Source organism: Streptomyces sp. LX-29, assembly GCF_029541745.1.
Taxonomy (GTDB): Bacteria; Actinomycetota; Actinomycetes; order Streptomycetales; family Streptomycetaceae; genus Streptomyces.
Genome location: NZ_CP089746.1, coordinates 2478646 through 2534603 on the forward strand (window position 1 = coordinate 2478646; position 55958 = coordinate 2534603).

The 55958-nt window shown below is 72.5% G+C and carries 52 protein-coding genes and 1 pseudogene (2 of these 53 only partly in view); 27 read left to right on the forward strand and 26 right to left on the reverse strand.

The window, feature by feature from the left end:
- Positions 1 to 281, reverse strand: partial view of an MFS transporter gene (locus LRS74_RS10465; protein WP_277740751.1) — the start only. The gene continues 985 nt to the left of window position 1, outside the view; only the first 281 of its 1266 coding nucleotides appear in the window; the start codon lies at positions 279 to 281; its stop codon lies off the left edge, out of view.
- 90 nt (positions 282 to 371) lie between these two features.
- Between LRS74_RS10465 and LRS74_RS10470 the strand changes: the two genes are divergently transcribed.
- From LRS74_RS10470 to LRS74_RS10480, 3 genes are all read left to right on the forward strand, one after another.
- Positions 372 to 1280: a LysR family transcriptional regulator gene (locus tag LRS74_RS10470; RefSeq protein ID WP_277740752.1), complete on the forward strand. Its 909-nt coding sequence runs from the start codon at positions 372 to 374 to the stop codon at positions 1278 to 1280.
- 263 nt (positions 1281 to 1543) lie between these two features.
- Positions 1544 to 2929, forward strand: coding sequence for an FtsW/RodA/SpoVE family cell cycle protein (locus tag LRS74_RS10475; RefSeq protein WP_277740753.1), 1386 nt, complete (start codon positions 1544 to 1546; stop codon positions 2927 to 2929).
- Positions 2926 to 4455, forward strand: coding sequence for a penicillin-binding transpeptidase domain-containing protein (locus LRS74_RS10480; RefSeq protein ID WP_277740754.1), 1530 nt, complete (start codon positions 2926 to 2928; stop codon positions 4453 to 4455). Before LRS74_RS10475 ends, LRS74_RS10480 begins: the two co-directional genes overlap by 4 nt.
- A gap of 13 nt (positions 4456 to 4468) precedes the next feature.
- Here LRS74_RS10480 and LRS74_RS10485 read toward each other — a convergent pair whose 3' ends face one another.
- The 3 genes from LRS74_RS10485 to LRS74_RS10495 form a co-directional block, all read right to left on the reverse strand.
- The gene (locus LRS74_RS10485; protein ID WP_277740755.1) at positions 4469 to 4978 is read right to left on the reverse strand and encodes a GNAT family N-acetyltransferase; all 510 of its coding nucleotides are present in this window, start codon (positions 4976 to 4978) and stop codon (positions 4469 to 4471) included.
- A 44-nt stretch (positions 4979 to 5022) separates the two neighbouring features.
- Positions 5023 to 5829, reverse strand: a complete 807-nt coding sequence (locus LRS74_RS10490; RefSeq protein ID WP_277740756.1) for a polysaccharide deacetylase family protein — start codon at positions 5827 to 5829, stop codon at positions 5023 to 5025.
- Positions 5830 to 6203: 374 nt separating this feature from the next.
- Positions 6204 to 7316 carry a ferritin-like domain-containing protein gene (locus LRS74_RS10495; RefSeq protein ID WP_277740757.1) on the reverse strand — a complete coding sequence of 371 codons (1113 nt, stop codon included), beginning with the start codon at positions 7314 to 7316 and terminating at the stop codon, positions 6204 to 6206.
- Between the two features lie 175 nt (positions 7317 to 7491).
- Here LRS74_RS10495 and LRS74_RS10500 point away from each other — a divergent pair, with 175 nt between their 5' ends.
- From LRS74_RS10500 to LRS74_RS10515, 4 genes are all read left to right on the forward strand, one after another.
- Complete coding sequence (locus tag LRS74_RS10500; protein ID WP_277740758.1) at positions 7492 to 8421, forward strand: diiron oxygenase; 930 nt, start codon at positions 7492 to 7494, stop codon at positions 8419 to 8421.
- Positions 8422 to 8515: 94 nt separating this feature from the next.
- Positions 8516 to 9277 (forward strand): TetR/AcrR family transcriptional regulator, encoded by a 762-nt coding sequence (locus LRS74_RS10505; RefSeq protein WP_144381492.1) that lies wholly within the window; start codon positions 8516 to 8518, stop codon positions 9275 to 9277.
- A gap of 10 nt (positions 9278 to 9287) precedes the next feature.
- Positions 9288 to 9560 (forward strand): hypothetical protein, encoded by a 273-nt coding sequence (locus LRS74_RS10510; RefSeq protein WP_277740759.1) that lies wholly within the window; start codon positions 9288 to 9290, stop codon positions 9558 to 9560.
- Between the two features lie 157 nt (positions 9561 to 9717).
- Entirely contained in the window at positions 9718 to 10809 is a 1092-nt protein-coding gene (locus tag LRS74_RS10515) for a C40 family peptidase (RefSeq protein WP_277740760.1), read from the forward strand.
- Between the two features lie 22 nt (positions 10810 to 10831).
- Here LRS74_RS10515 and LRS74_RS10520 read toward each other — a convergent pair whose 3' ends face one another.
- From LRS74_RS10520 to LRS74_RS10540, 5 genes are all read right to left on the reverse strand, one after another.
- Positions 10832 to 12064, reverse strand: a complete 1233-nt coding sequence (locus tag LRS74_RS10520) for a styrene monooxygenase/indole monooxygenase family protein (protein ID WP_277740761.1) — start codon at positions 12062 to 12064, stop codon at positions 10832 to 10834.
- Positions 12065 to 12083: 19 nt separating this feature from the next.
- Positions 12084 to 12689, reverse strand: coding sequence for an ATP/GTP-binding protein (locus LRS74_RS10525; RefSeq protein ID WP_277740762.1), 606 nt, complete (start codon positions 12687 to 12689; stop codon positions 12084 to 12086).
- 22 nt (positions 12690 to 12711) lie between these two features.
- A complete protein-coding gene (locus tag LRS74_RS10530; protein ID WP_277740763.1) occupies positions 12712 to 13116 on the reverse strand; it encodes a DUF742 domain-containing protein in 405 nt (134 codons plus the stop codon).
- On the reverse strand, positions 13113 to 13607 hold the full coding sequence (locus tag LRS74_RS10535) for a roadblock/LC7 domain-containing protein (protein WP_277740764.1): 495 nt from the start codon (positions 13605 to 13607) through the stop codon (positions 13113 to 13115). The genes LRS74_RS10530 and LRS74_RS10535 overlap by 4 nt, the downstream gene beginning before the upstream one ends.
- Before the next feature lie 89 nt (positions 13608 to 13696).
- On the reverse strand, positions 13697 to 16513 hold the full coding sequence (locus LRS74_RS10540; protein WP_277740765.1) for a nitrate- and nitrite sensing domain-containing protein: 2817 nt from the start codon (positions 16511 to 16513) through the stop codon (positions 13697 to 13699).
- A gap of 539 nt (positions 16514 to 17052) precedes the next feature.
- Between LRS74_RS10540 and LRS74_RS10545 the strand changes: the two genes are divergently transcribed.
- Positions 17053 to 17826, forward strand: a complete 774-nt coding sequence (locus LRS74_RS10545) for a protein phosphatase 2C domain-containing protein (protein WP_277740766.1) — start codon at positions 17053 to 17055, stop codon at positions 17824 to 17826.
- A gap of 22 nt (positions 17827 to 17848) precedes the next feature.
- Here LRS74_RS10545 and LRS74_RS10550 read toward each other — a convergent pair whose 3' ends face one another.
- Entirely contained in the window at positions 17849 to 18325 is a 477-nt protein-coding gene (locus LRS74_RS10550; RefSeq protein ID WP_277744690.1) for a MarR family transcriptional regulator, read from the reverse strand.
- Positions 18326 to 18662: 337 nt separating this feature from the next.
- Here LRS74_RS10550 and LRS74_RS10555 point away from each other — a divergent pair, with 337 nt between their 5' ends.
- Positions 18663 to 19517 carry a lysozyme gene (locus LRS74_RS10555; protein ID WP_277740767.1) on the forward strand — a complete coding sequence of 285 codons (855 nt, stop codon included), beginning with the start codon at positions 18663 to 18665 and terminating at the stop codon, positions 19515 to 19517.
- A 39-nt stretch (positions 19518 to 19556) separates the two neighbouring features.
- Here LRS74_RS10555 and LRS74_RS10560 read toward each other — a convergent pair whose 3' ends face one another.
- From LRS74_RS10560 to LRS74_RS10570, 3 genes are all read right to left on the reverse strand, one after another.
- On the reverse strand, positions 19557 to 20153 hold the full coding sequence (locus tag LRS74_RS10560; RefSeq protein ID WP_277740768.1) for a Uma2 family endonuclease: 597 nt from the start codon (positions 20151 to 20153) through the stop codon (positions 19557 to 19559).
- 131 nt (positions 20154 to 20284) lie between these two features.
- Positions 20285 to 22693 (reverse strand): endopeptidase La, encoded by a 2409-nt coding sequence (gene lon, locus LRS74_RS10565; RefSeq protein ID WP_277740769.1) that lies wholly within the window; start codon positions 22691 to 22693, stop codon positions 20285 to 20287.
- 107 nt (positions 22694 to 22800) lie between these two features.
- Positions 22801 to 23829, reverse strand: a complete 1029-nt coding sequence (locus tag LRS74_RS10570) for a helix-turn-helix domain-containing protein (RefSeq protein ID WP_277740770.1) — start codon at positions 23827 to 23829, stop codon at positions 22801 to 22803.
- Between the two features lie 202 nt (positions 23830 to 24031).
- On the opposite strand from LRS74_RS10570, the gene LRS74_RS10575 reads away from it, so the two are divergent.
- Together LRS74_RS10575 and LRS74_RS10580 are read left to right on the forward strand one after the other, a co-directional pair.
- Positions 24032 to 24919 carry an NAD(P)-binding domain-containing protein gene (locus LRS74_RS10575; protein ID WP_277740771.1) on the forward strand — a complete coding sequence of 296 codons (888 nt, stop codon included), beginning with the start codon at positions 24032 to 24034 and terminating at the stop codon, positions 24917 to 24919.
- Positions 24916 to 25593 (forward strand): maleylpyruvate isomerase N-terminal domain-containing protein, encoded by a 678-nt coding sequence (locus LRS74_RS10580; RefSeq protein WP_347178120.1) that lies wholly within the window; start codon positions 24916 to 24918, stop codon positions 25591 to 25593. Before LRS74_RS10575 ends, LRS74_RS10580 begins: the two co-directional genes overlap by 4 nt.
- Positions 25594 to 25693: 100 nt before the next feature.
- Here LRS74_RS10580 and LRS74_RS10585 read toward each other — a convergent pair whose 3' ends face one another.
- Positions 25694 to 26443: a rhomboid-like protein gene (locus LRS74_RS10585; protein ID WP_277740772.1), complete on the reverse strand. Its 750-nt coding sequence runs from the start codon at positions 26441 to 26443 to the stop codon at positions 25694 to 25696.
- 824 nt (positions 26444 to 27267) lie between these two features.
- On the opposite strand from LRS74_RS10585, the gene LRS74_RS10590 reads away from it, so the two are divergent.
- The 5 genes from LRS74_RS10590 (at position 27268) to LRS74_RS10610 (ending at position 34323) form a co-directional block, all read left to right on the forward strand.
- Positions 27268 to 27987, forward strand: coding sequence for a spermidine synthase (locus tag LRS74_RS10590; RefSeq protein ID WP_277740773.1), 720 nt, complete (start codon positions 27268 to 27270; stop codon positions 27985 to 27987).
- A 105-nt stretch (positions 27988 to 28092) separates the two neighbouring features.
- Entirely contained in the window at positions 28093 to 28833 is a 741-nt protein-coding gene (locus tag LRS74_RS10595; RefSeq protein WP_277740774.1) for a response regulator transcription factor, read from the forward strand.
- Positions 28830 to 29945, forward strand: a complete 1116-nt coding sequence (locus LRS74_RS10600) for an ATP-binding protein (protein ID WP_277740775.1) — start codon at positions 28830 to 28832, stop codon at positions 29943 to 29945. Before LRS74_RS10595 ends, LRS74_RS10600 begins: the two co-directional genes overlap by 4 nt.
- A 260-nt stretch (positions 29946 to 30205) precedes the next feature.
- Positions 30206 to 34051, forward strand: coding sequence for a multifunctional oxoglutarate decarboxylase/oxoglutarate dehydrogenase thiamine pyrophosphate-binding subunit/dihydrolipoyllysine-residue succinyltransferase subunit (locus tag LRS74_RS10605; protein WP_277740776.1), 3846 nt, complete (start codon positions 30206 to 30208; stop codon positions 34049 to 34051).
- Between the two features lie 89 nt (positions 34052 to 34140).
- The gene (locus LRS74_RS10610; protein ID WP_018535226.1) at positions 34141 to 34323 is read left to right on the forward strand and encodes a DUF6104 family protein; all 183 of its coding nucleotides are present in this window, start codon (positions 34141 to 34143) and stop codon (positions 34321 to 34323) included.
- A 198-nt stretch (positions 34324 to 34521) separates the two neighbouring features.
- On the opposite strand, the gene LRS74_RS10615 is transcribed toward LRS74_RS10610, so the two are convergent.
- Both LRS74_RS10615 and LRS74_RS10620 read right to left on the reverse strand, forming a co-directional pair.
- Positions 34522 to 35340: an AfsR/SARP family transcriptional regulator gene (locus tag LRS74_RS10615; RefSeq protein WP_277740777.1), complete on the reverse strand. Its 819-nt coding sequence runs from the start codon at positions 35338 to 35340 to the stop codon at positions 34522 to 34524.
- A 20-nt stretch (positions 35341 to 35360) separates the two neighbouring features.
- A complete protein-coding gene (locus tag LRS74_RS10620) occupies positions 35361 to 36041 on the reverse strand; it encodes a TetR/AcrR family transcriptional regulator (protein ID WP_277740778.1) in 681 nt (226 codons plus the stop codon).
- 162 nt (positions 36042 to 36203) lie between these two features.
- Between LRS74_RS10620 and LRS74_RS10625 the strand changes: the two genes are divergently transcribed.
- Positions 36204 to 36800: a malonic semialdehyde reductase gene (locus LRS74_RS10625; RefSeq protein WP_277740779.1), complete on the forward strand. Its 597-nt coding sequence runs from the start codon at positions 36204 to 36206 to the stop codon at positions 36798 to 36800.
- Positions 36801 to 36972: 172 nt separating this feature from the next.
- Here the strand turns inward: LRS74_RS10625 and LRS74_RS10630 are convergent, their stop codons facing one another.
- The 3 genes from LRS74_RS10630 to LRS74_RS10640 are packed head-to-tail and all read right to left on the reverse strand — an operon-like array spanning position 36973 to position 41168.
- On the reverse strand, positions 36973 to 37371 hold the full coding sequence (locus tag LRS74_RS10630) for a nuclear transport factor 2 family protein (protein WP_277740780.1): 399 nt from the start codon (positions 37369 to 37371) through the stop codon (positions 36973 to 36975).
- Between the two features lie 15 nt (positions 37372 to 37386).
- The gene (locus LRS74_RS10635) at positions 37387 to 38346 is read right to left on the reverse strand and encodes an NAD(P)-dependent oxidoreductase (RefSeq protein WP_277740781.1); all 960 of its coding nucleotides are present in this window, start codon (positions 38344 to 38346) and stop codon (positions 37387 to 37389) included.
- 14 nt (positions 38347 to 38360) lie between these two features.
- Positions 38361 to 41168, reverse strand: coding sequence for a non-ribosomal peptide synthetase (locus LRS74_RS10640; protein WP_277740782.1), 2808 nt, complete (start codon positions 41166 to 41168; stop codon positions 38361 to 38363).
- 373 nt (positions 41169 to 41541) lie between these two features.
- On the opposite strand from LRS74_RS10640, the gene LRS74_RS10645 reads away from it, so the two are divergent.
- The 3 genes from LRS74_RS10645 to LRS74_RS10655 are packed head-to-tail and all read left to right on the forward strand — an operon-like array spanning position 41542 to position 44588.
- Positions 41542 to 42531 (forward strand): DUF4097 family beta strand repeat-containing protein, encoded by a 990-nt coding sequence (locus LRS74_RS10645; RefSeq protein WP_277740783.1) that lies wholly within the window; start codon positions 41542 to 41544, stop codon positions 42529 to 42531.
- On the forward strand, positions 42531 to 43652 hold the full coding sequence (locus LRS74_RS10650) for a PadR family transcriptional regulator (protein ID WP_277740784.1): 1122 nt from the start codon (positions 42531 to 42533) through the stop codon (positions 43650 to 43652). Before LRS74_RS10645 ends, LRS74_RS10650 begins: the two co-directional genes overlap by 1 nt.
- 60 nt (positions 43653 to 43712) lie before the next feature.
- Positions 43713 to 44588, forward strand: a complete 876-nt coding sequence (locus tag LRS74_RS10655; RefSeq protein WP_277740785.1) for a hypothetical protein — start codon at positions 43713 to 43715, stop codon at positions 44586 to 44588.
- 145 nt (positions 44589 to 44733) lie between these two features.
- On the opposite strand, the gene LRS74_RS10660 is transcribed toward LRS74_RS10655, so the two are convergent.
- A complete protein-coding gene (locus LRS74_RS10660) occupies positions 44734 to 45696 on the reverse strand; it encodes a zinc-binding dehydrogenase (protein WP_277740786.1) in 963 nt (320 codons plus the stop codon).
- A gap of 246 nt (positions 45697 to 45942) precedes the next feature.
- Positions 45943 to 47163 carry an NADP-dependent malic enzyme gene (locus LRS74_RS10665; protein WP_277740787.1) on the reverse strand — a complete coding sequence of 407 codons (1221 nt, stop codon included), beginning with the start codon at positions 47161 to 47163 and terminating at the stop codon, positions 45943 to 45945.
- A gap of 570 nt (positions 47164 to 47733) precedes the next feature.
- Between LRS74_RS10665 and LRS74_RS10670 the strand changes: the two genes are divergently transcribed.
- The 3 genes from LRS74_RS10670 to LRS74_RS10680 are packed head-to-tail and all read left to right on the forward strand — an operon-like array spanning position 47734 to position 50417.
- Positions 47734 to 48687 carry an ABC transporter substrate-binding protein gene (locus LRS74_RS10670; RefSeq protein WP_277740788.1) on the forward strand — a complete coding sequence of 318 codons (954 nt, stop codon included), beginning with the start codon at positions 47734 to 47736 and terminating at the stop codon, positions 48685 to 48687.
- 39 nt (positions 48688 to 48726) lie between these two features.
- A complete protein-coding gene (locus LRS74_RS10675; RefSeq protein ID WP_277740789.1) occupies positions 48727 to 49659 on the forward strand; it encodes an amino acid ABC transporter permease in 933 nt (310 codons plus the stop codon).
- On the forward strand, positions 49656 to 50417 hold the full coding sequence (locus LRS74_RS10680; RefSeq protein WP_277740790.1) for an amino acid ABC transporter ATP-binding protein: 762 nt from the start codon (positions 49656 to 49658) through the stop codon (positions 50415 to 50417). Before LRS74_RS10675 ends, LRS74_RS10680 begins: the two co-directional genes overlap by 4 nt.
- Before the next feature lie 116 nt (positions 50418 to 50533).
- On the opposite strand, the gene LRS74_RS10685 is transcribed toward LRS74_RS10680, so the two are convergent.
- A complete protein-coding gene (locus tag LRS74_RS10685) occupies positions 50534 to 51316 on the reverse strand; it encodes a class I SAM-dependent methyltransferase (RefSeq protein ID WP_277740791.1) in 783 nt (260 codons plus the stop codon).
- Between the two features lie 106 nt (positions 51317 to 51422).
- Between LRS74_RS10685 and LRS74_RS10690 the strand changes: the two are divergent.
- Positions 51423 to 51884, forward strand: a pseudogene (locus LRS74_RS10690) (CGNR zinc finger domain-containing protein); the annotation flags it as partial.
- Positions 51885 to 51928: 44 nt separating this feature from the next.
- On the opposite strand, the gene sodX reads toward LRS74_RS10690, so the two are convergent.
- Positions 51929 to 52426 (reverse strand): nickel-type superoxide dismutase maturation protease, encoded by a 498-nt coding sequence (sodX, locus tag LRS74_RS10695; protein WP_277744692.1) that lies wholly within the window; start codon positions 52424 to 52426, stop codon positions 51929 to 51931.
- A gap of 143 nt (positions 52427 to 52569) precedes the next feature.
- Between sodX and sodN the strand changes: the two genes are divergently transcribed.
- Positions 52570 to 52965, forward strand: a complete 396-nt coding sequence (gene sodN, locus LRS74_RS10700) for a superoxide dismutase, Ni (protein WP_144381457.1) — start codon at positions 52570 to 52572, stop codon at positions 52963 to 52965.
- A gap of 107 nt (positions 52966 to 53072) precedes the next feature.
- Here the strand turns inward: sodN and LRS74_RS10705 are convergent, their stop codons facing one another.
- The 3 genes from LRS74_RS10705 to LRS74_RS10715 form a co-directional block, all read right to left on the reverse strand.
- Positions 53073 to 53579 (reverse strand): pyridoxamine 5'-phosphate oxidase family protein, encoded by a 507-nt coding sequence (locus LRS74_RS10705; protein ID WP_277740792.1) that lies wholly within the window; start codon positions 53577 to 53579, stop codon positions 53073 to 53075.
- 18 nt (positions 53580 to 53597) lie between these two features.
- A complete protein-coding gene (locus tag LRS74_RS10710; protein ID WP_277740793.1) occupies positions 53598 to 53951 on the reverse strand; it encodes an STAS domain-containing protein in 354 nt (117 codons plus the stop codon).
- 280 nt (positions 53952 to 54231) lie between these two features.
- The gene (locus LRS74_RS10715) at positions 54232 to 54576 is read right to left on the reverse strand and encodes an STAS domain-containing protein (protein WP_277740794.1); all 345 of its coding nucleotides are present in this window, start codon (positions 54574 to 54576) and stop codon (positions 54232 to 54234) included.
- 279 nt (positions 54577 to 54855) lie between these two features.
- Between LRS74_RS10715 and LRS74_RS10720 the strand changes: the two genes are divergently transcribed.
- Together LRS74_RS10720 and LRS74_RS10725 are read left to right on the forward strand one after the other, a co-directional pair.
- Complete coding sequence (locus LRS74_RS10720; RefSeq protein ID WP_277740795.1) at positions 54856 to 55107, forward strand: hypothetical protein; 252 nt, start codon at positions 54856 to 54858, stop codon at positions 55105 to 55107.
- A 199-nt stretch (positions 55108 to 55306) separates the two neighbouring features.
- Positions 55307 to 55958, forward strand: partial view of an HAD family acid phosphatase gene (locus LRS74_RS10725; RefSeq protein ID WP_277740796.1) — the 5' portion only. 32 nt of this gene lie beyond the right edge of the window; only the first 652 of its 684 coding nucleotides appear in the window; it begins with the start codon at positions 55307 to 55309; its stop codon lies off the right edge, out of view.

Genomic DNA, 55958 nt, shown 5'->3' on the forward strand with positions numbered 1-55958 from the left:
ACGGCCGCGACGATCCCGGGCACGGTCATGGTCAGGCCGACCGTGCCGGCGGAGACGTCGAGCGTGGAGCCGATGGCGGTGAGCAGACCGACCGGGAGCATCTCGGTGGTGACGACGGAGAAGGTGCCCACCGCCACCGCCAGCACGGCGGGCCAGCGGGGACGATCGACGGCGGTCCGGGCCGGACCCGAAGCGCGCTCGGAAGGGGTGGGGGGAGACATGGGCGGTGCGGACCGGCCCGAGTCGGGCGCGGGTGTGGGGAGTTCTGTTCTCTCGACCATGAATCCAGCGAACAACCGTGCGCTTTCGGGAACAACGCCGAAGGTCTCACCCTTCTATGAGTCAGGCTCATCGATCCGAGGGAGTGGCGGGTGGACATCGGCGGCGGTCTGGCCATACGGGAGCTGGAGTGCTTCCTCGTGCTCAGCGAGGAGCTGCACTTCGGGCGGACCGCCGAGCGGCTGTACGTGTCGCAGGGCAGGGTGAGTCAGCTGCTGCGCTCGCTGGAGCGACGGATCGGGGCCCGGCTGCTGGAGCGCACCAGCCGCCGGGCGCGGCTGACCCCGCTGGGCGAGCGCCTGCTGGCCGAGCTGACTCCCGCGTACGCCTCGCTGTACGGGGCGGTGGAGTCGGCGCGCGCGGCGGCGCGCGGGCTGGACGGGGTGCTGCGCGTGGGGTTCCTCGGCACCGCCGACGAGGGGGTGATGGGCGCGGTCACCGACTTCCGCGACCGGCACCCGCGCTGCGAGGTGGAGACGGTGGAGATCCCGCTCGGCGACCCGTTCGGCGCGGTGCGGCACGGGGCGGTCGACGCGGCCATCGTCAGCCTGCCGGTCGCCGAGCCCGACCTGGCGCTGGGCCCGGTCTTCTCCCGGCAGCCGCAGACCCTGGCGGTCTCGGTCCGGCACCCCTTCGCCGGGCGGGCCTCGCTGAGCGCCGAGGAGCTCGCCGACTGTCGCGTCATCGGCGTCGCCGGCCCGGCGCCGCGCTACTGGCGCGAGTCGATGGCCCCCAGCACCACTCCCGACGGCCGACCGGTCCCGCGCGGCCCCGAGGTGAGCACGCTTCAGGAGGGATTGACCTCGGTGGCGGCCGGCCGGGGCGCGATGCTGTTCTGCGCGCCCACCGCCCGGCGGCACGGGCGCGGCGATGTGGCCTTCGTGCCGGTGGAGGGGCTGCCGGACTCGGCCCTGGGGCTGGTGTGGCGCCGCACCCACGAGACCGAGCGGGTGCGCGCGTTCAGCCGCGCCCTGGCGGACCGCGTGACGGCCGCCGGCTGACGGTTCGGCCCGGCGGGCGGGTCGGGACGACGACCGATCGGCCCCCGGTCGCCCGCGGGACGGGGGCCGGGGGCCGGGGGCCGGGGGACGCGAAACGGAGGACGCGGGACGGGGGACGCGGGAACGGGGACGGGGACGCGGGACGGAGGATGCGGGACGCGGGGGCGGCGGACCCGGGACGGGGGACGGGAGACCGCCCCGAATGACACCCAGATAACGGGATCTAACGGACATATACCCCGCCGCTTGCTACATTCCCCGCCATGAGCGCCACCGTCACCGATGCGCCTCCCACCCCGCCGCCGCCCCCGTCCTCGCCCTCCGTCCGGCCCGCCAAGCGCCGAGGCGTGGAGCTCGCGCTCATCCTCGTCGCCGCCCTGATCTGCGTCTTCGGCTATGTGGTGGTCGGCGTCGCCGTCCGGGGCGGCGTCCCCCACGACGCCAGCCGCTACGGCACCGGACTCGGGGTACTCGCGCTCGCCGCGCACCTGGCGGTCCGCCTCCGTGCCCCGTACGCGGACCCGCTGCTGCTCCCCATCGCCGTGCTGCTCAACGGCCTCGGGCTGGTCCTGATCTACCGGCTGGACCTGGCCACCCCCGGCGACCGGGCCGCCCCCGCCCAGCTGGTGTGGTCCGCCCTGGGCGTGGCGCTCTTCACCGCCGTCGTGCTGCTCCTGCGCGACCACCGGGTGCTCCAGCGCTACGCCTACGTCTTCGTCGCCGCCGCGCTCGCCCTGCTCATCGCACCGATCTTCTTTCCACCCATCAACGGCGCGACCCTGTGGGTCCGGGTCGCCGGCTTCTCGATCCAGCCCGGTGAATTCGCCAAGGTCGCCCTCGCCGTCTTCTTCGCCGCCTACCTCGCCGCCAACCACCACGCCCTCGCCTACACCGGGCGCCGGGTCTGGCGGCTCCAACTCCCCACCGGCCGGGTCCTCGGCCCGATCGTGGCGATCTGGCTGATCAGCGTCGGGGTGCTGGTGCTGGAGCACGACCTGGGCACGTCGATCCTCTTCTTCGGCCTGTTCGTGATCCTGCTCTACGTGGCCACCGGCCGCACCGGCTGGATCGCGGTCGGCCTAGTGCTGGCCGCCTTCGGCGCCGCCGCGGTCACCTCCTTCGAGCCGCACGTCGGCGCCCGCGTCCACGACTGGCTGCACCCCTTCGCCAGCATCGAGGCGGGCGACGGCGCCAACCAGCTGGCCGAGTCGCTCTTCGCCTTCGCCGCCGGCGGCGTGCTCGGCACCGGACTGGGCGAGGGGCACTCCGCCCTCATCGGCTTCGCGCTCAAGTCCGACTTCATCCTGGCCACCGTGGGCGAGGAGCTGGGCCTGGCCGGCCTCAGCGCGGTCTTCCTGCTCTACGCGCTGCTGGTGGCCCGCGGTTTCCGCGCCGGGCTCCGCCTCAGCGACCCCTTCGGCCGGCTGCTCGCGGTCGCGCTGGCCTCCATCCTGGCGCTCCAGGTCTTCGTCATCTCCGGCGGCGTGACCGGGCTGATCCCGCTCACCGGCATGGCGCTGCCCTTCCTCGCCCAGGGCGGCTCCTCCGTCGTCACCAACTGGATCATCGTCGCGCTGCTCATCCGGGTCAGCGACCGGGCCCGCGGCCCGCAGGGCGGCGACACGGGCGGACAGGAGGTCCCGGATTGACCCGCTACATCAGGCGCACCTCGGTCTTCTGCCTGCTTCTGCTGCTGGCGCTGCTGGTCAACGCGGGCCGCATCCAGGCTTTCACGGCGCGGAGTTACGACCACAACCCGGCCAACCGCCGCCCCACCATCGCCCGTTACGACCATCCACGCGGCGACATCCTCATCGGCCGAACCACGGCCCGCAGGCCCGACGGGCTGCCCGGTCGCCGGACCGAGTGGCAGCCGATCACCGGCTCGCGCGACACCGGCCAGCGGCTGCGCTACGAACGCACCTATGCCGACGGCCCGCTGTACGCGCCGGTCACCGGCTTCTCCTCGCAGATCTACGGCACCTCGCTGGTCGAGCGGGCCGCCGACGCCGTGCTCTCCGGCGCCGATCCCCGCCTCGCCCCGTTCCCGCTGTGGAACCGGCTCACCCGGGCCCGGCCGCCCGGCGGCGACGTGCGGACGACCATCGACCCGGCCGTGCAGCGCGCCGCGTTCGCCGCGCTGGGCCGTAAGAAGGGCGCGATCGCCGCCATCGAGCCGGCCACCGGGAGGATCCTCGCCCTCGTCTCCACTCCCTCCTACGACCCCGGCACGCTCTCCGGCACCGGCGCCGACGTCCTCCGGCACTGGGCGCGGCTGAACGCCGACGCCGGCCGGCCCATGCTCAACCGCGCCATCCGGCAGACCTATCCGCCCGGCTCCGCCTTCAAGGTGGTCACCGCGGCCGCGGCGCTGGAGTACGAGACCGTCACCGACATCGACGCCCGGACCGACAGTCCCGACCCGTACCGGCTCCCCGGAACCCTCACCCGGCTGGGGAACCACACCGGCGGCTGCGAGGACGCCTCGCTGCGCCGGGCCTTCGCCCGCTCCTGCAACACCGTCTTCGCCCGGGTCGGGGCGCGCACCGGGCTGGACGCGATGGCCACCACGGCGGAGGACTTCGGCTTCAACGACGCCTCGCTCACCATCCCGTCCCGGGTCGCCAAGAGCACCTTCGCCACCGAGATGGACACCGCGCAGCTCGCGCTCTCCTCGATCGGTCAGTACGAGACCCGCGCCACCCCGCTCCAGATGGCCATGGTCGCGGCGGCCGTCGCGGCCGGCGGCGATCTGATGCGGCCCTATCTGGTGGACCGGGTCACCACCGCCGGCGGGACCCCCCTCGCCACCGCGCGCCCCCGGCTGCTGCGCCAGCCGATGAGCCCCCGTACCGCCGCCCAACTGCGCCGGATGATGATCAGCGCCGTCACCGACGGCACCGGGGCGGCGGCCGCGCTGCCCGGCGCCACCGTCGGCGGCAAGACCGGCACCGCGCAGCACGGCGTGGGCAACGCGGGCATGCCGTACGCCTGGTTCATCGGCTGGGCCCGCGCCGACGGCGCGCCGCAGCCCGCCGTGGCCACCGCCGTGGTCGTCGAGGACGCGGCCGCCCGCCGCGACGACATCAGCGGGGCGCGCGCGGCGGCCCCCGTCGCCCGGGCGGTGCTGCGGGCGGCGTTGGGGGACGCGCCCCCGCTCGGCGCGCGCCGCTGAATCCCAAAGGCCGTCACAGCTCCCGGCGCATGCAGATCCTGGGCCAACGGTCCAGCCCATGGGCGTTCTCCAGCCGGCGGATCTCCCGTAGGCCGGGGGTCAGCTCCGCCTCCCGCAGCGCCCGGAAGCCGCAGCGCGCGGCGTAGTACGGCGCGTTCCAGGCCACCTCGGTGAAGGTGGTCAGGGTGAGGGCGGCCACGCCGTCGGCGGCCGCCTCCCGGGCGACGTGTTCGATCAGCGACCGGCCCACGCCCCGCCGCGCGGCGTCCGGGTGCACCGACACCTGCTCGACGTGCACATTGCCGTCGACCGGATCGGTGATCAGATACGCCACGGGGTGGTCATGCTCGTCCACCGACACCCAGGCCCGCCCCTCCCGGTGGTAGCGGGCCAACTCCGGGACGCTGAGGGGCTCGTCGTCGGCGATCTCGTCCATGCCGATGTCCCGGAAGCAGCGCCCCGCCGCTCGCTCGATGTCCTGGAGGACCGGGATGTCGTCGAGAGTGCTCGTTCGAATGCGCACCCCGCCATCATGCGCCACGATCACCCCGGCCCGGGCCGGAGGGGTCAGATCTTGGGAAAGCTGAAACCGTAGCCCTGTTCCTTGAGCCAGGGCAGCGTCTGCTCCAGCGCGGCCACGGTCTGCTCGCGCGGGCCACCGGCGTCGTGGAAGAGGATGGTCGGACCGTTGGAGATCTCGGTCTTCACCGTCTGCACGATCGCGGCCGTGCCCGGCAGTTCGAAGTCCTTGGTGTCGACGTTCCAGCCCAGCGGCCGCATGCCGTGCTTGGCGGCGATGCGCCGGCTCTCCGGGGTGAAGGCGCCGCCCGGCGCCCGGTAGTAGCGCACCTTGGCGCCGCCCGCCGCGTCCTCGATCAGCTTCTTCGCCTCCAGGATCTCCTTCTCCTGGTAGGAGACCGGCTTCTGGTCCATCGCGGTGTCGTGGCTCATCGAGTGGTTGCACAGCCGGTGCCCGGCCGCGACGACCTGCTTGACCAGGTCGGGGTGGGCCTTGGCCTGCGGACCGACCATGCAGAAGGTCGCCTTCACCCCGTTGGTCTCCAGGACGCGCAGGACCTTGGGCGTCCACACCGGGTCGGGCCCGTCGTCGATCGTGATGTTCACGGCCTTGCCGCCGCTCTCGGGCGCGTGCTCGATGCTCTCGTCGACCGGCCCGACGCTCTCCTCGCCCCCGCCGGCGCCGGGGCGGCTGCGCTGCTCCTCCGCGGCCCGTACGTTGCCCCGGCCGCTCTTCTCCGTGTCGCCGCCGGTCAGCGCCATCGTGCCCACCGTCGCGGTGATCATCGTCAGTGCGGCCGCCGCCACCATCGCGATGCGCCGCCGCCGGTCTGCGACTCGTCCCAGTCGTTCCATGAGCCGGTGCCCCCTCCTGGTTCGGTGCGCACCAGTGCGGCAGGACTGAACGCGCGTTTCCCCTCTTATCGCCCTCGTAGACGGACGGCGGCGGGGCCCGGTTCCGTGTCCCGGACACCGATTGCCTGACTGTGCGCCAGGTCACGACTCGGCAAAGGCGGGCGCCGGGCGTGCGGCGGGCATAGGTCGGGGGCCCACCGTCGCCGCGGTGGGCCCCCTACCGCGTCCGCCCCAACGGACGCGGAAAGATCCGGATCGGTGATGTTGTGAGCACGACCAGATCGGACTAAACCGAAACTAGTGAGCGAATGTCACCGAATGATCATGACGTGGTCACGGCCGCTCGACCGTGATCACGCACCCGTCGACGGCGGTCAGCCGTCCCCCGCGGCGCCCTGGGCGATCGCCTCGGAGACCTCCTTCACCCGTTCCGCCTCCTCCGCCGCGAACCGCTCGGCGTCGAGCTTGTCGGCGAGCTCCTCGTCCTGGTTCATCAGCAGGTCGAGGTTGCTGTCGCCCAGCTCCAGGACGCCCATGTCGACATAGGCGCGCTGCAGCCGCTCACCCCACAGCCCGATGTCCTTGACACAGGGGACGATGCGGCTGAAGAGCAGCTTGCGGAAGAGATGGGTGAACTGGTTCTGCTCGCTGTACTCCATGGCCTCCGCACGGGCGATGCCGAAGTCCTGGAGGACCTCGACGCCGCGCATGCGATCCCGCATCAGATAGCAGCCCTCGATGACGAACTCCTCGCGCTCCCGGAGTTCGGCGTCGGACAGCTGGCGGTAGTAGTCGCGCAGGGCCATCCGGCCGAACGCGACATGGCGCGCCTCGTCCTGCATCACATAGGTGAGGATCTGCTTGGGCAGCGGCTTGTCGGTGGTGTCGCGGAGCATGCCGAAGGCGGCGAGCGCGAGGCCCTCGATGAGCACTTGCATGCCGAGGTAGGGCATGTCCCAGCGGGAGTCGCGCAGGGTGTCGTCGAGCAGCGACTGCAGCTCGTCGTTGATGGGGTAGAGCAGGCCCAACTTCTCGTGGAGAAAGCGGGAGTAGATCTCGACGTGCCGGGCCTCGTCCATGGTCTGGGTCGCGGAGTAGAACTTGGCGTCCAGATCGGGGACGGCCTCCACGATGCGGGCGGCGCAGACCATCGCGCCCTGCTCGCCGTGCAGAAACTGGCTGAACTGCCAGGCGCCGAAACGCTTCCGCAGCTCACCCTTGTCCTTTTCGGTCATTTTCGACCAGTGGCGCGTTCCATACAGCATCAGTGACTCATCAGGGGTGCCCAGTGGGTCGTGCGGATCCACCTCGAGATCCCAGTCGATGCGGGTGACCGCGTCCCACTGCTTGTCCTTGCCCTTCTGGTAGAGGGCGAGCAGCCGTTCGCGGCCGTCGTCGTATTCCCAGTTCAGGCGGGCGGTGCTGGTAGCCGGGACCGGCCAGATCGGATCCCCGGGCTGCTGTGCGTAGAGTTCCCGCGTCGACATCTCGACGCCTCCTTCGCCTTCGCCTCGCTCCCCCGTTACGGATGGACATTTCGCAGGCTCACACGTTTGTTGTCGGACGGTCAACAACTGCGTCGCGAGGTATTGACGGCCTTGCTGACAGGCAGTCTCATAAGAAGCTCACCCCGGGTAACGACGAGTGAGGTGCTTCTCAGCCATGACGTCCACGATCGAACCCCCCGCCCTGCGGGACGCGCTCGGGCCGCTCAAGGACCGCGAGCAGGTGGCCGAGCGGCTCCTGGAGTCGTCCGCCCGGCACTCCTTCGACCCGGACACCGAGCTTGACTGGGACGCTCCGCTGGCGGAGGGGAAGTGGTTCTGGCCGCCGGAGCTGGTGTCGCTGTACGACACCCCGCTGTGGCGCAGGATGTCGGAGGAGCAGCGGATGGAGTTGGCCCGGCACGAGGCGGCGGCGCTGGCCTCGCTGGGCATCTGGTTCGAGATCATCCTGATGCAGCTGCTGGTGCGCCACATCTACGACAAGCCGGTGACCAGCGCGCATGTGCGCTACGCGCTGACCGAGATAGCCGACGAGTGCCGCCACTCCAAGATGTTCGCGCGGATGATCCAGAAGTCCGGCTCGCCGACGTATCCGGTCGCCCCGCTCCACCACAACCTCGCCCGGATCCTGAAGACGGTCTCCACCACCCCCGGCTCGTTCGCGGCCACGCTGCTGGGCGAGGAGATCCTCGACTGGATGCAGCGGCTGACCTTCCCGGACGAGCGGGTGCAGCCGCTGGTCCGCGGGATCACCCGCATCCACGTGGTGGAGGAGGCGCGCCACGTCCGGTACGCGCGCGAGGAGCTGCGCCGCCAGATGGTGACCTGCCCGCGCTGGGAGGCGGAGTTGACCCGGCTCAGCTCCGGACAGGCGGCCCGGGTCTTCGCGGTGGCCTTCGTCAACCCGCAGGTGTACGAGAACGTCGGGCTGGACCGGCGCGAGGCGGTGGCGCAGGTCCGAGCCAGCGGGCACCGGCGCGAGGTCATGCGGTCCGGCGCCAGGCGACTGACGGACTTCCTGGACGACATCGGTGTGATGCGCGGATTCGGCCGCAGGCTGTGGCGCAGCTCCGGGCTGCTCGCCTGACCGCCCGCGACCACGACGCGCCGCCCCGGAGCGCGCCGGACCGGGCCCGAGGCCACCGGGTCCGAGGCCCGGACGGGCGGTTACCCTGCCTGTCATGACGACAGGCAGCGCCCCCGCCGCCGCGCGGCGCGGCGCCTACCGCAGGCTCAGCGTCGAGGAGCGGCGCGCCCAACTGATCGGCGCCGCGCTCGGGCTGTTCGCGCGGCGCACCCCCGAGGACGTCTCGCTGGACGACGTGGCGGCCGCGGCGGGCGCCTCGCGACCGCTGGTCTACCGCTACTTCCCCGGCGGCAAGCAGCAGTTGTACGAGGCCGCGCTGCGCAGCGCGGCCGATGAGCTGGAGCTGTGCTTCGCCGAGCCGCAGAGCGGGCCGCTCACCCGGCGGCTGGGCCATGCGCTGGACCGGTACCTGGCCTTCGTGCAGGAGCACGAGGCGGGGTTCAGCGCGCTGTTGCAGGGCGGCAGTGTGGTCGAGACCTCGCGCACCAACGCCATCGTCGACGAGGTGCGGCGGGCGGCCGCCGAACAGATCCTGCTGCACCTGGGGGTGGCCGCGCCGGGACCGCGGCTGCGGCTGATGGTGCGGACCTGGATATCGGCGGTCGAGGCGGCCTCGCTGATCTGGCTGGACGAGCAGAAGCAGGTGCCGGTCCGGGAGCTGCGGGACTGGCTGGTCGATCACTTCGTGGCGCTGCTGACGGCCACCGCCGCCGGCGATCGGCAGGCGGCGGACGTCATGCGGGCGGCGCTGGAGCTGGAGCGGGCGGACGGTCCGGCCGGCTCGCTGGCCCGGCGGGTGCTGCCGGTGGTGGGCGGCGCGGTGCACCTGTTGGCCGAGGGCGACGCCCCGGCGTAAGACTGGGGGCGTGAAAAGCGAAGACATGCGGTTCATCGGCGGGCCGATGGACGGGCGGGTGCTGCCGGTGATGGTCGGCGCCACCGGGCAGCCCCCGAAGACGTACGAGATCCCGGTGCCGGGCGAGGACGACCGGCCGGCGGTCGTCCACGTCTACCGACGGGTACCGGCCTCCGTCTCCCAGCGGCTCGGGGTGGTGCGCGGCTGGGCGTACGAGTACGAGCCGGAGGGCAAGCCGCGCGGCGGGCCGAAGTGGCCGTGGTCGAAGCCGGACCCCCGCTGACCCGCCCGGAGCGCGCCGGCGCATGGCGGTGCACCCCCGAAGCGCCCGGCTTACGCCGTACGGGTGGCCGTATTGGCCTGAGTCGACCATACTTGTACTGATATACAACCAGCCATGACACCATCTCCTCCTGAGGCGATATGCCGGAGGTGAGGAGATGTCAGGGCGCCTTCGCCGCACGATCCGTGCGGTCTCCCTGGCCGCCACCGTCGCGCTCCTTCCCCCGCCGACGGTGGCGGTCGCCGATCCGCCCGAGGCCGAGGCGTCGGTGGCCGATCTGCTCACCCGGCTGCAGGGCCTCTACCAGAAGGCCGAGGAGGCCACCGAGAAGTTCAACGAGGTCGAGGAGAAGCTGGCCGCCCAGCGGAAGCGGACCTCGGCGGCGACCAGGCGGCTCGCCGGCGCCCGTACCGCCCTGGTCGCCAGCCGTGAGGCGGCCGGGCGGCTGGCGCGGGAGCAGTACCGGGGCAGCGGCGGCCTCGGCCCCACCGTGCAGGCGCTGCTGGCCGGCGACGCGAAGGGGGTCACCGACCGGCGCCATGAGATGCGGCGCGCCTCCACCCGGCAGGCGGCGGTGGTCGAGCGGCTGATCCGCGGCGAGCGGCGGGCGGACCGGCTGGCGCACACGGCCCGCGCGGCCCTCGAGAAGCGGCAGGCGCTGGCCGCCAAGCGCAAGAAGCAGCGCGACAAGGTCACCCGTCGACTCAGGGAGATCGAGGAGACGCTGAGCTCGCTGACCGAGGAGCAGCTGGCCGAGCTGCGGCGGGAGGAGGAGCGGGAGACCGACGAGGCCCAGCGCGAGCTGCTGGAGTCCGGGCTGCTGGGCCCGGTGAAGGGGCCGGCCCGCGCCCCCTCGGCGGACGGGCGCCAGGCACTGCGGTACGCGGTCCGACAGCTCGGCAAGCCGTATGTGTGGGGCGCCGAGGGGCCGGCCTCCTTCGACTGCTCCGGGCTGACCTCACGCGCCTGGGCGCAGGCCGGGCGCCCCATTCCGCGCACCAGCCAGGAGCAGTGGCGGCGGCTCCACCGCGTCCCGCTCCGCGAGCTGCGCCCCGGCGACCTCGTGCTGTACTTCCCCGGCGCCACCCATGTCGCCCTCTACGCCGGTGCCGGCATGGTCGTCCAGGCGCCGCGCCCCGGCACCGACGTCCGCCTCTCCCCCATCGCCGGCAATCCGCTGCTCGGCGCGGTGCGCCCCGACCACACGCCCCGGAAGACGTCCCGCAAGCCCGCGCCGCGGCCCGCGTGACGCGCCGCCCCCGGGAAGGGCGTCAGCCGGCCGCCGCCGCCACGAAGGCCGCCGTCTTCTCCGGCTCGTAGAGGAAGTGCTCGAAGTCCGACGGGTCGTCGAAGCCGTTGGCGAAGCGGTCGGCGACGGCCTGGTGGGCCGTGCCGGCGCCGAGGAGGTTCACCACGTGCTCCGGCGGCGGGGCCAGCATCGTGTTGGTCCACTTGGTGACGTGCCGCGCGGTGGCCCAGAAGCGGTCGAAGGCGGCACGCATCCAGTCGGCGTCGAACGGCTTGTCCCCGTGTTCGAGGATGCTGTCGAGGTAGCCGGCCGCGCACTTGGCCGCGGTGTTGGAGCCCTGGCCGGTGATCGGGTCGTTGGCGACGACGACATCGGCGACACCGAGCACCACCCCGCCGCCGGGCAGCTCGCCGACGGGGTTCCGCACGGTGGGGGCGTACCGTCCGGCCAGCGTGCCGCCGGCGTCCGTCAGCTCGACCTCGGTGGCCCGGGCGTACTCCCAGGGTGTGAAGGTCTCCATCAGCTCCAGGGTCATGGCCAGGTGCTCGGCCGGGTCCTGGAGGGAAGGGAAGACGTCCAGCGGGCCGCCGGGGACGCCCTCCCAGAACAGGATGTCGGCGCGTCCGGAGAGGGTGAGGGTGGGCATCACGAACAGCTCGCCGACACCGGGCACCAGGTTGCAGCGGACCGCGTCGAACTCCGGGTGCTCCGGGCGCGGCCCCAGACCGTGCACATAGGCGACGGCGAGCGCGCGCTGCGGGGTGGTGTACGGGGAGCGGGCCGGGTCGCGGTCGAAGAGCTCCACCAGCTCCCCCTTGCCCGCCGCCACCAGCGTCAGGTCGTAGGTGCGGACGAGGAAGTCCAGATCCGAGACGGTCGCCCCGTGGATGACCAGCTTGCCGCCCCGCTGGACGAAGGTGTCCATCCAGCCGGCCATCTTCAGCCGCTGGTCGACGGACTGGGCGTGGCCGTCGAGCCGCCCCACCCAGTCGATCGCGCGCCCGCCGTCGGGGCCCGCCACCGAGATCCCGAGGCCCTCGATGCGCGGCGCCCGGCTCTCCCAGAAGTTCAGTCCCAGGTCCCGCTCGTGCTGGAGGGCGGTGTGGAACATGCACTGGGTGGACATCACCCGGCCGGAGCGGACCTCGTCCGCCGTCCGGTTGGACATCACGGTGACCTCGTAGCCGTGCGACTGCAGGCCGAGGGCGAGCTGGAGACCGGACTGACCGGCTCCGACGATCAATATCCTGCGCATCACGACTGCCTTTCCGCACTCATTCGGGGGTCAGGTCGAGGGCGAAGCCCACCAGCGCCAGCAGCGCGTCGATCACGGTGATCCGCTGGCGGGCGTCCATGATCACCACGGGTATCTCCGGGGGCACCGACAGCGCCTCCCGCACGTCCTCCGCCTCGTGACGCGGCGTCCCCTCGAAGTGGTTGACCGCGACGGCGTACGGCAGCCCGCAGCCTTCGAAGTAGTCCAGCGCCGGGAAACTGTCCTCCAGCCGACGGGTGTCCGCCATCACCACCGCGCCGATGGCGCCGCGCACCAGGTCGTCCCACATGAACCAGAAGCGCCGCTGGCCGGGGGTGCCGAAGAGGTAGAGGACCAGATCGGTGTCGAGGGTGAGGCGGCCGAAGTCCATGGCGACGGTGGTCGTGGTCTTCCCCGGCGTCGCGGCGGTGTCGTCGACCTCCTCGCCGGCCCGGGTCATCAGCGCCTCGGTCTCTAACGGGGTGATCTCCGAGACCGAGCCCACGAAGGTCGTCTTGCCGACGCCGAAGCCTCCCGCGATCACGATCTTGGTGGCGACCGGGGCCCGGGAGTGGTCCGTCTGCCAGCTCCGCAGCCCCTCCTCCGCGGCGGGCGGGAGCGTCACCGCCCCGGCCGCGGCTCCCGCCTCAGAGCCTGCGCAGTCCACCGAGCACCCTCTCCAGCAGCGCGCGGTCGGGCTGCCCGGGGCCGCGCCCGGTGCCGTAGACGCGGATCCGGCCCTGGTCGGCCAGGTCGCTCAGCAGCACCCGGACCACCCCGAGTGGGATCTTCAGCAGCGCCGCTATCTCCGCCACCGAGCGCATCCTGCGGCACAGCTCCACGATCGCCCCGACCTCGGGCAGCAGCCGCGGGCCGCGTCCGCCCGGGGGTGCCTCCCGGCGCTCCTCGACCCCCTCCAGGGCGGCCACGAAGGTCTCCACCAGCAGCACATGGCCGAAGCGGGTGCGACCGCCGGTCAGCGAGTACGGGCGCACCCGCTTCGGGCGGCGTCCCGCGCCGCGTATGGGAAGGCCGGGAGCGGCCGCCGTCACTGCGCGGTCTCCATCGACTTCCGCAGCTCGCTGCGGAGTTCGGGGGTGAGCACATGGCCGGCGCGGCCGACGAACAGGGCCATGTGGTAGGCGACCACGGTCATGTCGCAGTCCGGGGCGGCGTGCACGCCGAGCAGCGAGCCGTCGCTGATCGACATGACGAGGAGCATCCCGTCCTCCATCGCCACCATCGTCTGCTTGACGTTGCCGCCGTCCATCAACCGGGCCGCGCCGAGGGTGAGACTGCCCAGTCCGGAGACGATGGTGGCCAGGTCGGCCGTGGAGCCCTTGGGGCCGTCCTGCGCCGCCGGATCGCCGGTCGTCACCGTCCGGTACTGGGGGTCTGACGAGAGCAGTAGCAGGCCGTCGGACGAGACGACGGCGACCGAGCGTACGCCCGGCACCTCCTCGACCAGATTGGCGAGCAGCCAGTGCAGATTACGAGCCTCGCTGCTCAGGCCGTACGTGCTGCTCCCACTGGGCGCGTTCAACTCTGTGCCTCCTCAACCGTGCCACTCTCTCCTGCGCCCCCGTACCTGCCCCGCAGTCGCTTCCTTGAACGTGCTGTCGAGCCGTCCCGTCAGAGATCGCGCCGGGCCGGGTCGTCGGTCCGCTCCGCGATCTCGGCCTCCGCGTCCCGCCGTCCCTGGCGCGCGCCCCGTTGGAATCCACCGAGCCGGCGGCGGAGCTCCTCCGCGTCCACGCCGCTCCGGACGCGCTCACGGGTGGTGGGCGCCGGCCGGGTCACCGCCTTCGGCGTGCGCTTGGGCAGCCCCTTGGCGGTGACCGGCCGCTCGCGAACCGGCGCGGCCTCCCTCGACTCCGCACGCCCGGGCTCGGGCCGTGCCGGGGCGGTCCGCTCCTCCGCGGCGGGCCGGGCGTGCTCGTCGGGCGCCACCAGGGCGGGGGTGGCGGCCGGCGCCGCCGCGGCGTCCTCGGCGGGCGACGGCGCCGCGGCCCACGGCTGCCCGGCGACCGGGGTCCCGCCGCTGGGCGTGCGCTCGGCGCCGGGCGCCGGGACGCCGGCGACCGGGGTGTGCTCCGCGCCGTCCGGCGCGGCCGGAACGCCGGCGACCGGGGTCGGGTCGGCGCCCGGCGGCCCGGACGGGCTTTCCTCCGGCTGCCGGGGCGCCGCCAGGTCGCCCCGGACGGCGGCGAGCTGGATGGTCCGCTCGGCGGCCACCACCAGCGGGTCGGCGCCCGGCTCGACATCCACCTCGATGTCCGGCACGAACTCCGGCTCCGCCGCGATGTCCGGCATGAACTCCGGCTCCGCCGCGGCGGCGGCCGACTCCGGGTGCTCCTCCGCGGGGTGCTCCCCGCGGTACGGAAGTCCGGCGCCGTCGACCGCGCGGTGCCGACCGGGCAGCTCGTTGGAGTTCGCCTCGGCGACGGAGCCGGGGAAGGACGGGCCGGAGCCGGGGCCGTCCGTCGGGTCCGCGACCGCCGGCGCGGCGGCCGGATCGGCGGGGACGGCGCCGGCGGGCGGGGCCGCCAGGATCTTCACCGGCAGCACCACCACCGCCGCCACGCCGCCCTGCTTCTGCTCGCGCAGCTGGACCCGCACCCCGTGCTTGGCTGCCAGCCGGGTCACCACGTACAGCCCGAGCCCCAGCGGATCCTCCGCGTCGGGCCCCTGGCAGTAGTCCGGCACGGGCTCGGCCAGCCGGGCGTTGAGCTCGTCGAAGCGCTCCGGCGTCATGCCGATGCCCTCGTCCTGGACGGAGAGCATCAGCTCGCCGGTCTCCAGCAGCCAGCCGGAGACCTGCACATGCGCGTCCGGCGGCGAGAACGCGGTGGCGTTCTCCAGCAGCTCGGCGACCAGGTGGCTGACGCTGTCGGCGGCGAACCCGGCGACGTAGGAGTGCGGCGGCAGGGACTGGATCTGCACCCGGTCGTAGCGCTCGACCTCGCTGATGGAGGCGCGCAGCACATCCAGCAGCGGGACCGGACCCGCGTGCGTGGCCTTGTGCTCGGAGCCGGCGATGACCAGGAGGTTCTCGCTGTAGCGGCGCATGCCGGTGGCGAGGTGGTCGAGCTGGAAGAGGGTCTCCAGCCGGTCGGGGTCCTGCTCCTTCTCCTCCAGCCCCTCGATGATCGCGAGCTGCCGCTCTATGAGGCCGAGGTTGCGGAGCGCGAGGCTGACGAAGCTGCCGTGCACCCGGGCCCGCAGGCCCTCCAGCCGCGCGCTGACCTCGTCCAGCTCCTGGCGCAGCTCGGTGCGCTCCTCGGCGAGCCGCCGTCGCTCGGCGACCAGTCGGGTGCGGTCGGCCTCCAGCGTCGCGGCCCGCTCGTGCTCGGCGCGTACGGCCTTCAGCAGCGCGTTGACGCTGTGCACGGTGTCCGCGTACTCGTCGTCGCGCCCCTTGAAGGCGATCGGCTCCTCGGTCGTGGGGTCGGCCGCGACCCGCCGGGCGCCCAGCCGCAGCGCGGCCAGCGGGCGGGTCATCGAGCGGGCGCCGGAGATCCCGGCGCCGAGCGCGAGGAGCAGGGACAGCCCGGCCAGTCCGACGCGGATCTCCAGGGCGGTGACATCGTCGTCCCGCAGCCCTTCGAGCCGGGCGACCTCCGCGGTGACCAGCGCGGCCTCCACGCCGCGCATCCGGTCGATGCGGCCGGACAGGGCCGACTCGACGCGGTCCTCGCCCAGCAGCAGGTCGGTGCCGGAGAGCCGGGGCTGGTCCAGCAGCCGGGCCAGCAGCCGCTCCGCGCTGGCGACCTCGGTGCCGTTGACGGCGCTGTCGAACCGCTCCCGCGCGGCGGTCGGCGCGAGCTGCTTGAAGTCGGCGAGCGCGGCCTGCTCGCGGAGGTTGGTGCGCTGCGCGGCGGCGGTGAGCGTGGGCTGACCGCCGTCGCCGGTGAGCGCGGCCAGCAGCAGGCCCCGGGTGGCGGACGCCTCCTCGTCGGCCCGCCCCAGCGCGGCCAGCGCCCGCGCTCCGCCGTCGTCGGCCCGCTCGGGCATCCGACGGGCGAGACTGTCGGCGAGGGCGTGCAGCGCCTGGACGGTCTCGGTGTAGTCCTCGAACACCTGGAGCGCCGAGCCGCGCCCGGTCAGCGCCTGCTGTCGGGTCTCGGGGAGGTCGTCCAGCAGTCCGCGCAGCGCGGCGGGGGCGTCCGGGCGGACCTCGGCGACCTGGCGGTCGACGCGGGCCCGCTGGCTCTCGGAGACGCCGGCGCCGGAGGCGGTGGAGCGGCCGGCGGCGACGAACTCGGTCATGGCGTCGCGCTCGTCCGCGAGCGCGTGGGCCAGGGCCACGGCGGCGCGGTTGGACTCGGCGAGCTCGACGAGCCGCTGGGAGTCGTGCGTGTCGTCGACGGCGGCGAGAACGGCGGGGGCGCCGGCCGCGGCGACGGCGACGGCGACCACCGCGACGGAGATGACCAGACGGTTGCGCACGCGCGCCGAGGGGCGGCGCGACGGCGCGTCAGCGCCTGCGGCCGGGCCACCCGACGTGTTCTGACCGCCCTGTCCGTTCAGCGTGCTGTGCTCGTCGTTGCTGCCCCGAAGCCGCTTCTTCCGCACCGGTGCTCACAATCTTTTCTCGCCCGACCCGCTGGGGAAACCAGGGGGTGACGACGGTTCAACAACTGCGTGGCCCCGCCCCTGGTACGGAATCCGACCCTTCCAGGACCGCTGTGAGGCGGGCGCGCATCAAATGCCCGGCCACCTGAACGAGTGAACCGCATGCCGAAGTTGACCATCAACTTCCGACTATGGACTACACACGCGGGACCGGCTCGGCAGTTGGAAAACGCTCCCAGGTCCTGGCAGGATTCGCCCCCGCGCCCTCCCGGACGTGTGAATTCCCGCACCAATCCGACATCTGACGGGCGTCGAACCCGCGAGCGGGCCCCCGCGCGAGACCTCCCGGACACCTCCCGGGCGGGCCGGACACGCGCGACGGAGCCGCCCTCCCCGCCCGGCACACTGGCCGCATGCGCATAGAACTCGCGACCGCACCCGGAGACCCTCAACGCCCCAACGAGGACTACGCGTCAGTAGCGCTGCCCGCCTCGGGGCACGGCGGGGCGCTGGTCCTGCTGGACGGAGTCACTCCGCCGCCCGACGGCGACAACGGCTGCACCCACGGCGTCCCCTGGTTCACGGCCCGACTGGGCGGGGCGCTCCTCGAACTGTCCGGTTCACGCCGGGAAACCTCGCTGGCGGACTGCCTTTCGGCCGCGATCGAACGCACCACCGACACACACGCTCAAACCTGTGAAATTTCTCACGCGCTCACGCCCCAGGCCACGGTGGTCGCCGCCCGCTGGGACGCGGAGCGGGTGGAGTACCTGGTGCTGTCGGACTCGGTCCTGCTGATCGAGGCGCCCGACGGCGCCGTGACGCCCGTCCTCGACGACCGCATCGACCGCCTGCGGGCCGCCGGCCGTCGACTGGCCCCGCTGCGCAACGTCGAGGGCGGCTTCTTCACCGCCGCCGCCGACCCGGCCGTCGCGGCTCGGGCGGTGACCGGATCGCTGCCGCGCGCCTCCGTGCGCACCCTCGCCGCGCTCACCGACGGGGCCACCCGCTGGGTGGAGGTGTTCGACGAGGGCGACTGGACCCAGCTGACGGCCCTGCTGCGCAAGGAGGGCCCCCAGGCGCTCATCGACCGGGTGCGCGCGGCGGAGGACGCGAACCCGGAGGCGGCGGGCGGCCCCCATGGAAAGGCGCACGACGACGCGGCGGTGATCCTGGCGGAGCTGTGACCGGACCCGGACCGCCGATCCCCTAGGCCGGATCCTCCCCCGCCGCCTGGGCCGCGCTGTTGAGCCGCCGCAGCAGCCGGGCCAGCTCGGCGACCTCGTTCCGCTCCCAGGCCGCGAGGCGGTGGGCGTACTTGGCGCGCCGGGCGTTGCGCACGCTGCGGAAGCGCTCCCGACCCTCGTCGGTCATCTGCACCAGGAAGGCCCGTCCGTCGGCGGGGTCGGGGGCCCGGGCGACCAGCCCGAGCTCCTCCAGGGCCCGCAGCTGGCGGCTCATGGTCGCCTTGCCCACGCCGAAGTAGGCGGCCAGGTCGGTGGCCCGCTGCCGCCCGGCGTCGTCCAGCCGCAGCAGCAGCCCGTACGCGGCGGGCTCCAGATCCGGATGCACCTCGCGGGCCATCTCCCCGGAGGAGGCGCGGGCGCGGCGAAGGAAGACCGCCAGTTCGCGTTCGAGGGCCAGGAACGCCTGGTCCACTCCTCGTACCTGCTCGGCCGGTGACACGCCCCGCCTGGAGGGGGTGGACCCGGTGTCGGCCCCGGTATTGTGCACGTCAGCGACCTCTCCGGATTTTCAGCTGGATGAAAGTTTCCTTCAGCCGTGGCCGTCGCCCCAGCTCGGCCAGTATTTCGCAGGATTAGACCAACGGCAGCAACCAGGCCCGCTTCGCAAGGGGTTTCTACGCCCGTAGCACGGAGCATGACATGGGCACACCAATGTGACGAGCCGGGGCGAGACCGCACTCCCCCACCGCCGTTCACTCCTCCGGTTCACTCCCTCCGCTCACTCCGACTCTCCCTCTCCCCCCACCTCCCCCCACCGAGGCTTTCGGAGGCATGCCATGCCTGTGCTCAGACCGGGACCGCGTCGCCGCGCGTCGACCGCCCTCATCGGAGTCCTGACCGCCCTGGCCACCGCGCTGGCCCTGACCGCGGCCCTGCCCGGCACGGCCACGGCCGACGATCGGCGCCCGTCCCCGCAGGCCCAGGACCACTGGGCGGGGTCGCAGATCATCAAGCACGAAGGCCGCGCCCCGGCGGACGACGGGGACGGCGCCGGCTGGGAGCTCGCCGGCATCGAGGGCGTCGACGTCAGCAGCCACCAGGGCAACGTCGACTGGGCGGCGCTCTGGAACAGCGGTGTCCGCTTCGCCTATGTGAAGGCGACCGAGGGCACCACGTACAAGAACCCCTACTTCGCCCAGCAGTACAACGGCTCCTACAGCGTCGGCATGATCCGCGGCGCCTACCACTTCGCGCTGCCCAACGTGTCCAGCGGCGCCACCCAGGCGGCCTACTTCGCCGGCGACGGCGGCGGCTGGTCCAAGGACGGCAGGACGCTGCCCGGGGCGCTGGACATCGAGTACAACCCGTACGGAGACGACTGCTACGGCAAGAGCCACAGCGCGATGGTGAGCTGGCTCAAGGACTTCGTGAACACCTACCGGGCCCGCACCGGCCGCGACCCGGTCATCTACACCTCCACCAGCTGGTGGAAGCTGTGCACCGGCAACAACACCTCGTTCGGCTCGGTCAATCCGCTGTGGATCCCCCGCTACGGCTCCTCGGTCGGCGAGCTCCCGGCGGGCTGGGGCTTCCACACCATCTGGCAGTACACCTCGTCCGGCCCCTACGTGGGCGACCACAACCGCTTCAACGGCGCGTACGAACGGCTCCAGGCGCTGGCGAAGGGGTGACGTTCTCGGGCGCCGCGTCCGGCGGGTTCCCCCGATGGCTCAGTCGCGGGGGAACTCGTCGGTCTGCAGCGTGAGCCCGAGGACCGTGTCCGTCAGGTCGACGGGGTCCCCGAAGTCACGGGTCACCTTGGTCCGGTACTCGCCGTCCTTGGGGGTCAGGAAAAGGTGCCACCTGCCGGTGCACGGGTCCGCGATCAGGTAGACGGGGATCTCGCCTTCGGCGTAGGCGTCCAGCTTCTTGCCGTAGTCGTTGCCGGCGGTCTCGCGCGAGATCACTTCCAGGACGAACTCGACGTCCTGATAGCGCCAGCGACGCCCTTCATCCTGCTTGGCGTCGTCTGAGAGCTTGAAGAGGTCGGGGCAGAACCCGTTGCGGTAGCCCGGAAGGTCGAGGCGGACATCCATCTTCAGCTTGCTTCGCCGACCGAAACAAGCCCCCAGTTGGAACAGCACATCCTTGATGATGTCCGAGTGCGTGTCCCTCTGCGGCGACATGGCAACAGCCCCCTCGACGATCTCCGCCTTGAAACCCTCGGGGATGTCGTCGTACAGAAACTCGAACATCTCGTCCAAGTACTGCCGGTCGCTGTCGCCCATCTCGACCTCGATCCTGCTGTCAATCAGCTCGATGGTCACCGTGCGCTCCTCCCCGCTGCCGCGAATGGCAGGCAGCCGCGCAGTACAACGATACGCACGGCAACCGGGTTACGTGCGTAACCCGGGACCCCGCTCGCGCGGGGCCCCGGGCCGCCGCCCGGCCGCGACCGTCACACCGCGACCGGGAGCTCCGTCACGGCCGGCTCAAGGGCCAGCTCCAGCACCTGTCGCACGTCGGAGACGGGGTGGACCTCCAGCTTCTCCAGGACCTCGGCGGGGACGTCGTCCAGGTCGGGCTCGTTCCGCTTGGGGATGATCACGGTGGTGACCCCCGCCCGGTGGGCGGCCAGCAGCTTCTGCTTGACGCCGCCGATGGGCAGCACCCGACCGGTGAGGGAGACCTCGCCGGTCATCGCCACGTCGGGCCGGACCTGACGACCCGACAGCAGCGAGGCCAACGCCGTGGTCATGGTGATGCCGGCGCTGGGGCCGTCCTTGGGAACGGCGCCCGCGGGCACATGGAGGTGGATGCCGCGCTCCTTCAGATCGGCGACCGGCAGCTCCAGCTCGGCCCCGTGGGAGCGGAGGAAGGAGAGCGCGATCCGGGCCGACTCCTTCATCACCTCACCCAGCTGGCCGGTGAGGGTCAGCCCGGCGCCACCGGTCTCCGGGTCGGCCAGGGACGCCTCGACGAAGAGGACGTCGCCGCCGGCGCCGGTGACCGCCAGGCCGGTGGCCACGCCCGGCACGGCGGTGCGGCGCTCGGCGGGGTCCTGGGCGGACTCGGGGGTGTGGTGCGGACGGCCGATGAGCGGCCGCAGTCCGTCCACGTCGATGGTGACCGGCAGCTCCCGCTCACCGAGCTCGTGCTGGGCCGCCACCTTGCGCAGCAGCCGGGCGATGGAGCGCTCCAGGGTGCGCACGCCCGCCTCGCGGGTGTACTCCCCCGCCAGACTGCGCAGCGCCTCGTCCGCCACCACGACCTCGCCCGGCTCCAGCCCGGCCCGCTCCAGCTGGCGCGGAAGCAGGTGGTCACGGGCGATGACGACCTTCTCGTCCTCGGTGTAGCCGTCCAGGCGCACCAGCTCCATGCGGTCCAGCAGCGCCTCGGGGATGGCCTCCAGAACGTTGGCTGTGGCCAGGAAGACCACGTCGGACAGGTCGAGCTCGACCTCCAGGTAGTGGTCCCGGAAGGTGTGGTTCTGCGCCGGGTCCAGGACCTCCAGCAGGGCGGCCGCGGGGTCGCCGCGGAAGTCCGAGCCGACCTTGTCGATCTCGTCCAGGAGGACGACCGGGTTCATCGAGCCGGCCTCCTTGATCGCCCGGACGATCCGACCGGGCAGCGCGCCGACGTAGGTGCGCCGGTGGCCGCGGATCTCCGCCTCGTCGCGGACGCCGCCGAGCGCCACCCGGACGAACGTCCGGCCCATCGCGCGGGCGACGGACTCGCCGAGCGAGGTCTTGCCGACGCCGGGCGGGCCGACCAGCGCCAGCACCGCGCCGCCACGCCGGCCGCCGACGACGCCCAGGCCCCGGTCGGCCCGGCGCTTGCGCACCGCCAGATACTCCACGATGCGGTCCTTGACGTCCTCCAGACCCGCGTGGTCGGCGTCGAGCACGGCCTTGGCGCCCTGGATGTCGTACGCGTCCTCGGTCCGCTCGGTCCAGGGGAGCTCCAGCACGGTGTCCAGCCAGGTGCGGATCCAGCCGCCCTCGGGGCTCTGGTCGCTGGCTCGCTCCAGCTTGTCGACCTCCTTGAGGGCGGCCTCCCGCACCTTCTCGGGCAGGTCGGCGGCCTCCACCCGCGCCCGGTAGTCGGCGGCCTCGTCGACCTCGGCCCCGGTTCCGCCGTTGAGCTCGGCCAGCTCCTTGCGCACCGCCTCCAGCTGACGGCGCAGCAGGAACTCGCGCTGCTGCCTGTCGACGCCCTCCTGGACGTCCTTGGCGATGGACTCGGCGACGTCCTGCTCGGCGAGGTGGTCGCTGAGCCAGCCCACGGCGAGCTTCAGCCGGGCCACCGGGTCGGTGGTCTCCAGCAGCTCGACGCGCTGGGCGAGGGTGAGGAAGGGCGAGTAGCCGGAGTTGTCGGCGAGCTGGGCGAGGTCGTCGATCTGCTGCACCCGGTCCACCACCTGCCAGGCGCCGCGCTTGCGCAGCCAGCTGGTGGCGAGGGCCTTGTACTGGTTCATCAGCTCGGTGACCGAGCCGGGCAGCGGGTCGGGGACGAGCTCCTCGACCGGGGTGCCCTCCACCCACAGCGCGGCGCCGGGACCGGTGGTGCCGGCGCCGATCCGCACCCGGCGCACGCCGCGGATGAGCGCGCCCGGGTCGCCGTCGGAGAGTCGGCCCACCTGCTCGACCGTGCCCAGCGTGCCCAGCCCGGCGTAGGTGCCGTCGACCCGCGGCACCAGCAGCACGCGCGGCTTGCCGCCCTCGGAGCGGGCGGCGGCCTGGGCGGCCTCCACGGCCGCGCGCACCTCGTTGTCGGACAGGTCCAGGGGCACCACCATGCCGGGAAGCACGACCTCGTCGTCGAGCGGCAGCACAGGCAGGGTGAGCGGTGTGGACAGCGAAGCCATGATCTCCCCTTCGGCAGGCAAGTTGAGCTATGTCGACTCAATGCATGCGCTGCCGCCGATGTTCCCGGGGCGGGCCGAAGCGGTGTTCGCTGTGAGCGATCGACCTCTCAGGCCGCGGGCGTTCGCGGGAAGGCCCGCCGGTAGTCGGTCGGGGTGACGCCCACGTGCTGCGTGAAGTGGCGGCGCAGATTGGCGGCCGTGCCGAGCCCGCTGAGCTCGCCGATCCGCTCGACCGGCAGGTCGGTCGTCTCCAGCAGGACCTGCGCCCGGGCCAGCCGCTGATGCAGCAGCCACTGCAGCGGGGTGCTGCCGGTGGCGGCCTGGAGCCGGCGGAAGAGGGTGCGCGGACTCATCGCGGCGCGCCGGGCCAGGTCCTCCACGGTCAGCGGCTCGTCCAGGTGCTCCCTGGCCCACTGCATGACCGGGGCGAGACCGTCGCCGTCGCTGGTGGGCACCGAGCGGTCGATGAACTGCGCCTGGCCGCCCGGCCGGTGCGCGGGCACCACCATCGACCGCGCCAGCTGGTTGGCGACGTGCGCCCCGAGGTCACGACGCACCAGGTGCAGGCACAGGTCCAGGCCCGCCGACATCCCGGCGCTGGTGAGCACGTCGCCGTCGTCCACGTAGAGCACCGAGTCGTCGACGCGCACCCTCGGGTAGCGGCGGGCCAGGTCGGCGGTGTGCGCCCAGTGCGCGGTGGCCCGGCGGCCGTCCAGGATGCCGGCGGCGGCCAGCGCGAAGGCGCCGTTGCACAGCGACACCATCCGGGCCCCGGCGGCGGACGCCGCGCGCAGCGCCTCGATCAGCTCCCCGGGCAGCTCGGCGCCCTCGGTGACGCTCGCCTCGGGGACCGAGGTGATGATCACGGTGTCGGCGCGGGCCAGCTCGTCCAGGCCGTACGGGGTGAAGACCCCGAAGCCCGCGCGGGTGGGCGCGGCTCCCGGCCGCGTCCCGCACAGCCGCAGCTCGTACCAGCTCTCGGCCAGCTCCGGCTGCGGGCGGCCGAAGACGGCACAGGCGATGCTCAGTTCGTACAGGTCCCAGAGCGGGATGTCGGCGTCCTCGATGACGGCGACCGCCACGGAACCGGGGCCGCTCTTGGGGGTGACGGGGCGCACGGCGCTCGCGGAGTTCATGATCACGAGGTTAGGTCGGTCGGCCGCGGACTGGCAGGAATTTTGCGAGAGCCGTCATCCCCGCCACTGTCGGCGGCCGGAGCGCGGTGCGAGCGTGAAGGGGTGCTTGATCGACAAGCGCCGTCGACCCCTTCGTCGACCTCCTCGTCGACGCCTCCGCGTCGCCCCCCCTTCCACCTCGCGAAACCAGGAGCACACACCCATGAGCTCATCTCCCGCCTCCCCCGCCTCCGTCTCCGTTCTCGGCCTCGGTTCGATGGGCCGGGCCCTGGCCGAGGCCATGCTGCGCGCCGGCCACCGGGTCACCGTGTGGAACCGCACGGTGGGCCGGGCCGACGCGCTGGTCGCCCAGGGCGCCCGGCCGGCCGCCGACGCCGCGGAGGCCGTCGCCGCCGGCGAGCTGGTGATCATCTGCGTCCTCGACTACACGGCGGTGCGCGAGATCCTCGACCCGGTGGGCGCCGGGCTCGCCGGCAAGGTCCTGGTGAACCTCACCTCCGGCTCGCCCGAGCTGGCCCGCGAGACGGAGCGCTGGGCGGACGGGCTCGGCGCGACCTACCTCGACGCGGCGGTCATGAACACCCCGCCGGGGGTGGGCAAGCCCGAGTCGATGTTCTTCTACTCCGGCGCGCGCGACGCCTTCGACGCGCACCGCGCGACGCTCTCGGCGCTGGGCGACCCGCTGCACCTCGGCACCGACCCCGGCCTGTCCTCCCTCTACGACACCGCCCTGCTGGGCGTGATGTGGTCGGCGCTCGCGGGCTGGGCGCAGGGCGCGGCGCTGCTGGCCGGGGACGGGGTGACGGCCGAGGCGTTCACCCCGGTCGCGGTGCGCTGGCTGGGTGCCGTCGCCGGGTTCATCACCACCTACGCGCCGCAGGTCGACGCCGGCCGCTACCCCGGCGACGACGCCACGCTGGACGTGCACCGGGCCGCCATCGAGCACCTGGTGCACGCCAACGAGGCGGCGCGGCTGGACACCACGCTGCCCCGGCTGCTGCGCGACCAGATCCAGCGCGCCATCGACGCCGGCCACGGCGCCGACAGCTACGCGGCCGTCGTCAAGGGGCTCGCCGAGGAGGGCGCGTGACGACCGCCGCGCGGACCACGGCGACCGGGCAGACCACGCCCCTCGTGCGGGCCGCGGCCGCGGGGGCGGCACCGGCGGCCCCGGACTGGCCCGCCCTGGTGTCCGCGGCCGCCACCGAGTGCACCGGGGTCCTGGCGCGAGGCGCCGCCCAGGACTGGTCCCGTCCCGCCGGCGACGGCGACCTGGAGTGGAGCTGTCGCGCGACGCTCGACCACCTCGCGCTGGGCCTCGTCGCCTACACCGGCCTGCTCATCGCCCAACCGTCCGACCGCTTCGTCACCCTCTTCGCCTCCCTCGACGAGCAGGCGCCGATCCCCGGCTGTCTTGAGGGGATCCGCATCGCGGCCACGGTGCTGGCCTCGACCGTCCGGGACGCGGCCCCGGAGGCGCGGGCCTGGCACCCCTGGGGCAGCTCCGACGCGCCGGGGTTCGCCGCGATGGCGGTGGTCGAGCTGACCGTCCACACCTACGACATCGCCCGCACCCTCGGGCTGGACTGGCGCCCGCCGGACGCCCTGGCGGCCCCGGCACTCGCCCGCCTCTTCCCGGAGGCCCCCGCTCCGCCGGAGGGTCCGGGAGCGGCCCTGCTGTGGTGCACCGGCCGGGCGACGCTGCCCGGGCTGCCCCGACGTACGGAGTGGCAGTGGCAGGGGGCCGTGCGGCCGTCGGGCTGATCCCGCCGGGCGCCACCGGCGGCCGGGCCCGAGCCGCCCCGCGGCCCCGCCCCAGCGGGGAACCGCGCCGGCGCCGGGGCCGGCCACGCGCCGGGGCGGGTCAGCGGGTGGCGGTGCGGCGCAGGTGGATCTGGCGGACGTACGGCCAGCAGGCCAGTCCGACCAGCAGGGCGATGGCGTGGCCCCAGTCGGTGAGCGGGTCGGCGGAGTCCCGCAGCGCGGTGGCCAGCATGCCGCCGACGACGGCCAGGACCGACCAGCGCGGCAGCGGGCGCAGCAGCCCGGCCAGCGCGCCGACGCTGGCCATCAGCCCGTAGCTGATCCCGTAGTCCAGTCGGTTCAGCGAGCTCTCCGGCAGATGCCCGACGGCCACCGACACCGCGACCGGCACCTCGGTGAGCACCGTCGCCGCCACATGCCCGGACAGGAAGATCGCCGCGGTGCGCGGCCCCCCGACGCGACGCTCCAGGGAGGCCAGGACGAACAGGAACAGCAGGATGGACGGCGACAGCAGCCCGCCCGCCACCCATGCGCCGCTCGCCAGCAGCACCAGCAGCGGGCGTTCGGCGAGGTGGGAGACGTCCGTGCTCGATCCGGCGAGCAGCGCCCGCACCGTCTCCGGGTCGCCCAGGTCCGCGAAGACGCCGGTCGCCAACAACAGCAGCCCGTAGCCGAGGGTGAACGGGGTCTTGGTGGGCGTGGGCACCAGGCGCGCCAGCGCCCGCGCGGCGCGGGCCGACCGCGCGGCGCCGGGCGTGCGGGGCCGCGCGGGCGCGCCGAGCTGCGGGGTGCTGACGGCGGGAGCGGCGACGGGGGCGGTGCTCTTCCGGACCCGGGCCGGGCGGGCCACGCCCCGGCGACCGCGGGTCGGCGGGGCCGGCGCGGTGCCCGGTAGGGCCGTCCGGCCGTCGCGGCGCGCGTGCGGGGTGGGGGCGACGGGCCGGCGGGGCTTGCGCCCGCGCGGCGGGCGCGGCCCGAGCGGCGCGGGGGCCCGGCGGGCGGCGTTCCGCGGGCCGGGGGCGTCGGCGCCCGCTCCGGCTCGGGCTCGCCCACCCGGCGCCGACGGCGACGGCGCCAGGGACGGGGACGCGACGGTCGCCCCGGCCGTGCCAGGACCGTCGGACGGCGACGGGGAGCCGGCGGAAGGGGTGGAGGCGGCGGGTCCGCTCCGACCGGAGCTCCGGACCCGCGTCCCCCGCTCACGGCCACCGGCCGGCGTCCGCGGCGCGGTGGCACCGGGGGCCGCGGTCCGGGCGCCGGCGGCCTCACGGCTCCCGGCCGGCGCCCCCGATCCGGAGGCCGGGTCGGGCGCCGGATGCGGCCGGGTCCCGTCCCCCGCGTCCGGCGAGGGCGACCGGGTCGCTCGGGACGGCGGAGACGGCGAGGGGCGCGGAGACGGCGAGGTCGACGCGGCCTCGAAGGGCCGGGGAGGCCGACGGCGCGGGGTGGGTCGGGGTGCCGGTCCGCCGGCCGTGTCTCTGGGGCCGACGGCTCGAACGCTCGCTCCCGGATCACTTGGCCGCGACTCCTCCCTCACGCACGACTCGGTGACAACAATTGACCATGAAGCCGTGCGACGGTGGCGAGCACTGATGTGATTGCCATCACATTTCACGGCTCGCGAGCAACCTGACCCGTGTCGAACACATCGCTTCGAACCCTGGAGGCCCGCACATGCCACCGCCCTACGAGGCCGACCCCGTCGAGCACGCCGCCGACCGGCGGCCGATGACCCTGGAGCGCAGGACTGGGCCGTTCGGGGAGGTGGTGCTGCGGCGGCGGGAGGACACGTACGAGATCATCGCCAACGGGGTCTTCCTGATGGACACCTCCGACGGGCGCTCCGAGCGGCTGCTGGTGAACGCCGCGCTGGCGGCGCTGCGCACCCCGCCCGACCACCGGGCCCCGCACCTGCTCATCGGCGGGCTCGGGGTCGGCTTCTCACTCGCCGAGGCGGCCGCCGAACCGCGCTGGGGACGGATCACGGTCGTCGAGCGCGAGGCCGCGGTGATCGACTGGCATCGCGAGGGCCCGCTGGCGGAGATCTCCGCCGCGGCGCTGGCCGACCCCCGTACCGAGATCGCCCACACCGACCTGGTGGCCCATGTGCGCGCCGCGCCCCCCGCGTCCTACGACGCCCTGTGTCTGGACATCGACAACGGCCCGGACTGGACCGTCACCGAGGACAACGACGGGCTGTACGCCCCGACCGGGCTGGCCGCCTGCCGTGCCGCCCTGGCACCCGGCGGAGTGCTCGCCGTCTGGTCCGCGCAACCGTCGTCCGTTTTCGAAACGACCTTGCGGAATGCCGGTTTCACAGGCGTACGAACCGAAGAGATCGCCGTTGCCCGTGGTGTCCCCGACGTGGTCCACCTCGCGGTTCGGGGCGCGTAGCCGAGCCCGTCGCGATGCCTTTACGCTCTTGCCTTACGAACGCGACCGGCACGGGCGGTGACCGTCCGGGTACGCGGGTACGAAGGACGACGCAGGGGCGGGCGTATGGAGCAGACACACACGACCCACAACGGCGCCGCCGCGACCACACCGGGCGCGCAGCGCAGAGTGCTGGTCGTCGAGGACGATCCGACGATCGTGGACGCCATCGCGGCCCGGCTGCGCGCCGAGGGGTTTCAGGTGCAGACCGCCGGCGACGGGCCGGCGGCCGTGGACACGGCCGAGGCCTGGCAGCCGGACCTGCTGGTCCTCGATGTGATGCTGCCGGGCTTCGACGGCCTGGAGGTGTGCCGTCGGGTGCAGGCCCGGCGACCGGTGCCGGTGCTGATGCTCACGGCACGCGACGACGAGACGGACATGCTGGTGGGGCTGGGAGTCGGCGCCGACGACTACATGACCAAGCCCTTCTCGATGCGGGAGCTGGCGGCGCGGGTGCACGTCCTGCTGCGCCGGGTGGAGCGGGCGGCGCTGGCCGCGCACACCCCGCGCAGCGGCATCCTGCGGCTGGGCGAGCTGGAGATCGACCACGCCCAGCGCCGGGTGCGGGTTCGTGGCAACGATGTCCACCTCACCCCCACCGAGTTCGACCTGCTGGTGTGCCTGGCCAACACGCCGCGCGCGGTGCTCTCCCGGGAGCAGCTGCTGGCGGAGGTGTGGGACTGGGCGGACGCCTCCGGCACCCGGACCGTGGACAGCCACGTCAAGGCGCTGCGCCGGAAGATCGGCGCCGAGCGGATCCGCACCGTGCACGGCGTGGGGTACGCCCTGGAGACCCCCGCGGCATGAGACTGCCGCCCGGACGGGCCGCCTGGAGTCGGGTGTGGGAGGCGCTGCGGCCCTTCGACCCCTACCGGTCGGTGAAGGCGGCGCTCGGAGCGCTGGTCATCGGCTCGGTGATCATCACCACCCTGCTGGTGTTCGTGGCCGCGCACTCCGACACCGAGCTCCGCATCATCACGATCTTCTCCATCATCGCCTCGCTGCTGATCACGCAGTTCGTGGCGCACGGGCTGTCCGCCCCGCTGGACGAGATGACCGAGGTCACCCGGGCGATGGCGCACGGGGACTACACCCGGCGGGTGCGGGCGGCCGAGCGCCGGGACGAGTTCGGCGACCTGGCCACCGCCTTCAACCGGATGGCCGCCGACCTGGAGGCGGTGGACACCCACCGCAAGGAGCTGGTGGCCAACGTCTCGCATGAGCTGCGCACCCCGATCGCCGCCTTGCGGGCCGTGCTGGAGAACGTGGTCGACGGCGTCTCCGAGGCGGATCCGGAGACCATGCGGATCGCGCTGCGGCAGACCGAGCGGCTGAGCCGGCTGGTGGAGCAGCTGCTGGACCTGTCCCGGTTGGACAACGGGGTCGTGCCGCTGCACGCCCGACGCTTCGAGGTGTGGCCGTATCTGGCCGGCATCCTCAAGGAGGCGAGCATGGCCAAGAGCGCCGCCTCCGATCCACGCGCCGGTTCGCACTCCCGCAAGGACGTCCACCTCAACCTGGACGTCTTCCCTCCGGACCTCACCGCGCACGCGGACGGCGAGCGGCTGCACCAGGTGGTCGCCAACCTGATCGACAACGCCGTGAAGCACAGCCCGGCCCACGGCCGGGTGACGGTGCGCGCCCGGCGCGGCGACGGCGCCCAGAGCCTGGAGCTGGAGGTCATCGACGAGGGGCCGGGCATCCCCGAGGCGGAGCGCCATCGGGTGTTCGAACGCTTCAACCGGGGCGGCCCCAAGGCCGCCGGCCAGGGCTCGGGGGGCGACGGGGGCACCGGCCTGGGGCTGGCCATCGCCCGCTGGGCGGTGGATCTGCACGGTGGCCGCATAGGGGTGGCCGAATCCCCTCGTGGCTGCCGGATCAAGGTCAGCCTTCCGGGTGTCGATCGCGACCAGGGTTGACCTGCCGTGACGTAGGGTCGAGAGCGGAAGCACACATTCGAGCGGTGTGAGGCGCGCTTTTTGCGTACCCGCGTGCGGACCGTACGGATCAGACAGGGCCGAAATGACGGGTGTTTCCCGCCGTGCCGCGCCCCGAAACCCGTCGATCAATGTGACATGCGCGACGATGACCTGTGCGACCTGCACGTAAGGGGCCAAGAGGCGTAGCCTTTATTCCCGCTGTCCACCACCTTAGGAAGCGGAAGAGGGCGGTTGCCGCCGTGTCGCCACAGTCCCCCAACACTTCGAGCGTCTCGACCGACAAGGACGGGCAGGGGAAGACCCCTGCCGACGCCTTCGGTCCCAATGAGTGGCTCGTCGACGAGATCTACCAGCAGTACCTCCAGGACCCGAACTCGGTCGACCGAGCCTGGTGGGACTTCTTCGCCGACTACAAGCCTGGCAAGGACACGAGCTCTGCGGTGGCCGCGCCATCGCAGGCCGTGAGCGGGGGTGCCACCCCCGCCGTGCCGGCCCCCGCCGCCTCGGGGGCGGCGGGCACCACCGCCGCCGCGCCGGCGACGCCGCCGGCCCCGACCGCCGCGAGCGGCACCGCCGCCGCGGGGGCGGCGGGTGCCGCCCCGGCCGCCGCCAGGCCGGCCGCACCGGCGAAGCCCGCCGCGCAGGCACCGGCCGCCCCGGCGAAGCCCGCCGCGGCCAAGCCCGCGGCCGCCGCCAAGCCGGCCGCCGCCGCGCCCGGCGGTCCGGAGTTCGTGACGCTGCGCGGCCCGTCCGCCGCGGTCGCCAAGAACATGAGCGCGAGCCTCGACCTCCCGACCGCGACCAGCGTGCGGGCCGTCCCGGTCAAGCTGCTCTTCGACAACCGCATCGTCATCAACAACCACCTGAAGCGCGCCCGGGGCGGGAAGATCTCCTTCACCCACCTCATCGGCTACGCGATGGTGCGTGCGATCAAGGCGATGCCGTCGATGAACTACTCCTTCGCGGAGAAGGACGGCAAGCCGACGCTGGTCAAGCCGCCGCACGTCAACCTGGGTCTCGCCATCGACCTGGTGAAGCCGAACGGCGACCGCCAGCTGGTCGTCGCGGCGATCAAGAAGGCCGAGACGCTGAACTTCTTCGAGTTCTGGCAGGCCTACGAGGACATCGTCCGCCGCGCCCGCGCGAACAAGCTGACGATGGACGACTTCACCGGCGTCACCGTCTCGCTGACCAACCCGGGCGGCATCGGCACCGTGCACTCCGTGCCCCGCCTGATGCCCGGCCAGGCCGTGATCATGGGCGTCGGCGCGATGGAGTACCCGGCCGAGTTCCAGGGCACCTCCCAGGACACCCTGAACAAGCTGGGCATCTCCAAGGTCATGACGCTGACCTCGACCTACGACCACCGCGTCATCCAGGGCGCCGCCTCCGGCGAGTTCCTGCGCATCGTCTCGAACCTGCTCCTCGGCGAGGACGGCTTCTACGACGACATCTTCGAGGCGCTGCGGATCCCGTACGAGCCGATCCGCTGGCTGAAGGACATCGACGCCTCGCACGACGACGACGTCACCAAGGCGGCGCGCGTCTTCGAGCTGATCCACTCCTACCGGGTGCGCGGCCACGTCATGGCCGACACCGACCCGCTGGAGTACCGCCAGCGCAAGCACCCGGACCTGGACATCACCGAGCACGGGCTCACCCTGTGGGACCTGGAGCGCGAGTTCGCCGTCGGCGGCTTCGCCGGCAAGTCGATGATGAAGCTGCGCGACATCCTGGGCGTGCTGCGTGACTCGTACTGCCGCACCACCGGCATCGAGTTCATGCACATCCAGGACCCCAAGCAGCGCAAGTGGATCCAGGACCGCGTGGAGCGGCCGCACGCCAAGCCGGAGCGCGAGGAGCAGCTGCGCATCCTGCGCCGGCTGAACTCGGCCGAGGCGTTCGAGACCTTCCTGCAGACGAAGTACGTCGGCCAGAAGCGGTTCTCCCTGGAGGGCGGCGAGTCCGTGATCCCGCTGCTCGACGCGGTGATCGACGCGGCCGCCGAGTCGCGCCTGGACGAGGTCGTCATCGGCATGGCCCACCGTGGCCGGCTCAACGTGCTCGCCAACATCGTGGGCAAGTCCTACGCGCAGATCTTCCGCGAGTTCGAGGGCAACCTCGACCCGAAGTCGATGCACGGCTCCGGCGACGTGAAGTACCACCTGGGCGCCGAGGGCACCTTCACCGGCCTGGACGGCGAGCAGATCCAGGTCTCGCTGACCGCCAACCCCTCCCACCTGGAGGCGGTGGACCCGGTCGTCGAGGGCGTCGCGCGCGCCAAGCAGGACATCATCGGCAAGGCGGGCACCGACTTCACCGTGCTGCCGGTGGCGCTGCACGGCGACGCGGCCTTCGCCGGCCAGGGCGTCGTCGCGGAGACGCTGAACATGTCGCAGCTGCGCGGCTACCGCACCGGCGGCACCGTGCACATCGTCATCAACAACCAGGTCGGCTTCACCGCCGCGCCGGAGGCCTCGCGCTCCTCCATGTACGCCACCGACGTGGCCCGCATGATCGAGGCGCCGATCTTCCACGTGAACGGTGACGACCCGGAGGCCGTGGTCCGCGTCGCGCGGCTGGCCTTCGAGTTCCGCCAGGCGTTCAACAAGGACGTCGTCATCGACCTGATCTGCTACCGCCGTCGCGGCCACAACGAGTCGGACAACCCGGCCTTCACCCAGCCGCTGATGTACGACCTGATCGACAAGAAGCGCTCGGTGCGCAAGCTCTACACCGAGTCCCTCATCGGTCGCGGCGACATCACGCTGGAAGAGGCCGAGCAGGCGCTGCAGGACTTCCAGGGCCAGCTGGAGAAGGTCTTCACCGAGGTTCGCGAGGCCACCGCGACCCCGGCCCCGGCCGAGGTCCCCGAGCCGCAGGCGGAGTTCCCGGCGGCGGTGCACACCGGCGTCTCCCAGGAGGTCGTCAAGCGCATCGCCGAGTCCCAGGTGAACATCCCCGACCACGTCACCGTGCACCCGCGACTGCTCCCGCAGCTCCAGCGGCGCGCGGCCATGGTCGAGGACGGCACCATCGACTGGGGCATGGGCGAGACCCTGGCGATCGGCTCGCTGCTGATGGAGGGCACCCCGGTCCGGCTCGCCGGCCAGGACTCCCGCCGCGGCACCTTCGGCCAGCGCCACGCGGTGCTCATCGACCGTGAGACCGGCGAGGACTACACCCCGCTGCTCTACCTCTCCGACGACCAGGCGCGCTTCACCGTCTACGACTCGCTGCTGAGCGAGTACGCGGCGATGGGCTTCGAGTACGGCTACTCGCTGGCCCGCCCGGACGCGCTGGTGATGTGGGAGGCGCAGTTCGGTGACTTCGTCAACGGCGCGCAGACCGTCGTGGACGAGTTCATCTCCTCCGCCGAGCAGAAGTGGGGCCAGACCTCCGGCGTCACCCTGCTGCTGCCGCACGGCTACGAGGGCCAGGGCCCGGACCACTCCTCGGCCCGTCCCGAGCGCTTCCTCCAGCTGTGCGCCCAGGACAACATGACGGTCGCCATGCCGACGCTGCCGTCGAACTACTTCCACCTGCTGCGCTGGCAGGTGCACAACCCGCACCACAAGCCGCTGGTCGTCTTCACCCCGAAGTCGATGCTCCGGCTCAAGGCGGCCTCCTCGAAGGCGGAGGAGTTCACCAGCGGCGGGTTCCGCCCGGTCATCGGCGATGACTCGGTGGACCCGGCGGCGGTGCGCAAGGTCGTCTTCACCTCCGGCAAGGTCTACTACGACCTGGTGGCGGAGCGGGAGAAGCGCGGCATCACCGACACCGCGCTGATCCGGCTGGAGCGGCTGTACCCGCTGCCGGGTGCGGAGCTCCAGGCGGAGATCTCCAAGTACGCGGGTGCCGAGAAGTTCGTGTGGGCCCAGGAGGAGCCGGCGAACCAGGGTGCCTGGCCGTTCATCGCGCTCAACCTGATCGACCACCTGGACCTGGCGGTGGGTGCCGACCTGCCGCCGGCCGAGCGGCTGCGGCGGGTCTCCCGTCCGCACTCCTCGTCCCCGGCGGTCGGTTCGAACAAGCGCCACCAGGCCGAGCAGCAGGCCCTGGTCAGCGAGGTCTTCGACATCTGACCGAGGCGAGGCGTCGTACGTCGGAAGGCCCGGTCCCGCGGTTCGCGGGACCGGGCCTTCCGGCGTACCGGGCGTACTAGGCTGTTCGCATGTACTTCACCGACCGTGGCATCGAGGAGCTGGAGAAGCGGCGCGGCGAGGAGGAGGTCACCTTCGAGTGGCTCGCCGAGCAGCTGCGCACCTTCGTCGACCTGAACCCTGACTTCGAGGTGCCGGTGGAGCGGCTGGCCACCTGGCTGGCCCGCCTCGACGACGAGGACGACGAGGACTGAGCTCCGCGGGAGGTGACGCGGTGGCTGTCGTTCGTCTGCGTGCCCGTTGTGCTGGTCGCGCCCACGCGGCGGCAGCCGCACATCTCCACCCGGCCCCGCGCCCCTTCAGGGCGCTGCCGAACCGCGGCCGACCTCACCAGAGCCGCTCAGCCACGGAGTAGCGGCACGCGCGACGCCGGCGATCCGCGGCGCCCGCGGTCAGGCCACGGCCGGTCCCCGGCCCGGGGCGGGCGCCGGTGCCTCGTGGTCCAGCCGGGGGTCGCAGCTCAGCACGGCCTGCTGGAGCCGCTGCAACCGCAGCGACGGCTCCAGGCCGAGCTCCTCGGCCATCGCCAGCCGCAGCCGCTGGTAGACGGCGAGCGCCCGGGTGCGCTGGCCGGAGCGGTGCAGGGCGAGCATGTACTGGCCGTGCATCCCCTCGTGGAAGCGGTGCTCGACGATGAGCGCGGCCAGGTCGCACAGCGCCTCCTGGTGGCCGCCCAGTCGCAGCCGGCACTCGATGCTCCGCTCGGTGACGGTGAGCCGGGACTGCTCCAGCCGGGCGACCGCGGCCTGGAGCGGTCGGCCGTGCGCCACGTCCATCAGGGCCGGCCCCTGCCAGAGCCGCAGCGCGCGCCGGAACGCGGACTCCGCGGTGCGCTCGTCGCCGACATCCAGCGCGCACTCCCCGGCGGACACCAGGTCGTGGTAGGCGTGCAGATCCAGCTCGCCGGGGCGCAGCAGGAAGGCGTAGCCGCCGGGCCGGGTCTGCAGCACGTCGCGGGCGACGGCCGCGGGCGTGGTGGACAGCGTCTCGGCGAGCAGCTTGCGCAGATGCAGGATGTAGGTCTGGAGCGTGGTCGGCGCGGTGCGGGGTGGGGCGTCGCCCCACAGCTCCGCCATGAGCGCCGACACCGGCACCACCCGGCCGTCGTTCAGCAGCAGCAGCGACAGGACCTTCCGCGGTTTCATCGCGGTCGGGACCGCGGACCTGGTGCCATGGTGCAGCGTCAGCGGTCCGAGAACGTTCACGAACATGGGTGCCACCTCCTCACACGTCACCTGCGGTACGCGCGGACGAACAGCTCGGCGGCCTGCTCGCAGATGTCCGCGGCCTCGCCGCCGGTCAGCGGGCGGGTGCCGTACATGGACTGGTGCAGGCCCTGTTGCACCAGGAGCGCCACGAACTGACGGGCTCCGGTCTCCGGGTCGGGGACGCTCAGCTCACCCCGCGCGTCACGGTGGCGAAGCGTTTCAGCAAGGGCGGACACCAGTTGCCGGGGCTCCCCCTCGGCGCAGGCCGGGCGCAGCCAGGGATGGCGCGCGACCTCGGCGATGACCAGCCGGCGCAGCGCCGAGGCGCGCTCGTCCAGCAGCACCTGGAGCACTCGGTGGCCGAAGGCGGTCAGCTCCGCGCGGGCGTCCCGCTCCGTGCCGTCGTCGGGGCCCGCGGCGGCGCCGGGCGCGAAGCCCTCCGCCACCCGTCGGCGCTCGCCCTCGACCGCGGCGATGAACAGGCTCTGCTTGTCGCCGAAGTGGTTGTAGACCGTCTGCTTGGACACCCGGGCCTCGTCGGCGATGACGTCGACGCTGGCCCGCGCGTACCCCTCGCGCAGGAAGACCGCGACGGCGGCCTCCAGGATGGCCTGCCGCTTGGCGGGCTGCGGGCCCGCCGGGCGTCCGGGGGCGCCGCGTCGTGGCGACGTCTCCCGCGTCCGTGGCCCGCTGTGCGTGCGCATCGCCCGCCGTCCTCTCGCCGTCCCGGCCACTCCGATTATCTGACTGACCCTCAGTCTGCCCTTGCACTCAGTGGACTTGCGAGTCTAGCCTTCCAGATCTGGACTGGACCAGACCGTCCAGTCCAGTTGACTCGCCCTCTTACCGCCCCCGAGGAGAGGTCCATGAGCGAACTCATCACGCTGCCGGCCGAGGTGCAGGACCAGCTGTTCCGCACGGCCCGCACCGCCCACACCTTCACCGACGAGCCGGTCACCGACGAACAGGTGCGGGCCGTCTACGAGTTGATCAAGTACGGTCCCACCTCGCTGAACCAGCAGCCGCTGCGGGTGGTCCTGGTGCGGTCGCGGGAGGCGCGGGACCGGCTGGTGCCCCTGATGACGGGCCGCAACCAGGAGAAGACCGCCAAGGCGCCGCTGGTGGCGGTGGTCGGGGCGGACCTGGACTTCCACGAGGAGCTGCCGCGGCTGGTGCCCTTCATGGAGAACCCCGAGGCGCTGTTCGCGGACCCGGCCGCGCGGGAGGAGTCGGCGCGGTTCAACACCGCGATCCAGATCGGCTACCTCATCGTGGGGGTGCGCGCCGCGGGGCTGGCCGCCGGTCCGATGATCGGGTTCGACGCGGACGCCGTCAGCGCCGAGTTCTTCCCCGACGGCCGGCACCGGGCGCTGTGCGTGGTCAACATCGGCCGGCCGGGGCCGGACGCCTGGATGGGGCGGCTGCCGCGGCTGGCCTACGAGGAGGTCGTCAGCACCGTCTGACGACACGGGTCGGGACAGGGCGGCGGCACGGGGCGACGGGGTCTGCGCGGGCGGGACGGGGTCGACGCGGGGCGGACGGGGTCGGCGCGGGGCCCGGAGGCGCGCTGCCCGGGCAGCGGCTGGAAAACGCCGGTGGGGCCGCCGGGGAGGACCCGGCGGCCCCCGGGGAGGCTCAGCTGTCGAGCAGCTCGTTGAAGACGACGGTGTCGAAGATGTCCTCCACGCGGGTCGCCTTGCCGTCCCGCATGGTCCAGGAGTGCACGAAGTCCAGGGTGGCGGTCCGGCCGCTGAGCGAGGTGACCTGGCGGGTGCCGAAGACCACCACCCGGTCGCCCTGCTCGATGAACTCCCGGGGCTCCAGCCGCATCCCGCCGAGCACCGCGGGGACCCGCGCGAGGAAGGCGCGCACCCCGTCATGGCCCAGCTTGGTGCCGCCCAGCCCGTACTTCTCCAGTCCGTCGGGGTGGACCCACTCCACGTCGGGGTGCATGGCCGACAGCAGGCCGTCCGGGTCGCCGGCCCGGAATCCGGCGTAGGACCTCTGGATGGCCTCGATGTTCGGGGACGCCACGGTGATCCGGTCTCCTTAGGCTTCGTCGCGCCGCGTCACGTGCTGCGTCGCACGCGGCTTCACATGATCGGGGTGCAGCTCCTCCAGTGTGCGCCGGATGCCCTCCCGCCACGAGACCCGGCAGGGCCCGGTCAGCTTCCGGCGGCGGGTCGGGTCGAAGCGGTAGGTCTCGCGGGTGACCTCGCTGGGGACCAGACGGGCCGGCACCCCGGTGAGCTCCTCCAGATGGCGCACGCAGTCGGTCATGCCCATCGGCTCGTCGCCGCCCCAGTTGACCAGGGTCGCCGGCGTGGCGGCGGCCGCCCACAGGGCCGGGACCTGGTCCACCAGGTCGTCGGTGTGGAGCGGAGAGCACCAGTTCTGCCCCTGGCGCGGCACCGGTATCGGCTCGCCCGCCAGCATCCGCTTGAAGTAGAGCATCGGCACCCCGCCGTAGCCACCCGGCCCGTAGGCGATGTTGAGCCGGGCGATGGTGGTCGGCAGGCCCAGCACCGCGGCGAAGGCGCGCACCGCCCCCTCCGCGGCGATCTTGCCCACCGGGTAGGCCGGCAGCCAGTCCGCGACCCCGTCGACCGGGTCGTCCTCGGTGTAGGCGTGGTCCAGGGTCTGCCGCTTGTAGAGGGCCCCGGTGGACACGAACAGGAACGCCTCGGCGGTACGGCAGTGGTGCATCAGACGCCCGCAGGCGAGCGAGTTGACCTCGATGGCGGCGTTGACGTCACCGTCCTCGCCGCGGCGGACGGCCGAGTGCAGGACATGAGTGAAGTCGGTGGGCAGTCCCGCGTAGTCCGCCCCCTCCAGGTCGTCCATGTCCCAACGGCGGGTCACGATGCCCTGGGCGCGCAGCGCGTCCTCGACGCCCGGGGTGCCGAAGCGGCCCACGCACCACACCTCGTTGCGGCGCGCGAGCGCCTCGGCGACCGGCCGGGCGACCTGCCCGGTGCCGCCCGTGATCAGGATCTTCTTGCCTTCCATCCGCTGCCCGCTCCTTAGCTGTTCCGCTGTCGCCACCCGGCGACGTGGTCCCGGTCGGCATCGCCCAGGGCGCGGTCCAGCTCCCGACGCAACACGGCCTGGAAGGTCGCGACGTGGCGCGGTCCCATGAGGGTGTAGTGCTCGCCGGGGACGTCGATGTACCGGTTCGCCCCCGTGGTGTGGTCGTCCCAGCGCCGGATCTCCTGTTCCAGCCAGTCCGCCTTGGTGCCGCGCAGCGGGGTGGCGTAGAAGACCGTCATGGAACGGACCTTTCCGGATGGAGTGTAGGTGCGCCCCAGGTCGGTCAGTCCATCGGCCAGCTCGGCCCAGGCGGCGAACTTCTCCTGGTCCAGGTCGAGCTCGGCCAGTCGGCCGGGCGGCGCGAGCTCCATGAAGTGGGCGAGCTGCTCGGCGCGGGGCAGCGGTCGGAGCACGGCGGGCAGCTCCAGTGACTGCTGCTTCCCGATCAGATCGAGGAAGAAGGCGAGGTTGGTGGCGGTCTCGATGAAGTCGAGCTCGTTCATCCGGTACTTGATGTGCGGGGGCAGGTTGAAGCTGCCGACGAAGTCGACCCGCTCGCCGCGCGCCTCCAGCGCCTTGGCGATCTCGAAGGCGACCGCGCCGCCGTAGGAGTAGCCGGCGATGGCGTAGGGGCCGTGCGGCTGGCGGGCGCGGATGGCGGCCACATAGGTGGAGACCATCTCCTCGAAGCTCTCGAAGGGCTTCTCGCCCTCGTTGAAGCCGCGGGCGCGCAGCGCGTAGAACGGCCGGTCGCCGGCGAAGTACTTGGCGAGGTTGACGAAGACGAGCACCTCGCCGACGCCGGGGTGGACACAGAACAGCGGGGTCTTCGCGCCACCGGTCTGCAGCGGCACGACCGGGTCGTACTCGGCCACCCGGTGGCCGCCGTCGGCCGCGGGCCCGGCGTCGACGCGGGCGGCCAGCGCCCGTACGGAGGGGGCGGTCAGCACGGTGATCACCGGCAGGTCGGGCACGCCCAGCCGCTGGTCGACGCGGCGGCGCAGCCGCAGGATGTCCAGGGAGGTGCCGCCGAGGTCGAAGAAGCTGGCGGTGGCGCTGATCCGGTCCGGGGTGGTGCCGAACATCTCGGCGTAGATCTCGGCGAGGACCTGCTCGGTGCCGGGGCGGGGCGGGGTGTGGCCGCCGAGCCGGCGGCAGGTCAGCTCCGCGACATGGGCGGCGGCCTCGGCGTAGCCGCCGCTCTCCAGCGTCTGCCGCATCCGGCGGCGCAGCGTCTTGCCGAGGCTGGTCTTGGGGAAGGCGTCCTTGGGCAGCGGCAGGATCACGGACGGCCGGAAGCCCCAGAGCATGACGGTGGTGGCACGCACGGCGGTGAGCAGCCGGTGCAGCTCGGCCTCGTCGGCGGCGGTCTGGGGGCGGTCCGGCGCCGGGAGGGCCGCGGCCTCGGCATGGAAGGCGATCACCAACTGCTCGGTGTCGCTGCCCGGCGCGCGGGTGGGGAAGGCCGCGACATGGCCGGGCGTGATGCCGTCGAGCTGCTCCAGCGCCGTCTCGATCTCCTGGCTGAAGTAGTTGACGCCGTTCACGATGATGCTGTCCTTGCTGCGCCCCTCGAGGCTGAGCCGGCCGTCGACGATGCGGCCCAGGTCGCCGCTGCGGAACCAGCCGTCGGGGGTGAAGGCCGCCGCGGTGGCCTCGGCGTCGTTGTAGTAGCCGCGGGTGATCATCGTGCCGCGCAGTTGGAGTTCGCCGATCTCGCCCTCGGGCAGCGGCCGGTGGTGCTCGTCCGCGATCCGGATCTCCAGGCCCCGGATGGGCCGGCCGAGGTTGGCGAAGGCGGCGCCCGCGTCGGCCGCGGGGAAGTCCCGGTTGTAGACACTGCCGGCGCAGGTCTCGGTCATGCCGAAGGCCGGCCAGAGCGCGGAGCCGCGCAGCCCGTGCGCGGCGTAGCCGGCGAGGAACTCCTCACCGGTGGCGACGACGTTGGCCTCACCGCCGCTGACGATGTGGCGCAGCGCGCCGAGGTCGAGGCGCTCGCCGCTTTCCGCCAGCGTGTGCTCCGCCTCGTTGAGCGAGCCGAGGAGGAAATTCGGCGTGAACGTCATCGTGACCCGGTGCCGGGAGACGATGCGCAGGAATTCCAGCGGGTTTTCCAGAACGGTCCGCGCCGGCGCGTGCCATTGCGTGGCGCCCACCGCGAGCGGCAGCAGGTGCGCTTCGAGAAGTGCGGCGACATGGTCGAAGGAAATCCAGTTGAAGGTGGTGTCCGCGGCGGTGAGACGCTGCGTTTCCGCCTTCCCCGCCATGGAGGCGAGCAGATTTCCATGGGTCAGCATGACCGCCTTGGCATTGCCGGTGGAGCCGGAGGTCAGCACCAGCAGCGCGAGGTCCTCGGGCGCGGCCGGGTGGTCCGGGGCCGGCGCGTGGTCGCCGCGCAACTCCTCCAGCAGGGCCGTCCCGCGCCCCGGCACCACGGGCAGCCCGGCGGCCAGCGCCTCGGTGGTGACCAGGAGCGGGCCGTCCAACAGCCGGTCGAGGTGGGTGAGCTGGGCGGCCCAGCGGGTGACGGTGCCGGGCGGCTGCACCAGCGGACAGGGGACGAACCCGCCCAGCAGACAGGCCCAGAAGGCGGTCACGAACTCCCGCTGGTCGGGCACGAGCAGGGCCACCCTGTCGCCCGGCCGCAAGCCCCGGTCGCGCAGTCCGCCGAGCATTTCCCGCGCCTCGGCGAGGAGTTCCGGATAGGACTGCGATATCGCCCCGCCCTCCGCCTCGGCGGAGATATAGCGGAGACCGGCGGCCGGATGGTCCCGCGCCGCCCGAACGAGCAGTTGAATCACGGATCGCCCGTCCCCGGGCCCTTCCCGTTCTTCGGGTTCTCCTCGCTCGGAGAATTCCGCGAATACTGTTCCCATCGGCCTCACCGACCCCTTCCCTCCCTTGGGTTGGCCACGAAGGTAACAGTTCGAACATATGCCCTCCACGATCCTCTAGCGGCGCTCTAGCGCGGCTCTACGCCCCGACATCTCTTGACGCCCGCTTGACCGCTCCTTGGTCGGCCCTTGGTCGTGATCAAGCCCTCACCCTCCGTGCGGTGACCGCCTTGACTTCCGATATTCGCGATATATCGTAAGGGCAGGGATACGCGATATATTGCGTACGCGTGGCGCCCCACCCGTGCGCGGCGGAGCGCCGTACCTGGGGAGGTCAGGGATGTCAGCCCGGTCCGAGTGGTCGATCGACGAGCCGCGCAGGCTCACCTTCGACGAGCCCGCCACCGCCCTCCAGGTGTGGATCGTCGGCGGCACGGTCAACGTCGTCGGCACCGACGACGGCCCGGCCCGGCTGGAGGTCTCCGAGATCGAGGGGCCGCCGCTGGCCGTCACCCACCAGGACGGCAGGCTGTCGGTCGGCTATGACGACCTCCCCTGGAAGAGCCCGCTGAAGTGGCTCGACCGGAGGGAGTGGACCCGCACCGCGCACCTCACCCTCGCCGTGCCCACCGGCACCGCCGTCTCGATCGGCGTCGTCGGCGCCGACGTGGTGCTCTCCGGCCTGTCCGGCCGCGCCGAGCTGCGCGGCGTCTCCGGAGACCTCACCCTGGTCGGGCTGGTCGGCGAGGTCTCCGCCCACACCGTCTCGGGCCGGGTCGAGGCCCAGGCCGTCACCGGAGAGCTGCGCTTCCACTCCGTCTCCGGCGACCTCACCGTCGTCGAGGGCGCTGCGGTGCACGCCGACTCGGTCAGCGGGAACATGGTGCTCGACCTCGCCCCGCATCGGGCCGCCCGCGGCACCGACCTCCGGCTGACCACCGTCTCCGGTGAGATCGCGGTCCGACTGCCGCAGCCCGCCGACGCCCGGGTCGACGCCGACACCACCAGCGGCACGGTCTCCTGCGCCTTCGAGGACCTGCGGGTCAGCGGCCAGTGGGGAGCCAAGCGCATCACCGGCACGCTGGGTTCGGGCCGCGGCAGTCTCCGGGCCACCACCGTCTCCGGCGCGATCGCCCTGCTGCGCCGCCCGGACACGCCCGAGGCGGCAGACGCGGCGGGCGGTCCGGACGGTCCGGGCGCCGGGGACGCCCCGAGCGGCTCGCCGGCGCCCGCCGGCCCGCACACCCCCGCCGGTCCCGGGACTCCGGCCGGCCCCGAGGCTCCGGCCGGCCCGGACGCTCCGACCAGCACGGAAGGGAAGGCCCTCTGATGCCCCCCGTCTTCGCCCACGGCCGACTGCGGCTGTACCTCCTCAAGCTGCTGGACGAGGCGCCGCGCCACGGCTACGAGGTCATCCGTCTGCTGGAGGAGCGCTTCCACGGGATGTACGCCCCCTCCGCCGGCACCGTCTACCCCCGGCTGGCCAAGCTGGAGGCCGAGGGACTGGTCAGCCACACCACCGAGGGCGGCCGCAAGGTCTACGCGACCACCGACGCCGGCCGCGCCGAACTCGCCGACCGGAGCGGCGAACTGGCCGAGCTGGAGGTGGAGATCCGCGAGTCCGTCGCCGAACTCGCCGCCGAGATCCGGGAGGACGTCCGCGACTCCGCCAGCGACCTGCGTCGGGAGATGCGCGAGGCCGCCCGGCGGACCCGCACCGCCCCCGACGCCGCCGACGCCCCGACCGGGGAGTGGGACCGGGGCGGCCCCGAGCACGAGGCATGGCGGGCCGCCGAGGAGGAGATGCGGCACGCCAAGGACGAATGGCGAGAGCAGGCCCGTCGCGCCAAGGAGGAGTCACGGCGCGCCCGACAGGACGCCCAGCGGGCCCGTCGGCAGGCCAGGGCCGCCGAGGAGCAGGCCCGCGAGGAGCTCCAGGCGTTCGCCCGGCGGCTCCAGGAGCAGACCCAGGAACACCTCCGCTCGGGCGACTGGCAGCGTGCGGTCCGCGAGGGCCTGGCCGAGGTCTCGCGCGGCCTCGGCCGACTCTCCCGCCAGGAGCCGGACCCCGCCCCCGCCGACCGCGGGCCCGACGGCGGGGAGTCGAGGACGACGGGCCGAGGTCCGAAGGCCGCCGCGGAGCGGGACCGTACGGCCGAGACCTCGGGGTCGGCGGGGTCGGCGGGGTCGGCAGATCCGAAGAGGGCGACGGAGCCGGCGGGGGCGGCCGCCCCCGAGCGGGGGGCGGAGCCCGAGTGGTCGCGCGAGTTCCGTACCAGCGGCGATCCGGCGCGCGACCTGGAACGGCTGCTGGACCGCTTCCGTGACGACATCCGCGACACGGCCCGCGACCACACGGTGAGCGAGGACACGGTGGCCGAGGCCCGGCGGTGGCTGGCCGAGACGGCGACGGGCATCAACGCCCTGCTGCGCCGCGCGGGGCGGGCTTGACGGGTTCGGGTTAGGGTCAACTCGTCGGTGATCACGAGTCGTTACCCCGGGAGGCCCGTCATGACAGCAGCCCTCGCCCGCAGGATGTGGCACCAGCTGGAGCCTTTGCACGCCTGTCTGTACTTCTCTCCGCAGGCGAACGAGGAGGCCGCCGCGCTCGGCTACGACCTCTCCTCCCGCTGGCCGAGCTACTTCGCCTGGCGCGCGGCCCCGCTCGGCGCGGCGGGACCCGAGCTGGTCACCGCCACGTTCTTCGGCTTCGCGCCGCGGATGGTCGCCGAGCACGTCCCCGCCGTCTGGCGCACCGCGTCCCCCGAGGCCGTGCTGGACGCCCGGCTCCGCGCGGTGGACCGCACCTTCCGGGCGCTGTTCCCGGAGCGGACAGCGAGCCCGGAGATGGCGGAGGCCGCGGAGCTCGCGCGGGAGGCCGCCGAGCACGCCGTCACCGCCGCCCGCCCGCTGGCGGCCGCCAACCGCGACCTGGGCTGGCCCGACGAGCCGCACCTCGCCCTCTGGCAGGCCGCCACGGTGCTGCGCGAGCACCGTGGCGACGGCCATCTCGTCGCCCTGCTCGCCGCCGACCTCGACCCCTGCGAGTCCCTGGTCTCCTTCGCCGCCGTCGACGCCGCGCCCGAGGCCAACTTCGCCTCCCGGGGGTGGAGTCCCGTGGAGTGGTCGGCCGCCCGCGCCCGGCTCGTCGAGCGCGGCTGGCTGGACGCGTCCGGCAAGGCCACCGCGCGCGGCCGGGAGGGCCGGGACGCCGTCGAGCGCCATACCGACGCGCTGGCCACCGCCCCGTGGCGGGCGCTGGGCCCGGCCCGCTCCGAACGGCTGGCGGAGCTGGTCCTTCCGCTCGTCGGCGCGGTCTTCCAGGCGGGGATGCTGCCCACCCAGGGCACCCTGGGGATCGGCCGGATCCAGGTCGCCTACGCGTAGGCGCGCCGCGGGACGCGCCATGACGGCCCGTCGATCGTCCGCCGCCACCTGGACCGGCCGACGACGGCGGCGGGGCCCCGAGGCCACGACGGCGGCGGGCCACCGGCGGCGACGGATCACACCGTCGACCGCCGGCGGCGACGGATCACACCGTCAGCACGATCTTCCCGAACTGGTCGCCGCCCGCCATCTTCTCGAACCCCTCGCGGGCGCGGTCCAGCGGCAGCACCGAGTCGATGACCGGCCGTACCCCGCGCGCCGCGCAGAAGTTCAGCAGGTCCTCCAGCTCCTCCTTGGTGCCCATGGTCGAGCCGACGACCTTCAGCTCCAGGAAGAAGATCCGGTTCAGCTCGGTGGACTTGGGGTCGGGACCGGAGGTGGCCCCCGAGATCACCAGCGTGCCGCCGGGCCTGAGGGACTTGACGGAGTGCGACCAGGTGGCGGCGCCCACCGTCTCGATGACGGCGTCCACCCGGCGCGGCAGCCGCTCCCCCGGCTCGTACGCGCCCTCGGCGCCCAGGTCCACCGCGCGCTTGCGCTTGGCCTCGTCCCGGCTGGTGGCCAGCACCCGCAGCCCGGCGGCGGCGCCCAGCACGATCGCGGCGGTGGCCACCCCACCGCCGGCCCCCTGGACCAGCACGGTGTCACCGGGGCGCACCCCGGCGTTGGTGAACAGCATCCGGTAGGCCGTCAGCCAGGCGGTCGGCAGACAGGCCGCCTCCTCGAAGGAGAGTTCCTTGGGCTTGGGCAGCAGGTTCCAGCTGGGCACCGCGACCTGCTCGGCGAAGGTGCCCTGGTAGCGCTCGGTCAGGATGGAGCGCGGCTCGCGCGGGCCGACCCCGTGGCCGGTCTGGCCGATGACGGAGTGCAGGACGACCTCGTTGCCGTTCTCGTCGATCCCGGCCGCGTCGCAGCCGAGGATCATCGGGAGCGACTCCTCACCGAGGCCGACCCCCCGCAGCGACCACAGGTCGTGATGGTTGAGGGACGCGGCCTTGACGTTGACGATGGTCCATCCGGGGCGGCGCTCCGGAGCCGGTCGTTCCCCCAATTCCAGTCCGTTGAGCGGCTGATCGCGGTCGATGCGTGCGGCGTAGGCAGCGAACATGACCTTGACGATAGGCCGCGACGGGGACGCGGCGGAACCTCGCGGGGATGTGACACGCGCCGCGTCCCTCGCCGGTAGCAGAAGCCCTTCCGGGGGCATACCGGGCCGCGTCGACCGGCACCGGCACGGCGGTCGTCCGCCCGTCAAGGTCAAGGGGTACGCGAAGGGCCGGGCCCGCCCCCTCCCCGAGGGGCGGCCCCGGCCCGGGCACGCCTTGTCAGCGCGTCAGCGCTGTCGAGAACGCCGTCAGCGGCGGGCGACGCCCTCCGCGCGGGCGGCGGCCGCGACGGCCGCGGTGACGGCCGGGGCGACCCGCTCGTCGAACGGCGAGGGGATCACCTTGTCCGCGCTCAGCTCGTCGGCGACCACGGCGGCGAGCGCCTCGGCCGCGGCGAGCTTCATGCCCTCGGTGATCCGCGAGGCGCGGACCTGGAGGGCGCCGGCGAAGATGCCGGGGAAGGCGAGGACGTTGTTGATCTGGTTCGGGAAGTCGCTGCGCCCGGTGGCGACGACGGCCGCGTACTTGTGCGCGACGTCCGGGTGGATCTCCGGCGTGGGGTTGGCCATCGCGAAGATGAAGGCGCCCTCGGCCATGGTGGCGACCGCGGACTCCGGGACCGTGCCGCCGCTGACGCCGATGAAGACGTCGGCGCCGTTCAGCGCGGTCTCCAGGGAGCCGCTGAGGCCCGCCTTGTTGGTGAAGCCGGCCAGCTCGCGCTTGACGTCGGTGAGGTCCTCGCGGTCGCTGGAGACGATGCCCTTGCGGTCGCAGACCGCGACATCGCCGAGGCCGGCCTCCACCAGGATCTTGGCGATCGCCACACCGGCCGCGCCGGCGCCGGAGATGACCGCGCGCAGCTCACCGAGGGCCCGGCCGGTCAGCCGCGCGGCGTTGCGCAGAGCCGCCAGGGTGACCACGGCCGTGCCGTGCTGGTCGTCGTGGAAGATCGGGATGTCCACGCGCTCCTGGAGCTTGCGCTCGATCTCGAAGCACCGCGGCGCCGAGATGTCCTCCAGGTTGACGCCGCCGAAGGACGGCGCGAGCCGGGCGACGGTCTCCACGATCTCGTCGACCTCACGGCAGTCGAGCGCGATGGGCACCGCGTCCACGCCGCCGAACTGCTTGAAGAGGATCGCCTTGCCCTCCATGACCGGCAGCGACGCCTCCGGGCCGATGTCCCCCAGGCCGAGCACCGCGCTGCCGTCCGTCACCACGGCGACGACCTGGGACTTCCAGGTGTAGTCGTGGACCAGGTCGGGCTGCTCGGCGATCGCCTCGCAGACCTTCGCCACGCCAGGCGTGTAGGCGAGAGACAGATCGTCCTTGTCGCGCACCGGCACGGTGGCCTCGATCGCCATCTTGCCGCCCCGGTGCAACGCGAAGGCCGGGTCGATCAACCCACCGGCCTCGGTGCTCTCGGCGGCGCCGTCAGTGGCGCTGAGAGGATTAACGATCTCCGCTGACATGTATGTGACCCCTTTGTCGTATTGCTGTCGAGGGTAGTCCGCTCCTGCTGTGCGGAACGGGCGGGCACCGCGTTCGCCCTCCCGACGCGGCCGGCTGACCGCGCACGGAGTCGCACGCCGGGCGCATCGCACATGCGCCCTGAGCCCCGGGTGAGGGGTGTGATCGCCTGTTCTACCGGAAGGACACTTCCGAGGACGAGCGGGTTCTGTCGCCTTGCGTCACCGGCCGGTCGCCGATGCGATGGGGTCGCGGTAGGGATACGCCGCGTTAACGCCGATTCACACTGGAAGCAGCACAAGCGCAACCAGTCGGGCCCAAACGCGCTGAATGTCCATCTCGTGAGATGAAGTGCGCGTGATGAAACTCTCGATCCGCCTTTTTTCACCACGGTCCGGCCCGGTGTTCCGGCCTGGTGTGCCACGGGGATCACCCGTTATCCGATTTTGACATAGTCAGCCGGTCGATTGCGCCCGTCCGGATGGCAAGATGCCGCAAACGCACGAGGCCGCGACACTCAAAGGTGTGTGTCAGGCCTTTCGGCTCTCCCTCACTCGCAGGAGGATCCACTCATGACCGCAAGCACCACCCGCCGCTCATCCGGGGCTCACAGGCGACTTGCCTCGGTCGGAGCGACAGCGGTCATCGGCGCCCTGCTGCTGACCGGTTGCGGCGACCAGCGCGACAAGCCGGGCCAGGTGGACTCCACCAACAAGGCCCCGCTCTTCGGCATGCTGCCCAAGGACATCCAGAGCGCCGGCGCGATCGAGGTCGGTTCCGACATCAACTACCCGCCGGTCGAGTTCCGCAAAGACGGCAAAGTCATGGGCATCGACCCGGACCTCGCCGAGGCGATGGGCAAGCAGCTCGGCGTGGAGATGAAGTTCTCCAACGCCACCTTCGACACCCTCCTCACCGGCATGAAGGCCGGCCGCTACGACATCGCGATGTCCGCGATGACGGACAACAAGAGCCGCCAGGAGGGCACGGACCCGGAGACCGGCAAGAAGGTCGGTGAGGGCGTCGACTTCGTCGACTACATCACCGCCGGCGTCTCGATCTACACCCGCAAGGGCGACGACCAGGGCATCAAGGACTGGGAGGACCTCTGCGGCAAGACCATCGTGGTCCAGCGCGGCACCGTCTCGCACGACCTGGCCAAGAGCCAGTCGAAGAAGTGCGAGGACGACGACGAGAAGAAGATCAAGATCGAGTCGTTCGCCAACGACACCGAGGCCCAGACCCGGCTGCGCGGCGGCGGCGCGGACGCCGGGTCCAGCGACTTCCCGGTCGCCGCCTACGCGGTGAAGACCTCCGGCGGCGGCGACGACTTCGAGATCGTCGGCGAGCAGGTCGAGGCGGCCCCGTACGGCATCGCGGTGAGCAAGGACGACGCCCAGCTGCGTGACGCCCTCAAGGCCGCGCTCGACGCGATCATCCGCACCGGCGAATACGAGAAGATCCTCAGCAAGTGGGGCGTCGCCGACGGCGCGGTCACCGAGGCCAACATCAACAGCGGCAAGTGATCCCGACCGCTCCCCACTTTCCGCTGAAAGGCAATTTCCGTGAGTGTTGACATCGAGAAGTCGGAGCCGCAGGATGCTCCGCCGCCCGCCCCGGAGGACATGAAGGCCATTCCGGTCCGTCATTACGGCCGTTGGGTCTCCGCATTCGTGGTGCTCGGGCTGCTGGCGGCGCTGGTTTACGCCTTCTCCCAGGGCAAGGTCAACTGGGGCGCGATCCCCGACAACTTCTTCAACGACCAGGTTCTCGAAGGTGTCGGGAAGACCATCTGGATCACCATCGCCTCGATGGTGCTCGGTGTGGTCCTGGGCGTCATCCTCGCCGTCATGCGGCTGTCGAAGAACCCGGTGACCTCGGCCATCGCCTGGGGTTACATCTGGTTCTTCCGCGGCACCCCGGTCTATGTGCAGCTGCTGCTCTGGTTCAACCTGGGCCTGATCTTCGAATACATCAACCTGGGCCCGATCTACCAGGACGAGTGGTCGGACTTCATGACCCCGTTCCTGGCCGCGCTGCTCGGCCTCGGCCTGAACGAGGCCGCGTACATGGCGGAGATCTGCCGCGCCGGTCTGCAGGCGGTCGACGAGGGCCAGACCGAGGCCGCGCACGCGCTCGGCATGAGCCACACCAAGACGCTGCGCCGCGTGGTGCTGCCGCAGGCGATGCGCGTGATCGTGCCGCCGACCGGCAACGAGTTCATCAACATGCTCAAGACGAGCTCGCTGGTGATCGCCGTGACCTACTGGGACCTGCTGCAGGCGGCCCAGAACCTGGGCCAGATCACCGGTGCCCCGGGCGAGATGCTCTTCCTCGCCGCGGCCTGGTACCTGATCCTGACCTCGGTCCTCAGCGTGGGCCAGTACTACCTTGAGAGGTACTACGCCAAGGGCGCCACCAGGAACCTGCCGCCCACCCCGATGCAGCGCATCCGTCGCCAGTTCTCGTCCCGTCGCCCCTCTGGAGGTGCCGCATGACCGCCATGGTGAAGGCCGAAGGCGTCCACAAGTCCTACGGCGCGGTCCAGGTCCTCAAGGGCATCGACCTCGAGGTCGCCCCGCGTGAGGTGTTCTGCCTGATCGGCCCGTCCGGCTCCGGGAAGTCCACCTTCCTGCGCTGCATCAACCACCTGGAGAAGATCAACTCCGGGCGGCTGTACGTCGACGGCGACCTGGTGGGCTACCGCCAGCAGGGCAACAAGCTCTACGAGCTCAAGGACCGCGAGGTCGCCGCCAAGCGCCGCGACATCGGCATGGTCTTCCAGCGCTTCAACCTCTTCCCGCACATGACGGCGCTGGAGAACGTCATGGAGGCGCCCGTACAGGTCAAGGGCGAGTCCAAGGCGGTGGCGCGGGAGCGCGCGCAGAAGCTGCTGGACCGGGTCGGGCTGGGCACCAAGGGGGGCAACTACCCCTCGCAGCTCTCCGGCGGCCAGCAGCAGCGGGTCGCGATCGCCCGGGCGCTGGCCATGGAGCCCAAGCTGATGCTCTTCGACGAGCCCACCTCCGCGCTCGACCCGGAGCTGGTCGGCGATGTGCTCGACGTGATGCGCGGGCTGGCCGAGGACGGCATGACGATGGTCGTCGTCACGCACGAGATGGGCTTCGCCCGCGAGGTCGGCGACTCCGTCGTCTTCATGGACAACGGCGTGGTGGTCGAGTCGGGCAACCCGCGTGACGTGCTGACCAACCCGCAGCACGAGAGGACGAAGTCGTTCCTGTCGAAGGTCCTTTAAGCAGACGCCGGGGGCGGTGCGGACATCGGTCCGCACCGCCCTCGCGGCATCGCCGGAACAGCGCCGGTCCCTCCGTAGGCCGCCCCTCCGTCGGCGGCCGGGACACCGCGGGCCGGCTACTTCAGCGCCAGCACCAGCCCGTCGGTGACCGAGCACCACACGGGCCGCGCCTCGTCGAAGCCGGCCTCGCGCAGCGCGGCCGCGTGCCAGGCGGGCGGGTACATCGGGTCGTCGCCGTGGTCGTCGCCCGCGCTCGGATCGCCGTAGCGGGCGAAGCGCTCGGCGGTCACCTCGGCGAGCGTCGGGTCGGCCGCGAGCGCCCGCCACCAGTCGGCCCAGTCCTGCGCGCCCTCGTCCCTGGCCCGCTGTCGCGCGGCACGCCGGTAGCTCCGCTCCGCCTCGTTCAGCCGCGGGGTGGACTCGTCCGGCATGTGGTCGGCGTTGAGGAACACCCCGCCGTCGGGCAGCAGTCCGGCCAGCTGTCCGTAGAGCACCCGGAGCGCCGCACCGTCCATCCAGTGCAGGGCGGTCGCGGTGAGCACGGCGTCGTAGGAGGAGTGCGGCAGGGCCTCGGTCCACCGCGGATCCAGCAGGTCGACGGTGACGAACCGGACCCGCGGCTCCGCGGCGAAGGAGCCACGCGCGATGGCCAGCAGCGCCGGGTCCCGGTCCACGCCGACGCTGGTGGCGCCCGGGAAGCGGCGCAGCAGTCGCGCGGAGATGGAGCCGGTGCCGCAGGCCAGGTCGAGCACCCGGGGCTCGGGGCCGACCAACGCCTCGACGGAGTCCAGCATCACCCGGAACCGCTCCTCGCGATCGGGCAGATACCACTCCTGCTGCCGGTCCCAGCTGTTCTGCCAGGCCGTCCAGTCCGGTGCGGCGGCCATGGTGTCAGCCATGAAGCCTCCCTTCCGTAATACCCTCGTTAGCACAGCATCTATTACCGACCATAGACCGCCCTTGTAAGGACCTCAAGTGGAACTGGCTTATTACTCCGATCTCGCCGTGCGGCTGGTCAACACCGAGGAGACCCAGCGCGGCACCGACTCGCTGACCACGGTCGACGCCGTGCGCACCCTCGTCGGACACACCCAGTCCGCCCTGGCGCGACGCACCACCGAGGCGGACGTGACCCGGCTGCGCGCCGTCCGGGCCCGGCTGCGCGCCGTCTTCGAGGCGGCGGCCGAGGGGGATGAGGTACGGGCCGTGGACCTGCTCAACGCGCTGATGTTGGAGTTCCCGGTCAGCCCGCAGATCTCCGGGCACGAGTTCCGGGACGAGGACGGCCGCCCCAAGTGGCATATGCACATCGCCGACCACGCGACCAGCGCCGGCGCCGGCTATGCCGCGACCGCCTCCATGGGGCTCGCCTTCCAGCTCACCGAGCTGGGGGTGGACCGGCTCGGCATCTGCGAGGCGGCACCCTGCCGCAAGGTGTATGTCGACACATCGACGAATCGTTCACGGCGCTACTGCTCCGACCGCTGCGCGACCCGGGCGAACGTCGCCGCCTACCGCGCCCGCAAGCGCCTGAACGCCGAACGGCCCGCCCCCGCCGCGCCACCCGCCCCGCGCGACCAGCGGCCGGCGGAGACCAGCCGCACCGCGGAGGGGACCCAGGACAGCGCCCCGACCACCGAGCGCTGACCGCCGCGCGCCCACGGCGGCGGCCGCAGCCGCAGCCACACCCGCGCCACCACCAGGTCGTCCGGCACCATGCCGAACTCGCGGCTGTCGTTCTCCACGTACCGGTTGTCCCCCATCACCCACCAGCCGCCCTCGCGCCGCTCCACCGCGCGCTTGACGATCAGCAGGTCCTGCCGGAACGGGTGGCGCACCACCACCACGTCGCCCGCCCGCACCACCGCGCCGTACCGCACGACGAGCTGGTCGCCCGGGCTGAGCGTCGGCACCATCGACGGGTTGTGCACCTCCGCGAGCCCGATCCGCAGCAGACCGCGGCGCTCGCGGTCCTGCTCCTGCCCGCGATCGTGCGCCTGCTCCTGCATCCCGGCACCTCCGGTCCGATCCTTCACCAGCCCCAGGCTCCCACCGGACTTTTGACCTAAGCCCCCCGGGGCACCCGAGAAAAGCCTTCCCTCACGGAGTAATCTCGCACCTGAGAAGACGATCACGAGGAAGGACAGCTTTTATGCTCTCCCGCCTGTTCGCGCCCAAGGTGAAGGTCAGCGCCCACTGCGACCTTCCCTGCGGCGTCTACGACCCGGCCCAGGCCCGCATCGAGGCCGAGTCGGTCAAGGCCGTCCAGGAGAAGTACCAGGCCAACGAGGACCCGGACTTCCGTACCCGCGCCCTCATCATCAAGGAGCAGCGCGCCGAGCTCGCCAAGCACCACGTCTCGGTGCTGTGGAGCGACTACTTCAAGCCGCCGCACTTCGAGAAGTACCCCGAGCTGCACCAGCTGGTCAACGACACCCTCAAGGCCCTGAGCGCGGCCAAGGCGTCGAACGACCCGGCCACCGGCCAGAAGGCGCTGGACCTCATCGCCCGGATCGACGAGATCTTCTGGGAGACCAAGAAGGCGTGAGGCGCTGACGCGGCGCCACGGCGCGCGGAGCGTACGAGGGCGTCCGGTCGAGCCACCGACCGGGCGCCCTCGCGTATGCGCGCCGACCCGGGTGTGCGCCGTCGGGCTCAGAAGCGCCAGCGGGTCTGGCTGTAGGCCCCCTTGCGGAAGCCGAAGGCGGTGCTGGGAGCGACCTCGAAGACCAGCGCCGTGCCCGCGTCGTGGTGGAAGGCCCCGTCGCGCACCTCGAAGCGCCACTCACCTCCGTACTTCTCCTCGTACGCCGCCGCCACCCGGCGCAGCCGACAATCGTCGGTCACCGGCAGCGCGGCGCCCTCGACCACCAGGTCGAGCCCTTCGCGCAGCGCGTTGGCGCCGGTGGTGAGCACACAGTTGGGGTTGGCTGCCAGGTTCCCGGCCTTGCGCTCCTCGGGGCCGGTGCAGAAGAAGAGGGCGCCGTCCAGCCAGACGCACAGCAGCGGGGTGACGTGCGGGCGGCCGTCGGGGCGCACCGTGGAGAGCCAGTACAGCTCGGCGGCCGCCAGCAGCGCGCGAGCCTCCGACCAGTCGGTGGGAACCGCGTCGGGCTCGCTGTAGCGGGGGTCCAGCTCAGTCGTCGGGCGGGGTTCGGCCATGCCCGCCTCCCTCCGGGGTCAGCTCTCCGGGCCGAGCCCGCCGAGCGCCTCGCCCACGGTGGGCACCGGGGCGAAGGCGTCGATGAGCCCGCTCGCCCGCAGCGTACGCAGCACCCGCCGGTCCGCGCACACCAGCCGCAGCCGTCCGCCACGCTCGCCCACCCGACGGTGGGCGCGACACAGCAGGGAGAGCCCGGAGCAGTCCACGAAGGTGGCGGGGCTCAGATCGATGACGACGGCCGGTGCCGCCGGCGCGGTGGCCAGGTCCAGTTGCCTGCCGATCTCCACGATGCCGTCGAGGTCGACCTCGCCGTGGAACTCGACCACCGTGCAGGTGCGGGTGCGGTAGGTGTGGGCATACGAGGGGGACATAGGCACTTACCTGGGGGAACAGAGGGACATAGAGGGAAACAGCCGAGATCAGACGGGCACGGACGCGCACGCGGGGACGGACGGGCGGCATCGGCTCGCCGCCGCGCCGCGTCGCGGCCTCACCATCCGGCGGCGGCACGCGGTGGTGACGTAGCCGCGAGCGTAGGGGTGTGACCCCCGGTTACCACCGTGCAGAAACCATTTTCATGCGGTCGAAAGCACACGGTCGAGTGATGTGAAGAGTCAGGTATTGACACTCACTCAGGGGTGCTGTTCACCTTCACGCGGCGGAGGCGAGATCGTCCAGGACCTCGAACGCGCCCTCCAACCGGACGACGCGGAGCAGCTCCCGCACCCGGGTGTCGCCGATGACCAGACGCAGCCGGCCGCCACGGGCCAACACCCGGTTCCGAGCCCGACACAGCACGGACACCCCGGCGCAGTCCATGAAGGTGACCGGCCGCAGATCCAGGATCAGGTCGAGGCGCTCGGCACCGGTCAGCGCGTCCATGCGCGGCGCTAAGCCCGACGCGGCGAGGATGTCCAGCTCGCCCGAGATCTCCACCAGCGTGACCCCGCCCAGCGCCTGCTCCCGGACGCCGATGTCGGGCCGTTCCTCGACCATGCCGAGCCCCCCTCTCGGGGCAGTGCCTGCAATAGGTGACATACCCATCTAACGGCACGGCACTCAATCCCAGCCCCATAACCTGCGCCCGCCCGTGCGCCCCGGATCCGCCGCCGGCCACCCCACCGAACAGGGGGTACGCTGGAACGGACAATTCCGGCCATTGCCCGCACCGGCCTCGGCGTCCGACCAGAGCGACCCGCCGGCCCGACCCTGCGCGATGCGGCACGGCACGAGATCCCATAGGCGCACGGCTCCGCGGACAGGGGAGTGAGAGCGATGGAGAACCTCGTCACGGTGATCGTGATCCTCGCGGTGATCGCCCTGGGCGCCCTGGTGATCCACCGGGCCAACACCCAGAACTCCAACCGGATCTCAGCCCTCCGCTACGACCGCTACGGGCACGCCCAGCCGGGCACCGGCGGCCCGTCCCACAGCGTCATGTACCGCCCCGAGCGCCACCACCACCGGCTCCTGGAGTGGTTCCACGCCCGCCGCCGCGCCGCCCGGGGACGTGACCGCCACACCTGACCCGCGGCGCGTTCGCTCCGTGGGCCGCTCGGGGCATCATCCCCTGAAACATGGGGGTTTGGGTGTGATGGCCACCCGAAACGTTACTCATCAGTAATTCAATTGCCTCCTTGCGTCCACTCCCGGCCGTGAACATGCCAGGCGGGCGGTGGCACTCCGGCCACCGCCGTTCCGTTGCCGGACCAAGGAGATCCCCCACATGAGCGCACGCAGCTGGGGACGCCGTCTCGGTGTCACCACGGCCGCTGTGGCCGCGACGCTGGGCATGGCCGCGACCACCACCCCCGTCGCCCACGCCGCCACCGGCTCCGCCACCCCGACGGCCACCCGGACCGTCACCGGCTCCACCGGCACCGCCACCGCGCTGCCCACGATCAACCCCAGCGGCGTCGACTACGACACCTGGCAGCGCGATGTGAAGGCCGTCATCGACCCCGCCTTCCCCTACGTCAAGCAGCGCACCGAGAACGCGGCGGGCCAGAAGCAGGCCATCGTCCTCGACATCGACAACACGTCGCTGGAGACGGACTTCCACCTCTTCCTGAAGTACCCCACGCCCGCCGTGCGGCAGGTGCTGCAGCTCGCCCAGTACGCGCACGCGCGGGGCGTGGCCATCTTCTTCGTCACGGCCCGGCCGGACATCCTCGACCTGCCCACCCGGTACAACCTGGAGAAGGTCGGCTTCCCGGTGCAGGGCCTGTACGTGCGCCACCTGCCCGACCTCTTCGACGAGAAGAGCGAGTTCAAGACCGCCAAGCGGGCGGAGATCGAGGCCAAGGGCTACACGATCATCGCCAACATCGGCAACAACACCTCCGACCTGGTGGGCGGGCACGCCGAGCGGACGTACA

What these genes read in the sequence shown, in the direction of transcription:
- LRS74_RS10475 (WP_277740753.1), top strand. Translation starts at nt 1,544, where the DNA reads ATGAGCGCCACCGTCACCGATGCGCCTCCCACCCCGCCGCCGCCCCCG.
- LRS74_RS10490 (WP_277740756.1), bottom strand. Translation starts at nt 5,829, where the DNA reads ATGGAACGACTGGGACGAGTCGCAGACCGGCGGCGGCGCATCGCGATG.
- LRS74_RS10495 (WP_277740757.1), bottom strand. Translation starts at nt 7,316, where the DNA reads ATGTCGACGCGGGAACTCTACGCACAGCAGCCCGGGGATCCGATCTGG.
- LRS74_RS10500 (WP_277740758.1), top strand. Translation starts at nt 7,492, where the DNA reads ATGACGTCCACGATCGAACCCCCCGCCCTGCGGGACGCGCTCGGGCCG.
- LRS74_RS10505 (WP_144381492.1), top strand. Translation starts at nt 8,516, where the DNA reads ATGACGACAGGCAGCGCCCCCGCCGCCGCGCGGCGCGGCGCCTACCGC.
- LRS74_RS10515 (WP_277740760.1), top strand. Translation starts at nt 9,718, where the DNA reads ATGTCAGGGCGCCTTCGCCGCACGATCCGTGCGGTCTCCCTGGCCGCC.
- LRS74_RS10520 (WP_277740761.1), bottom strand. Translation starts at nt 12,064, where the DNA reads ATGCGCAGGATATTGATCGTCGGAGCCGGTCAGTCCGGTCTCCAGCTC.
- LRS74_RS10545 (WP_277740766.1), top strand. Translation starts at nt 17,053, where the DNA reads ATGCGCATAGAACTCGCGACCGCACCCGGAGACCCTCAACGCCCCAAC.
- LRS74_RS10555 (WP_277740767.1), top strand. Translation starts at nt 18,663, where the DNA reads ATGCCTGTGCTCAGACCGGGACCGCGTCGCCGCGCGTCGACCGCCCTC.
- lon (WP_277740769.1), bottom strand. Translation starts at nt 22,693, where the DNA reads ATGGCTTCGCTGTCCACACCGCTCACCCTGCCTGTGCTGCCGCTCGAC.
- LRS74_RS10570 (WP_277740770.1), bottom strand. Translation starts at nt 23,829, where the DNA reads ATGAACTCCGCGAGCGCCGTGCGCCCCGTCACCCCCAAGAGCGGCCCC.
- LRS74_RS10575 (WP_277740771.1), top strand. Translation starts at nt 24,032, where the DNA reads ATGAGCTCATCTCCCGCCTCCCCCGCCTCCGTCTCCGTTCTCGGCCTC.
- LRS74_RS10590 (WP_277740773.1), top strand. Translation starts at nt 27,268, where the DNA reads ATGCCACCGCCCTACGAGGCCGACCCCGTCGAGCACGCCGCCGACCGG.
- LRS74_RS10595 (WP_277740774.1), top strand. Translation starts at nt 28,093, where the DNA reads ATGGAGCAGACACACACGACCCACAACGGCGCCGCCGCGACCACACCG.
- LRS74_RS10600 (WP_277740775.1), top strand. Translation starts at nt 28,830, where the DNA reads ATGAGACTGCCGCCCGGACGGGCCGCCTGGAGTCGGGTGTGGGAGGCG.
- LRS74_RS10610 (WP_018535226.1), top strand. Translation starts at nt 34,141, where the DNA reads ATGTACTTCACCGACCGTGGCATCGAGGAGCTGGAGAAGCGGCGCGGC.
- LRS74_RS10615 (WP_277740777.1), bottom strand. Translation starts at nt 35,340, where the DNA reads ATGTTCGTGAACGTTCTCGGACCGCTGACGCTGCACCATGGCACCAGG.
- LRS74_RS10620 (WP_277740778.1), bottom strand. Translation starts at nt 36,041, where the DNA reads ATGCGCACGCACAGCGGGCCACGGACGCGGGAGACGTCGCCACGACGC.
- LRS74_RS10625 (WP_277740779.1), top strand. Translation starts at nt 36,204, where the DNA reads ATGAGCGAACTCATCACGCTGCCGGCCGAGGTGCAGGACCAGCTGTTC.
- LRS74_RS10635 (WP_277740781.1), bottom strand. Translation starts at nt 38,346, where the DNA reads ATGGAAGGCAAGAAGATCCTGATCACGGGCGGCACCGGGCAGGTCGCC.
- LRS74_RS10645 (WP_277740783.1), top strand. Translation starts at nt 41,542, where the DNA reads ATGTCAGCCCGGTCCGAGTGGTCGATCGACGAGCCGCGCAGGCTCACC.
- LRS74_RS10650 (WP_277740784.1), top strand. Translation starts at nt 42,531, where the DNA reads ATGCCCCCCGTCTTCGCCCACGGCCGACTGCGGCTGTACCTCCTCAAG.
- LRS74_RS10655 (WP_277740785.1), top strand. Translation starts at nt 43,713, where the DNA reads ATGACAGCAGCCCTCGCCCGCAGGATGTGGCACCAGCTGGAGCCTTTG.
- LRS74_RS10660 (WP_277740786.1), bottom strand. Translation starts at nt 45,696, where the DNA reads ATGTTCGCTGCCTACGCCGCACGCATCGACCGCGATCAGCCGCTCAAC.
- LRS74_RS10665 (WP_277740787.1), bottom strand. Translation starts at nt 47,163, where the DNA reads ATGTCAGCGGAGATCGTTAATCCTCTCAGCGCCACTGACGGCGCCGCC.
- LRS74_RS10670 (WP_277740788.1), top strand. Translation starts at nt 47,734, where the DNA reads ATGACCGCAAGCACCACCCGCCGCTCATCCGGGGCTCACAGGCGACTT.
- LRS74_RS10680 (WP_277740790.1), top strand. Translation starts at nt 49,656, where the DNA reads ATGACCGCCATGGTGAAGGCCGAAGGCGTCCACAAGTCCTACGGCGCG.
- LRS74_RS10685 (WP_277740791.1), bottom strand. Translation starts at nt 51,316, where the DNA reads ATGGCTGACACCATGGCCGCCGCACCGGACTGGACGGCCTGGCAGAAC.
- sodX (WP_277744692.1), bottom strand. Translation starts at nt 52,426, where the DNA reads ATGCAGGAGCAGGCGCACGATCGCGGGCAGGAGCAGGACCGCGAGCGC.
- sodN (WP_144381457.1), top strand. Translation starts at nt 52,570, where the DNA reads ATGCTCTCCCGCCTGTTCGCGCCCAAGGTGAAGGTCAGCGCCCACTGC.
- LRS74_RS10705 (WP_277740792.1), bottom strand. Translation starts at nt 53,579, where the DNA reads ATGGCCGAACCCCGCCCGACGACTGAGCTGGACCCCCGCTACAGCGAG.
- LRS74_RS10710 (WP_277740793.1), bottom strand. Translation starts at nt 53,951, where the DNA reads ATGTCCCCCTCGTATGCCCACACCTACCGCACCCGCACCTGCACGGTG.
- LRS74_RS10715 (WP_277740794.1), bottom strand. Translation starts at nt 54,576, where the DNA reads ATGGTCGAGGAACGGCCCGACATCGGCGTCCGGGAGCAGGCGCTGGGC.
- LRS74_RS10720 (WP_277740795.1), top strand. Translation starts at nt 54,856, where the DNA reads ATGGAGAACCTCGTCACGGTGATCGTGATCCTCGCGGTGATCGCCCTG.